The sequence below is a fragment of the Syntrophothermus sp. genome (genome assembly GCF_013314835.1).
Classification (GTDB): domain Bacteria; phylum Bacillota; class Syntrophomonadia; order Syntrophomonadales; family Syntrophothermaceae; genus Syntrophothermus; species Syntrophothermus lipocalidus.
This window is the reverse complement of the sequence record NZ_JABUEX010000001.1, coordinates 114192-171862: the sequence shown is the minus strand read 5'-3', so window position 1 is coordinate 171862 and position 57671 is coordinate 114192. Positions and strand designations below refer to the sequence as shown.

General features: G+C 51.2%; 55 protein-coding genes, 1 tRNA gene, 2 pseudogenes and 2 riboswitches (2 of these 60 cut by a window edge). Of the genes and pseudogenes, 15 read left to right on the top strand and 43 right to left on the bottom strand.

Annotated features, from left to right (window positions below):
• From HPY90_RS00870 to mnmA (HPY90_RS00815), 12 genes are all read right to left on the bottom strand, one after another.
• Positions 1-46, bottom strand: the start of a protein-coding gene (locus HPY90_RS00870) for a peptidase U32 family protein (RefSeq protein ID WP_287190008.1). It extends 1181 nt beyond the left edge of the window; only the first 46 of its 1227 coding nucleotides appear in the window; its start codon is at positions 44-46; its stop codon lies off the left edge, out of view.
• 319 nt (positions 47-365) lie between these two features.
• Positions 366-1388 carry an endolytic transglycosylase MltG gene (mltG, locus tag HPY90_RS00865; protein ID WP_287190006.1) on the bottom strand — a complete coding sequence of 341 codons (1023 nt, stop codon included), beginning with the start codon at positions 1386-1388 and terminating at the stop codon, positions 366-368.
• 37 nt (positions 1389-1425) lie between these two features.
• Positions 1426-2895, bottom strand: a complete 1470-nt coding sequence (locus HPY90_RS00860) for a VanW family protein (protein ID WP_287190004.1) — start codon at positions 2893-2895, stop codon at positions 1426-1428.
• Between the two features lie 65 nt (positions 2896-2960).
• The gene (locus HPY90_RS00855) at positions 2961-3269 is read right to left on the bottom strand and encodes a DUF1292 domain-containing protein (RefSeq protein ID WP_013174546.1); all 309 of its coding nucleotides are present in this window, start codon (positions 3267-3269) and stop codon (positions 2961-2963) included.
• A gap of 55 nt (positions 3270-3324) precedes the next feature.
• The gene (ruvX, locus tag HPY90_RS00850; protein WP_013174545.1) at positions 3325-3759 is read right to left on the bottom strand and encodes a Holliday junction resolvase RuvX; all 435 of its coding nucleotides are present in this window, start codon (positions 3757-3759) and stop codon (positions 3325-3327) included.
• Positions 3760-3771: 12 nt separating this feature from the next.
• Positions 3772-4737 (bottom strand): aldo/keto reductase, encoded by a 966-nt coding sequence (locus tag HPY90_RS00845; RefSeq protein ID WP_287190000.1) that lies wholly within the window; start codon positions 4735-4737, stop codon positions 3772-3774.
• A 48-nt stretch (positions 4738-4785) separates the two neighbouring features.
• Entirely contained in the window at positions 4786-5040 is a 255-nt protein-coding gene (locus HPY90_RS00840; protein ID WP_287189998.1) for an IreB family regulatory phosphoprotein, read from the bottom strand.
• Positions 5041-5247: 207 nt separating this feature from the next.
• A complete protein-coding gene (gene alaS, locus HPY90_RS00835; protein ID WP_287189996.1) occupies positions 5248-7881 on the bottom strand; it encodes an alanine--tRNA ligase in 2634 nt (877 codons plus the stop codon).
• Between the two features lie 59 nt (positions 7882-7940).
• The gene (locus HPY90_RS00830; protein ID WP_287189994.1) at positions 7941-8966 is read right to left on the bottom strand and encodes an AI-2E family transporter; all 1026 of its coding nucleotides are present in this window, start codon (positions 8964-8966) and stop codon (positions 7941-7943) included.
• Between the two features lie 80 nt (positions 8967-9046).
• On the bottom strand, positions 9047-9220 hold the full coding sequence (locus tag HPY90_RS00825) for a YrzR-like zinc ribbon domain (RefSeq protein WP_013174540.1): 174 nt from the start codon (positions 9218-9220) through the stop codon (positions 9047-9049).
• Entirely contained in the window at positions 9217-9684 is a 468-nt protein-coding gene (locus HPY90_RS00820) for a PRC-barrel domain-containing protein (protein ID WP_287189991.1), read from the bottom strand. Before HPY90_RS00820 ends, HPY90_RS00825 begins: the two co-directional genes overlap by 4 nt.
• 65 nt (positions 9685-9749) lie before the next feature.
• Positions 9750-10772, bottom strand: a complete 1023-nt coding sequence (mnmA, locus tag HPY90_RS00815; RefSeq protein ID WP_287189989.1) for a tRNA 2-thiouridine(34) synthase MnmA — start codon at positions 10770-10772, stop codon at positions 9750-9752.
• Positions 10773-10979: 207 nt separating this feature from the next.
• Here mnmA (HPY90_RS00815) and HPY90_RS00810 point away from each other — a divergent pair, with 207 nt between their 5' ends.
• Entirely contained in the window at positions 10980-12218 is a 1239-nt protein-coding gene (locus HPY90_RS00810) for a replication-associated recombination protein A (RefSeq protein WP_353733627.1), read from the top strand.
• Between the two features lie 240 nt (positions 12219-12458).
• Here the strand turns inward: HPY90_RS00810 and trxA are convergent, their stop codons facing one another.
• The gene (gene trxA, locus HPY90_RS00805; RefSeq protein WP_287189985.1) at positions 12459-12785 is read right to left on the bottom strand and encodes a thioredoxin; all 327 of its coding nucleotides are present in this window, start codon (positions 12783-12785) and stop codon (positions 12459-12461) included.
• 290 nt (positions 12786-13075) lie between these two features.
• On the opposite strand from trxA, the gene HPY90_RS00800 reads away from it, so the two are divergent.
• Both HPY90_RS00800 and HPY90_RS00795 read left to right on the top strand, forming a co-directional pair.
• Positions 13076-13387 (top strand): YbaB/EbfC family nucleoid-associated protein, encoded by a 312-nt coding sequence (locus HPY90_RS00800; protein WP_013174534.1) that lies wholly within the window; start codon positions 13076-13078, stop codon positions 13385-13387.
• A 5-nt stretch (positions 13388-13392) separates the two neighbouring features.
• Positions 13393-13758, top strand: a complete 366-nt coding sequence (locus HPY90_RS00795) for a hypothetical protein (protein ID WP_287189984.1) — start codon at positions 13393-13395, stop codon at positions 13756-13758.
• Between the two features lie 427 nt (positions 13759-14185).
• On the opposite strand, the gene HPY90_RS00790 is transcribed toward HPY90_RS00795, so the two are convergent.
• From HPY90_RS00790 to HPY90_RS00780, 3 genes are read right to left on the bottom strand one after another with little or no spacing between them, the layout of a single operon-like run.
• Positions 14186-15538 carry a VanW family protein gene (locus HPY90_RS00790; protein WP_287189982.1) on the bottom strand — a complete coding sequence of 451 codons (1353 nt, stop codon included), beginning with the start codon at positions 15536-15538 and terminating at the stop codon, positions 14186-14188.
• A gap of 16 nt (positions 15539-15554) precedes the next feature.
• A complete protein-coding gene (locus HPY90_RS00785) occupies positions 15555-16313 on the bottom strand; it encodes a PRC-barrel domain-containing protein (RefSeq protein ID WP_287189980.1) in 759 nt (252 codons plus the stop codon).
• Between the two features lie 24 nt (positions 16314-16337).
• Entirely contained in the window at positions 16338-17492 is a 1155-nt protein-coding gene (locus HPY90_RS00780) for a hypothetical protein (RefSeq protein ID WP_287189978.1), read from the bottom strand.
• Positions 17493-17894: 402 nt separating this feature from the next.
• On the opposite strand from HPY90_RS00780, the gene HPY90_RS00775 reads away from it, so the two are divergent.
• Positions 17895-18803, top strand: coding sequence for a C1 family peptidase (locus HPY90_RS00775; RefSeq protein WP_287189977.1), 909 nt, complete (start codon positions 17895-17897; stop codon positions 18801-18803).
• Positions 18804-19021: 218 nt separating this feature from the next.
• On the opposite strand, the gene HPY90_RS00770 is transcribed toward HPY90_RS00775, so the two are convergent.
• From HPY90_RS00770 to HPY90_RS00665, 22 genes are all read right to left on the bottom strand, one after another.
• Positions 19022-19300 carry a DUF5320 domain-containing protein gene (locus tag HPY90_RS00770; RefSeq protein ID WP_287189976.1) on the bottom strand — a complete coding sequence of 93 codons (279 nt, stop codon included), beginning with the start codon at positions 19298-19300 and terminating at the stop codon, positions 19022-19024.
• A 130-nt stretch (positions 19301-19430) separates the two neighbouring features.
• Entirely contained in the window at positions 19431-20294 is an 864-nt protein-coding gene (locus tag HPY90_RS00765; protein ID WP_013174527.1) for an Mrp/NBP35 family ATP-binding protein, read from the bottom strand.
• The gene (locus tag HPY90_RS00760; RefSeq protein ID WP_287189974.1) at positions 20287-21144 is read right to left on the bottom strand and encodes an ATP-binding protein; all 858 of its coding nucleotides are present in this window, start codon (positions 21142-21144) and stop codon (positions 20287-20289) included. The genes HPY90_RS00765 and HPY90_RS00760 overlap by 8 nt, the downstream gene beginning before the upstream one ends.
• Complete coding sequence (locus HPY90_RS00755) at positions 21141-21986, bottom strand: ATP-binding protein (RefSeq protein ID WP_013174525.1); 846 nt, start codon at positions 21984-21986, stop codon at positions 21141-21143. Before HPY90_RS00755 ends, HPY90_RS00760 begins: the two co-directional genes overlap by 4 nt.
• A gap of 12 nt (positions 21987-21998) precedes the next feature.
• On the bottom strand, positions 21999-22355 hold the full coding sequence (locus HPY90_RS00750; protein ID WP_287189972.1) for a NifB/NifX family molybdenum-iron cluster-binding protein: 357 nt from the start codon (positions 22353-22355) through the stop codon (positions 21999-22001).
• A gap of 17 nt (positions 22356-22372) precedes the next feature.
• Positions 22373-22714 carry a NifB/NifX family molybdenum-iron cluster-binding protein gene (locus tag HPY90_RS00745; RefSeq protein ID WP_013174523.1) on the bottom strand — a complete coding sequence of 114 codons (342 nt, stop codon included), beginning with the start codon at positions 22712-22714 and terminating at the stop codon, positions 22373-22375.
• Between the two features lie 80 nt (positions 22715-22794).
• Positions 22795-23196: a DUF134 domain-containing protein gene (locus HPY90_RS00740; protein WP_287189970.1), complete on the bottom strand. Its 402-nt coding sequence runs from the start codon at positions 23194-23196 to the stop codon at positions 22795-22797.
• Between the two features lie 584 nt (positions 23197-23780).
• Positions 23781-24290, bottom strand: coding sequence for a nucleotide-binding protein (locus HPY90_RS00735; RefSeq protein WP_287189969.1), 510 nt, complete (start codon positions 24288-24290; stop codon positions 23781-23783).
• Between the two features lie 72 nt (positions 24291-24362).
• Positions 24363-25121, bottom strand: coding sequence for a sugar phosphate isomerase/epimerase family protein (locus HPY90_RS00730; protein ID WP_287189967.1), 759 nt, complete (start codon positions 25119-25121; stop codon positions 24363-24365).
• 259 nt (positions 25122-25380) lie between these two features.
• A complete protein-coding gene (locus HPY90_RS00725) occupies positions 25381-26079 on the bottom strand; it encodes an ECF transporter S component (protein ID WP_287189965.1) in 699 nt (232 codons plus the stop codon).
• 36 nt (positions 26080-26115) lie between these two features.
• Positions 26116-27657 (bottom strand): S-layer homology domain-containing protein, encoded by a 1542-nt coding sequence (locus HPY90_RS00720; protein WP_287189963.1) that lies wholly within the window; start codon positions 27655-27657, stop codon positions 26116-26118.
• Positions 27658-27705: 48 nt separating this feature from the next.
• Positions 27706-29418 (bottom strand): ABC transporter ATP-binding protein, encoded by a 1713-nt coding sequence (locus HPY90_RS00715; RefSeq protein ID WP_287189961.1) that lies wholly within the window; start codon positions 29416-29418, stop codon positions 27706-27708.
• The gene (locus tag HPY90_RS00710; protein WP_287189959.1) at positions 29382-30296 is read right to left on the bottom strand and encodes an energy-coupling factor transporter transmembrane component T; all 915 of its coding nucleotides are present in this window, start codon (positions 30294-30296) and stop codon (positions 29382-29384) included. Before HPY90_RS00710 ends, HPY90_RS00715 begins: the two co-directional genes overlap by 37 nt.
• A 20-nt stretch (positions 30297-30316) precedes the next feature.
• Complete coding sequence (locus tag HPY90_RS00705; RefSeq protein ID WP_287189956.1) at positions 30317-31510, bottom strand: DUF4430 domain-containing protein; 1194 nt, start codon at positions 31508-31510, stop codon at positions 30317-30319.
• A 64-nt stretch (positions 31511-31574) separates the two neighbouring features.
• On the bottom strand, positions 31575-34349 hold the full coding sequence (locus HPY90_RS00700) for an S-layer homology domain-containing protein (RefSeq protein WP_287189954.1): 2775 nt from the start codon (positions 34347-34349) through the stop codon (positions 31575-31577).
• A 205-nt stretch (positions 34350-34554) separates the two neighbouring features.
• A riboswitch (cobalamin riboswitch) is annotated at positions 34555-34791 on the bottom strand.
• Between the two features lie 143 nt (positions 34792-34934).
• Positions 34935-35531: a ribosome biogenesis GTP-binding protein YihA/YsxC gene (gene yihA / locus HPY90_RS00695; protein WP_287189952.1), complete on the bottom strand. Its 597-nt coding sequence runs from the start codon at positions 35529-35531 to the stop codon at positions 34935-34937.
• Complete coding sequence (gene lon, locus HPY90_RS00690) at positions 35528-37924, bottom strand: endopeptidase La (protein ID WP_287189950.1); 2397 nt, start codon at positions 37922-37924, stop codon at positions 35528-35530. The genes yihA and lon overlap by 4 nt, the downstream gene beginning before the upstream one ends.
• Before the next feature lie 264 nt (positions 37925-38188).
• Positions 38189-39859, bottom strand: a complete 1671-nt coding sequence (lonB, locus tag HPY90_RS00685; protein WP_287189947.1) for an ATP-dependent protease LonB — start codon at positions 39857-39859, stop codon at positions 38189-38191.
• Positions 39860-39975: 116 nt separating this feature from the next.
• Positions 39976-41229 carry an ATP-dependent Clp protease ATP-binding subunit ClpX gene (gene clpX, locus HPY90_RS00680; protein ID WP_013174499.1) on the bottom strand — a complete coding sequence of 418 codons (1254 nt, stop codon included), beginning with the start codon at positions 41227-41229 and terminating at the stop codon, positions 39976-39978.
• Between the two features lie 30 nt (positions 41230-41259).
• Positions 41260-41871, bottom strand: coding sequence for an ATP-dependent Clp endopeptidase proteolytic subunit ClpP (gene clpP, locus HPY90_RS00675; protein ID WP_287189944.1), 612 nt, complete (start codon positions 41869-41871; stop codon positions 41260-41262).
• A 45-nt stretch (positions 41872-41916) separates the two neighbouring features.
• A complete protein-coding gene (tig, locus tag HPY90_RS00670; RefSeq protein WP_287189941.1) occupies positions 41917-43245 on the bottom strand; it encodes a trigger factor in 1329 nt (442 codons plus the stop codon).
• Between the two features lie 215 nt (positions 43246-43460).
• Positions 43461-43535: transfer RNA gene (locus tag HPY90_RS00665), tRNA-Gly, on the bottom strand.
• Positions 43536-43800: 265 nt separating this feature from the next.
• On the opposite strand from HPY90_RS00665, the gene nadA (HPY90_RS00660) reads away from it, so the two are divergent.
• From nadA (HPY90_RS00660) to mnmA (HPY90_RS00640), 5 genes are all read left to right on the top strand, one after another.
• A complete protein-coding gene (gene nadA, locus HPY90_RS00660; protein ID WP_287189938.1) occupies positions 43801-44724 on the top strand; it encodes a quinolinate synthase NadA in 924 nt (307 codons plus the stop codon).
• A 95-nt stretch (positions 44725-44819) separates the two neighbouring features.
• Positions 44820-45254, top strand: a complete 435-nt coding sequence (locus HPY90_RS00655; protein WP_013174495.1) for an RrF2 family transcriptional regulator — start codon at positions 44820-44822, stop codon at positions 45252-45254.
• Positions 45255-45284: 30 nt separating this feature from the next.
• The gene (nifS, locus tag HPY90_RS00650) at positions 45285-46454 is read left to right on the top strand and encodes a cysteine desulfurase NifS (protein ID WP_287189934.1); all 1170 of its coding nucleotides are present in this window, start codon (positions 45285-45287) and stop codon (positions 46452-46454) included.
• A gap of 11 nt (positions 46455-46465) precedes the next feature.
• Positions 46466-46864, top strand: coding sequence for a Fe-S cluster assembly scaffold protein NifU (nifU, locus tag HPY90_RS00645; protein WP_287189932.1), 399 nt, complete (start codon positions 46466-46468; stop codon positions 46862-46864).
• A 92-nt stretch (positions 46865-46956) separates the two neighbouring features.
• Entirely contained in the window at positions 46957-48069 is a 1113-nt protein-coding gene (mnmA, locus tag HPY90_RS00640) for a tRNA 2-thiouridine(34) synthase MnmA (protein ID WP_287189929.1), read from the top strand.
• A 227-nt stretch (positions 48070-48296) separates the two neighbouring features.
• On the opposite strand, the gene HPY90_RS00635 is transcribed toward mnmA (HPY90_RS00640), so the two are convergent.
• Positions 48297-48746, bottom strand: coding sequence for an RrF2 family transcriptional regulator (locus HPY90_RS00635; RefSeq protein WP_273699044.1), 450 nt, complete (start codon positions 48744-48746; stop codon positions 48297-48299).
• Positions 48747-48842: 96 nt separating this feature from the next.
• Positions 48843-49049 carry a quinolinate synthase NadA gene (nadA, locus tag HPY90_RS00630; protein WP_287189926.1) on the bottom strand — a complete coding sequence of 69 codons (207 nt, stop codon included), beginning with the start codon at positions 49047-49049 and terminating at the stop codon, positions 48843-48845.
• 293 nt (positions 49050-49342) lie between these two features.
• Here nadA (HPY90_RS00630) and metA point away from each other — a divergent pair, with 293 nt between their 5' ends.
• The 4 genes and pseudogenes from metA to larE all read left to right on the top strand — a co-directional run bounded on the left by metA (position 49343) and on the right by larE (position 53568).
• Positions 49343-50287 (top strand): homoserine O-acetyltransferase MetA, encoded by a 945-nt coding sequence (metA, locus tag HPY90_RS00625; RefSeq protein WP_287189923.1) that lies wholly within the window; start codon positions 49343-49345, stop codon positions 50285-50287.
• Between the two features lie 29 nt (positions 50288-50316).
• The gene (locus HPY90_RS00620; RefSeq protein WP_273698580.1) at positions 50317-51609 is read left to right on the top strand and encodes a homocysteine synthase; all 1293 of its coding nucleotides are present in this window, start codon (positions 50317-50319) and stop codon (positions 51607-51609) included.
• A 94-nt stretch (positions 51610-51703) separates the two neighbouring features.
• Positions 51704-52640: pseudogene (gene cysK, locus HPY90_RS00615) on the top strand (cysteine synthase A).
• A 115-nt stretch (positions 52641-52755) separates the two neighbouring features.
• Positions 52756-53568, top strand: coding sequence for an ATP-dependent sacrificial sulfur transferase LarE (gene larE, locus HPY90_RS00610; RefSeq protein ID WP_287189919.1), 813 nt, complete (start codon positions 52756-52758; stop codon positions 53566-53568).
• Between the two features lie 129 nt (positions 53569-53697).
• Here the strand turns inward: larE and HPY90_RS00605 are convergent, their stop codons facing one another.
• From HPY90_RS00605 to HPY90_RS00595, 3 genes are all read right to left on the bottom strand, one after another.
• Entirely contained in the window at positions 53698-54864 is a 1167-nt protein-coding gene (locus HPY90_RS00605; protein WP_287189917.1) for a cysteine desulfurase family protein, read from the bottom strand.
• 94 nt (positions 54865-54958) lie between these two features.
• Positions 54959-56029, bottom strand: a complete 1071-nt coding sequence (hydE, locus tag HPY90_RS00600; RefSeq protein WP_287190173.1) for a [FeFe] hydrogenase H-cluster radical SAM maturase HydE — start codon at positions 56027-56029, stop codon at positions 54959-54961.
• A gap of 57 nt (positions 56030-56086) precedes the next feature.
• Positions 56087-56575 carry a tRNA sulfurtransferase gene (locus tag HPY90_RS00595; RefSeq protein WP_287189914.1) on the bottom strand — a complete coding sequence of 163 codons (489 nt, stop codon included), beginning with the start codon at positions 56573-56575 and terminating at the stop codon, positions 56087-56089.
• 62 nt (positions 56576-56637) lie between these two features.
• Positions 56638-56734, bottom strand: a riboswitch (SAM riboswitch).
• Positions 56735-56981: 247 nt separating this feature from the next.
• On the opposite strand from HPY90_RS00595, the gene HPY90_RS16060 reads away from it, so the two are divergent.
• Entirely contained in the window at positions 56982-57206 is a 225-nt protein-coding gene (locus tag HPY90_RS16060; protein ID WP_353733626.1) for an MCP four helix bundle domain-containing protein, read from the top strand.
• 32 nt (positions 57207-57238) lie between these two features.
• Positions 57239-57671, top strand: a pseudogene (locus HPY90_RS00590) (methyl-accepting chemotaxis protein); its annotated part runs 134 nt beyond the window's last position; the annotation flags it as partial.

The window sequence follows — 57671 nt, the reverse complement described above, 5'->3', positions numbered from 1 at the left end:
CCATATCTCCGGCAGGGGCCACCAGCTCCGGTTTCTTAATTGACATGCCAATCCCCCTGAAAATCAGCCACAGATACACACAGATTTACCACTGATTTACACAGATGTTTATAATTAGACGCAGACTAACGCAGAACAAAAAATTAAAATGAGCATGTGCTGAAAATATAACATATATAATGCTAAGCAAGGTATATGCTGTCAAGAATAGTAAAGCATATTATGCAATTATAATCACAATGACAATTATAGATTATATCATTACGTAAATTGCTATTTATGTAACATATTAATAATTCTGTATATTAAGATATAAAATCTGCGTCACTCAGCGTCTAATAAATAATATCTGTGACCATCTGTGTTCATCTGTGGCTGTTCTTCGCCTGCAAGTGCTCCTCGTAGGTTCTGGAGAAGTAGTGGCGGCCATCCCCCACATACACGTAGTAGTAATAATCATGCCGGGCAGGATTGAGCACTGCTTCAATAGACGCAGCTCCAGGCGATGCAATGGGCCCTGGGGGCAGCCCCGGGTAACGGTATGTGTTGTAAGGGGAGTCCACCTTAAGATCCTCATAGGTCACTTGCTGCTTGTGCTGTCCCAAACCATAAAGAACAGTCGCGTCCACCTGTAACAACATGCCCTTGCGCAAGCGGTTCTCCAAGACCCCCGCGATTATAGGCCGCTCTTCGTCGATCTTGGCTTCCTTTTCCACCAAGGAAGCCAAAGTCACCACCTCGTACACCGTCCGTCCCTGCTGCCGGGCTGAGCTTTCAAACCTGGTTTTCCAGACCTGGTCAAACCGGGCCAGCATCATGTCCACGACCTCTCGGGCGGTTATACCCCGGGGCACCTGATAGGTGTCAGGAAACAAGAAACCCTCCAGCCGGTTATCGCGAGCCTGGATGTCCTTCATAAAAGAATAATTATACTCGCCGGTCAAGGCCTGTTTGTACTCGTCATAACCGCATATGCCTTTCTCCGCCAGCAGTTGTCCGATCTGGGCAAGGTCGTAACCCTCAGGCACTGTAAAAACCTGAGTAATTACTCGTCCCTTGACCAGGTCATCCACTAAATCCTGCACGCTTTGACTTTTGCTAAACCCGTAGGTCCCGGCTTTAAGTTTCTGGTCAACCCCGCGCAGCCGGCAGTATATAACAAAAACCGACTTGTCCCGAATCAAATCATGGCCCTTCAGTATCTCGGCCACATCGGAGGTACTGGCAGCAGGCGGAATCACGACTTCTATCGGTTCCTTGTCTTGCCGATCAACCGCCTCCAGCGACCACTGCAACTGTTGCCAGCCCAACCCGGCTAGGATAAAAGCCGCGAGCACCAACACCACTGCTATTATTCTCTTTTCGCTGACCACTCGCACTTCACTCATTTCGCCATCCTGACACTTGCTAAAAATGATTGTAGCTTCATTGCGCTGCTTCACTCGGCTCACTAGGGACTTCGGCCGAATTTGGCTGCGCTTGTTCCCCTGCCGGTGGGGATACCGGCTTTTGGTCTTCCTCTTCAGGTTCCGTTACCTCCGGCTGAGGAGAAACCGGAAGCGCTGGCCCAACCAGCGTTATCTGACTTAAGGGCTTGTATACGTCCCGACCCAAAGCTTCGCGGCGTACCACGTTCCCGGCCTCGTCGTAAAAAATACGGAACGAACGCACCACATAGCCCCTCACCCCGGCTTGCTTCACCTTTTTTTCTCCAGGCGCCAGTCCTTTGTCGGGAACCTCAGTAACCGTAAAAGGAACGGTTTGATCAATCACTCGTTCCAATCTAATCCGCTGCTTGAAATAAGCCTGTCCGTAGATCTTCACGGTCATCTTGCCGCCCCCGGCCCGGGCCGCCAGGTAAACCGGCCCTCCGGTGTTGTTGTGAAAACGAAAATCCTTGCTACCATAGTTAACGGTGGCATCGAGCCCAACCGGCACGTAGCTAACAGCCACGCTGTGATTGTGACGCTCGACAATCTCCAACCCGGCTAGCAAACAAGCGTTATATAGAGTCGATACCACCTGGCACACGCCCCCTCCGACCCCGGGCGCAAACTGATCCCCGAGGATCACCAGGGCTTCTCGATACCCGGTCTTCAGCTCTCTCGGCCCAACCCTCCGGTTGAAAGAAAACTCCTGTCCCGCCGGAACCATAGCTCCGTTCAAGGCCCGAGCCGCGGTGGTCAGGTTGTAAGAACGGTCCACGTTGCTCGAATCATAAAAGGTACTATAGCTGGCCAGTTCAAGCACGTCTTGGAAATCTTCCGCCCGTATCTCGGGAGTCACCGCCTTACAAACCAAAGGGACCTCAAAACCGGCAGTATTGAGCGAGGTTGGGAGCTTCTCCAAAGTAGCCTGTATATCCAGCTTCTTGCCTTCCTTTTCTTTGACTATATTCAATGTACCGTTACTGTTTACCTTTACTTGGCAGTTCTCCGGCTGAATCTCAACCTGTGGCCGCAGGGATTCTAGCACACGGGTGACCTTTGCCCGGTCATATGTAATGGGTACCGGGTAAGTTCTATTGCCTTGCTGAGTCCGCTGAGACCATATCCTATTCCACCAGGGGGAATCTTCACCTACTAAGTAGCTCACCTCATCAACTACTTTCTGGGTCTCCACCCGCCCGCCTATTTCCCCCAAGTTGGTACGATAGACAAAGTCTCCACAAATAAAAGTTACGGGAATAGGTTCTATGCTCCTCAGCCATTCATCCAAGGCCTGCGCCGCACCGTCCCGATCCATCCCCCCGACAGATGCCCCGCCTATGTATACTCCGGGCGGGAAAAGGTCACTTCCGTAAACTGCCTGAAACCCGTAAAGCCCTAACCCTGCCAGTAACCCCGCAATCACGGTCGAGATTATCAGCCAAACCTTCTTCTTCTCAGGTAACAACCCCTGTTCCCTCCACCAACCCTCGTCTATTTAGGCAATTGAAGAAGGCGGGTAAACCAACCCGCCTAAAACAATTCTTCGTCTTCTACTAGTTCTTGCCAGGCATCCGCTACCTTTTCCCACTCCTCATCGTCTTCGATATCGCATAGAAACTCGTTGCCGTCTTCATCCCGGACCGTCTTCATAATCCGGATTTCTACCTCAGTCTCCTCTTCTTCTTCTCCTTCTTCCCCTTCTTCATCTAATGGTACCAGCACCTTGTAGTTTTCTCCTTCTAGCTCCAGCTCGGCGATTAGTTCAAACAGGTATTCGTTCCCTTCTTCATCCGTCAACAACACGGTCTCGATCTCATCTTCAAAGTATTCTTCTGACAAACGCTTCACCCCTTCTCAAGACTATTGACATTTTAATACTATCCCCCTGCAACTGTCAAACACTCCTGTTTGTTCCACTTCCGCCTATCCGGTCAAGATATCCCTGTAAGATATAAGCTGCCGCCAGCTTGTCCACCACCCGTTTCCGCTTGCGTCTCGAAGTGTCCGCCTCCAACAACACCCCTTGAACTGCCTTTGTACTCAACCTCTCGTCCCATAGCGTTACCTCTAAGCTCAGATGTTCCTTTAGTTCTTGCGCGAGTTTAGCCGACTGGGCAGCCTTTTCCCCCCTGCTCCCGTTCAGGTTCAATGGCAGACCCAAAACGATGTGCTCCACCTGGTAGGTCTCGCAAATCTGCCTGATGGCTTCGATGTCAGCTTTTAGGCTAGAACGCTGGATTGAGGTCAGAGGTTGAGCGGTAATTCCCAAAGCATCGCTTATTGCCACTCCTATCCTTTTTTCCCCGGGATCAAGTCCTAGTATTCTCATAAGCATGCTCCCTCATACAATCTTGATGCAAAAATCCGGGCAGTACCGACTGCAGTACCCGCAAAGAATACATTTCTCTTTTTTAACCTCCACCCGCCCCTCCTGTAACTCCAAAGCCTCGTAGCGACACGCCTCCAAGCAGGATCCACAGCCCCGGCACCACGATTCGATAAGGAGATTCCGGCCCTGCGTCCCTACAATTTCTTCTAACACCGGGTCGCGCCGTCCCTGTATCCAAGTCAAGTTAAGGTCTACTTCTGCTTTTGACTTCATCCCGACGGCAATCGCATCTATGTACGGGATGGAATTCACAAAACTCAAGGCTCGGTGTGCCTGTTGGCCCAGGTTCCCGCCCCCCAAAGCCTTCATCGCATACAATCCCTTACCTTTCTCACGGGCCAACGCCACAGCTGCCAGCATTTGCTCCCGTGACCCATCCATAATGCCGAGCCCAGTCAGGTTAATAATAGGATGTATGACTTCGATCCCCTCGTTTTTAGTCCCTGCAACAACACCGCGCACCGAATGTGTAGAAATCCCTACCGCTCGCACCCACCCTTTTCTTCGAGCCTCGAAAAGAAACTCCAACGCCTCCCTGTGCCCGGCTAAGGTCAGCTCGTTCTCCTGTTCATGGAGTAAGAAAATGTCTACAGTTTTAATGCCCATTTCATCTCGAGCCCGGTCCAGGCTTTCCTTCATCCCCTGGCGAGTGTAAGCATAAGACTTGGTAGCGATCACCGGCTGCACCCGGGCGAGTTCTAAAGCCCGCCGTATGTAAGGATAGGTCTGATAAGCTTCAGCCGTGTCTAAAAAATTTATACCTCGGTTCAACGCATAGGCTATGACCTCCGCCCCTTCCTCCAAGGGCAGGTTTGCCTGTAACGGCCCGACGGTGAGTACCCCAAAGCAGAGCCGGGAAATAACCACCCCAGTTCTTCCCAGCCGTACGTATTGTAGACGGTCAGATTCCGAACTCATAGACAACCACCAGCAAAAAGCCCATGCCAGGCATGGGCTGTACCCTTTCTACTTCTCAAGATAGTTGGCAAACAATACTTCCAGTATTTCGTCTCTTTCCACTTTGCAGATAAGATTTCTAGCATCTTTATAACTTGTGATGTAAGCCGGATCCCCGGAAATCATATAACCGACCAATTGGTTGATAGGGTTGTAGCCTTTCTCCTTGAGCGCATTATATACAGCCTCCAGAATGGCTCTCACCGCTTCCTGTCCATCCTTGGACCGCTGAAAACTGACTGTCCCTTCAGGCCCTTCGGGCATAATATCACCCCCTGAAGAGATATTTCAACATGCGAGCAATTCTTTCCTCTTTTTCCCCATCTCGAATTGTTGTTGTCCCCCATTACGACGAACCGCAAACCCTATGACACCTTTCGGCGTCACTGTTGAGGAAGATTGACGTAACTCGCTCCAATCCGCAAAATCAACCAAAGTCAATCAGCGTTAATCTGCGTCTTATTCCTGAACTCAGAGACTCGCCTCGATTTTAGCCCGGGCTCGCTGTAAGGCTTCCCCAAGTTTTTCGGGAATTTTGCCTCCGGCCTGGGCCATGTCCGCCCGGCCCCCGCCCCCGCCGCCGACCACACTCGCCGCCGCTGACACGATTTCGCCGGCATGCAAGCGGTCGGTCAGTTCCTTGGCAACGAAGACCACCAGGTTGACTTTGCCGTCCCGAGCCGAACCGAGTACCACCACCGCCCGGCCCAGTTTGTCCCTCAGCATCTCCCCGTTCTGTCGAAGCACAGCCATGTCTTGCCCGCTCATCTCGGCTACCAAGACTTTGACCCCATTAACCTCAAAGGCCTGCTGCAATAGCTCTGCCGCTTCCTGGCGGGCCAGCTTGTTTTTCAAGGCTTCGATCTCTTTTTCGCTCTCTTTCAGCTCCCGGCTCAAGCTTTCCACCCGTTGGGCCAGCTCTTGTGCTGGAACCTTTAGAACCGAGGCTGCTGTCTTTAACTCCCTCTCCTGGGCATTGAGATAATCCAAAGCCCTGGGACCGGTCAAAGCTTCAACCCGCCGAAGTCCTGCCCCGATGCTGCCTTCATTGATAATTTTGAATAGACCTATTTGCCCGGTGTTCTCGACATGGGTGCCACCGCACAACTCGATGCTGAAATCCCCGATACTGATGACGCGAACCTCATCTCCATATTTTTCACCAAAAAGCGCCATAGCCCCTTTCTGCTTGGCTTCTTCTAAAGTAGCGAGATCCACTTCTACCTTTTCCAGGTCCCAGATCTTGCGGTTGACGATATCCTCGATTGCCTGAATCTCTTCCTCGGTCAACGGCGCAAAATGGGAAAAGTCAAAGCGCAAGCGCTCCGGTTCGACCAAAGACCCCTTCTGCTGGGCGTGCTCGCCCACTACCATGCGCAGAGCCCTGTGCAAAAGATGCGTTGCCGTGTGGTTTCTGGCTGTGGCCAGTCGGCGCTGCTCATCCACCTCGGCCTGAACCTCTTCGTTTTTGACCAGTATACCCTGCACCCGCCCGTAGTGAAGTATCCATCCGGCTACCTTTTTTACGTCATCCACGATAAAAGTGCCTTCTGAACCCTTTATGACTCCTTTATCCGCTACCTGTCCGCCGCTTTCTGCGTAGAATGGAGTCTGGGCTAGCACCAGTATGGCTTCTCCATCCCGGATGAGATCCACCTCTTCTTCCCCGCTGATGATGGCCTGAATCTTGGTCAGGGTAAACAAACGCTGATATCCCTCAAAGTCGGTAGAAGGTATACCTTCCAGCATCTCGGCCAACCGCTTCTCCTGTGCGAAGGCATCTTCTCCTTTTTGCGCCCTCCGGGCCCGCTCCCGTTGTTCTTCCATCAACCTGTTGAAATCTTCCTTATTTACCCCCAGGCCGTTTTCTTCCGCCATATCCTCGGTCAGATCTAAGGGAAAACCGTAAGTATCGTAAAGCATGAAGGCGTCTTGCCCCGATATGTCTTTTCTCCCCTCGGCCTGGCACCGTTCGATGATTTCGCCCACCTTGCGAATCCCCTCGTTAAGAGTAACAAAGAATCTCTCTTCTTCCATTCTTACAACCTTAGCCACGAACTCCTGTTTGTCCACCAGGTCGGGATACGAATCTTTCATCTTGTCGACTACAACCCCAACCATCCGGTACAGGAAAGGCGCCTCAATACCCAAAAGCCTCCCAAAGCGCACTGCCCGGCGTAAAATACGGCGCAAAACGTAGCCCCGTCCTTCATTGCTGGGCAAAACCCCGTCACCGATGAGGAACGTGCAGGCCCGGCTGTGGTCCGCTATCACGCGGAAAGGAAATCCCCCGGGCCCCCGATCATATTTCTTGCCTGTCATCTCCTCGATTTTTTGGATAATGGGAATAAAGAGGTCGGTATCGAAGTTACTATCAACACCTTGCAAAATGGAGGTAATGCGTTCTAGCCCCATTCCGGTATCGATACTGGGACGGGGGAGCGGGGTCAGGTTACCGGCTTCGTCCCGGTTAAACTGCATGAAAACCAGGTTCCATATCTCCAGCCAGCGGTCACAATCGCAGACACCCAAAGCACAGAGAGGGGCATCACAGCGATACTTCTCCCCGCGGTCGTATATGATCTCGCTGCAGGGACCACAAGGCCCGGTATCACCCATAGCCCAGAAGTTGTCTTTTTCGCCCATGCGTACGATCCTTTGCGGGGAAATACCCGCTATCTCTTGCCACAGTTCGAAGGCTTCGTCATCATCGGTAAAAATCGTTACCCATAATCTTTCCGGTGGCAACCCGATGACCCTCGTTAACAAGTCCCAGGCGTAAAAAATGGCTTCCCGCTTGAAGTAATCGCCGAAAGAAAAGTTTCCGAGCATCTCGAAAAAAGTATGATGACGGGCAGTTCGACCTACAGTCTCCAGGTCATTATGTTTGCCTCCAGCCCTGACACACTTCTGGGACGACGTAGCCCGGGTGTAAGGGCGTTTATCAATGCCCAAAAATACGTCTTTGAACTGGTTCATGCCGGCGTTGGTAAAAAGCAGAGTTGGATCATTGGCGGGTACAAGCGAAGAACTTTCGACCACGGTATGTCCGTTCTCGGCAAAGTAATCCAAAAACATCTTACGAATCTCGCTACTGGTCCGCACTGAAATCCTCCCTCGTTTGCACTTTTTCTAATTTTCTTCTATAAGTTGGGACATGTCAATTATTCCACCACTTTGTAAAAGAAAAAACTCCCCAGGATTTTAATAACCGCGGCTACAGGAACTGCCAGTAACATACCCCAAATACCGTAAAGTTCACCTCCAGCCAAAAGAGCAAATACAACAATGAGGGGATGCAGGCCCACTTTTCCTCCCAGGATGCGGGGCGAGAGTATACTAGCTTCTACCTGTTGTACTACTAGAATAATAAGAGCAACGTAGGCAGCCAGGCGCGGAGACTGCGCATAGGCAAGCCCCACTGACGGAATTGCTCCTAGAATTGGACCGAAATAGGGAAACAGCTCGGCTACCGCGCAAATCATCCCTATCAACAGCGCAAATTTCACTTTGAGGAGGGCAGCCCCGAGGCCGGTCATCGAGCCTACCAGGACAGCTACCAACAGATGTCCTTTAATAAACTCCTTCAGCACCCCGTCAATATCTCGCCCCAGCTTAATGGTGTCCTGCCGGGCACTGACCGGCAGGATGTCGAGAAAGCCGTCTCTGATCTTTTCCCAATCTTTTGTCAAGTAAAAGGCTAAAATGGGTGCAAATATTATCGAGAGTATGCTGTGAGCGAAGTTAAAAATAGCCTCCAAAAACCCGCGAAACAAACCGTATAAATAGCTTCGCCCTCTCTCGACGGCTTCGTCAACCATTTGATCGATTGAGTCTGCATTGAAAGCCATGTTTTCCACCCGATGGGCCATCTGTTCTGCCTGGCCTACATAATGAGGAATAAGAGCACCTACAGCCCCCACTTCTCTCACCATCGCCGGCACCGCATAATAAAAGACGGCTCCGGCCACGGCTGCCGCGCCCAGATATACTAAGAGTATGGCGTAACTGCGACCGATTCCTATTCTTTCAATCCTGTGAACAACAGGAAACACCAGGTATGCCAGCACCACAGCAACCGCAAAAGGAGTCATTACCTGTCGAACCAGGTACAAAAAATAACTGGTGGCCAAGACCACCAGGATCATCACCGTATACCGTAAACGCCGGGAAGGAAAAAGGGACGACACGCTTCATCCCCTCCTGAAATTCAATAAACGTTCAACCCTCCTCGTCCAGGTATCATTTCCCAACCTCGAGGCGCGGCTTTTTACCGCCCGATATCAAAAGAATCGTTCAAGGATACCAGGCTACCGTCCTCGGCCACCTCATACAGGCTAATCTTGCCTCTACTAGTATTGAACTCGACAAAACAGTTCCAGCAGTAGTACTGGTCGTTCCCTACCTTGCCCACCTGCACTCCGCCACATACTGGACAATTCAACCATTTCCACTCCTTTCTTCGGATTCCACAACAACCATGTCCGACCCGTCAACCCGGATGGAGTTCATAGGTATTTCCTCCCGCCTGCCTGCCAGAAAATCTTGAATAACCCCACCCGAGATCTCAACCGCGATCGTCCCCTTCGTCTCTTCGTCGATGACCAGGTCACTAACCCTGCCGATCTCGCGTCCATCGCTATCGAAAATGGTTTCACCCATTTTATCCTTATATGATGATTTTCCCCTTCCTTGATACGGTCTTAAACCTGCACCTTCATTCAATAAAACAGCATCTTCCCCTATACTAAAGCCTTCCTGTTCGATAAATCCAACCTTACCGTTTTCTTCCTCGACCAGCAATCCTTTCAGGTCAAACTCTTCGATTACCAGGTCACACACCCTGCCCACTATCTCTCCTCTTGCCGGGACCACTATAGGCATGCCCAGGAGGCTCCTAGCCTTCAACGTCTTCTCTCCCTTCGACCAGAGACGTTTATATTATTTCCCCTGGGGACAGATTCATTCCGGTTCTAAGCTATTATCCCGCCACCCACCACTACATCCCCCTGGTAGTACACGACCGATTGGCCACGGGTAACGGCTCTCTGAGGATGAACGAATTCGACCTTTATCCCTCCAGACACGGGAGTAAGGCGAGCCTGTGCCAACGGGGCCGTATATCGTATTTTTGCTTCAGCCATTAGCGGCTCCGTCAGGGATTCGAAGGGGATAAAATTATTGTCTGTAGCCAAAAGTTCCTGGCGGTAAAGCTCCTTTTCTTCCCCCACCACCAGCGTGTTGTTTCTGGTGTCCAGGTCAATCACGTAGAAAGGCCGACCGGCCCTAAGGCCTAGGCCACGCCTTTGTCCAACCGTATATGAGATCAAGCCCTGGTGAGTCCCCAGCACATTCCCTTCTTGGTCCCGTATTGGCCCCGGAACCCCTTTTACCCCTTTGGCCGCCAGAAATTGGCGGTAATCCCCTTCTATGAAACAAACTTCCTGGCTTTCCTCTGCCTTGGCCACGGGCAGCCCATATTTTGCGGCGATTGATTTCGTCTCCCGTTTGGTCATGTTACCCAATGGGAACAATAAACGGCATAGCTGGTTCTGCTTAAGCCGATAGAGAAAATACGATTGGTCCTTTTTGGGGTCGACCCCTTTTTTGAGTAGATGTCTCCCGGTGGTCTCGTCAAGTTCCACCCGCGCGTAATGCCCGGTAGCCACCCACCGGCATCCTACGTCCCAGGCCCGCTCGAGCATCAGTCCAAACTTGATAAACTCGTTGCACACAACGCAAGGATTGGGAGTCAATCCTTCCTCGTACGTTCGGCAAAAGTAGTCAATGACCTTTCGCTTAAAATGAGCACGCAGGTCTACTACGTGGTGGCTAATCCCCAGGAAACGAGCAACTTCTGCTGCCTTTTGGCAAACTTCGGCCGACCAGTTCAGCATGGTCAACCCGATAACATCGTAGCCTTGTTCCTTGAGAAGCAGGGCGGCAACGCCGCTGTCTACTCCCCCGCTCATTAGCACTGCAACCTTTTCGCTCATACTTCCTCCGTAAGCTATAATTGAATTAAGAATTGAGAATTAAGAATGCAGAATTGCCGTTTCCATTGTCCATTCTTAATTCTTAATTCTTAACTCTTCATTCCAGTTCTAAATTATACGCAAACAAGCGTTAGGTCACTTTGAAGGGAGTTTTTTATGGATCTTTTCTCTTATCAAAGCCAAAACCAACCTCAGGTTTGGTCCCCTTTGGCGTTTAGGATGCGGCCAAAGGATCTTGACGAAATCGAAGGGCAGGCACACCTGGTCGGTCCGGGGGCACCTCTTCGCCGCATGATAGAAAGAGACCAATTGCATTCCATGATACTCTATGGCCCTCCTGGGACCGGGAAGACTACCCTGGGGAACATCATAGCCAAGAAGACACGTTCCCACTTCGAGTACTTGAAGGCAGTCAGCACTACCACGGCGGACATCCGCCAACTGGCGGGTGAGGCAGGACAGCGTTTGAAATTCTACGGACAGCGAACCATCTTGTTTCTGGATGAGATCCACCGTTTCAACAAGGCTCAGCAAGATGCCCTCCTCCCCATGGTCGAAGAAGGCATCTTCATTCTAATAGGCGCGACTACCGAGAACCCGCTCTACGAGATAAATTCGGCCCTGCTATCCAGGACCCATATATATGTACTGGAACCCCTGGATGAACAGGCAATCGAACGCATCCTCCTTCGGGCCTTGAACGATAAAGAGCGAGGCTTGGGCAAGTACGGGATCGAAATAACGGAGGAAGCCCTAAAAAGCGTCGTCATCGCAGCAAAAGGGGACGCCCGCACCGCCCTCAACCTGGTAGAAAACCTCTTTCTGGCAAAGTACCGGGAAGGGGAACGGCTGCTCATTACTCCCCAGGAAGTCGCGGAGGTGCACGGGAAAACGGTAATCAATTACGACAAAAAGGCGGATCATCATTACGACACCATTTCCGCCTTCATTAAAAGCATCCGCGGCTCGGATCCAGATGCTACGCTCTTTTGGTTAGCAGTAATGCTCGAGGGAGGCGAAGACCCCAGGTTTATAGCCCGCAGGCTGGTGATACACGCGGCCGAAGACATCGGGCTAGCAGATCCTCAAGCTTTGCTGATCGCTACCGCTGCCGCGCAAGCCGTAGAACTGGTGGGGCTCCCAGAAGCCCGCATCCCCTTGGCCGAGGCCTCGCTGTATCTGGCCCTGGCCCCCAAGAGCAATTCCAGTAAGGTAGGCATCGACGAAGCCCTAGAAGCAGTCAGGGATCTTCCTTTGATTAAGGTTCCCCTTCATATCGCCGACGCTTCTCATCCCAGGGCCGCAATCCTGGGTCGGGGAGTCGGTTACAAATACCCCCACGACTTCGGGGGCTACGTTGACCAACAATACCTCCCGCCGGAACTCGAAGGTAAACGATTTTACCACCCTTCCGGCAACGGCCGCGAAAAACGGGGCAAACCTTAGCCACAGATAAACACAGATAGACACAGATGATCACAGATATTTGTTATTAGACGCAGAAGGACGCAGATATTATAATTTTATAATGGTATAATTTTCCTAAAGTGTGGTCTACAGCCATCTGATGCATATTGTTATACTTACGGTAATTCAATTTTGCTGAGAACAAAAAAATATATAAAAATTAGAATTGTCTGCGTTAATCAGCGTCAAAAGCATCCGTGTCAATCTGTGGCTCAACTTCTAACCTAAAACCTTCTCTATCGCCGCTGCCAGCTCGCCTTTGCTCTGGTAGCCGATCAACCGTTCTTCTTCCTGCCCATTCTTGAAAATAATCAGGGTTGGTATACTCATGATCCCGTATTTTGCAGCCAGTGTCCGGTTCTCGTCTACATTTACCTTGCCCACTTTTAAACGGCCAGCGAAGTCCTGGGCAATCTCTTCCACCACCGGTCCCACCATCCTACAAGGACCGCACCATGCCGCCCAAAAGTCTACCAGGACTGGAATATCGGATTTTAATACCTCAGAATCAAAGTCATTCACCCCGAATTGTTGCACCGCTGACATAACAACTTCCTCCTTTCATTTCCGCGGTAAACACTGGCCCGTGGAAACCCTGACCAACACCCAACTTCTCGAGCCAAAAATCCTTTTTCTTAAATTATAACACCAAGTGACCAATAGTAACCGCCAAGGCCAATGATATCACTGCCCAAAACAGGGTACGCAAGGATTCCCTTTTGACAACTTGTCTTAATTCCTCCATTTTGTGTTTGCCTCCTTTTTTTACCTAAGCTAAAAAAACCAGCCTTGAATATAATTTTATAGAATTCCCATGCCAGACCGGAGGTGATAAAGTGGAAACCGAAGACCTCTCCCGCATGTTGAATAGCGCCGAACAACTTCGCCAGCGCTTGGTTGACATCGATAAATCCCTCAAAAAAGGAGTATTCACGGTCAACTCCCAGAACAACCTAGTCTCTATTTCCATGAATTACCAACAGGAGGTCCTAGATATTTTCATCGATACGAGCCTTCTCTCTCCCAGTAAGGCCGGTATCCTCAAGTCCAGTGTGGTCGAAACCATCAACCGAGCTATTAAAATGGCCCGCGATAAGATGATAGAGGAAACCGCCAAAGCCATTAACCTGCTTCACATAAAGGAGTGAAAACCATGGACAAACAAGACCTTGTCAAACTGCTGTCAACTATCGTGTACGAGGTCACTGTCCCGGGCAAAAACGGGCACCTCGATATTCCCAGTTTAGTCGGCCTGCTCTCGCTCGTCAACCTTCTAGGGATAATCAACTACATTTCGACTCATTCCCAGGTGCAACCCGCCCCTATGGTGGAGAATTCGGCCGCGGAAACCCGAGACCTCTTAGCCGGTCTGCTCAGTTCCTTAAAATTAAGTTCGGGAGAAACCACTAATACTCAAAATTTGAACCCCCAAACCTTGATGCTCCTTCTGAACCTGCTGGCCAACCTTAACAAGAAAAAAAATGAAGAAAACCTCGAAGTACCGGCGGTAAGCGACTGATTAATACCATCCTCTGCCTCCAGCCCATGTCGAGGCTAGTTAACCATTACAAGTCTACCCCTTTCCCGCGAGGAATAACAGGAGCACAGTAACCATGTTAATGCGCGTTTCATAACATGTATTAACCCCAGGATATGACCTGCTCGAATGTCTTTGACCACTAGTCCGGTTGGTTAACTGCTGGGAAGGAGGGGTAGATCGACCAGGCCTTATCCCCCTCTTCGACGGGCTAGCCACCTCGACACGAAAGGAGGCCAGTAGGTGAAAATGGATGGTTGCGGACGCGACAACGGCTTTTTGTTAATCCTACTCCTAATAATCCTGCTGTTTTGCTTTGACGGCTGGGGCTCATACTAATACGAAGAAGCCGCTATAATGCGGCTTCTTCTCCTTATAAGACGGCATTCTCAATATCCTCCCCCGACCCTCACTTCATCTCGCCTGAACCGTTGGGCCCCACCAGTATAATCATATCCGTTGGCCGGTAATAATCTTCGGACAAGAGAGTCTTTTCTACATCGCGGCCATTTTCGGAAACCACGCGGTATATCTTGACCAGATACCCCTTCTTCCCTGCCTGTTTTACCACGCGACTTCCCTCCGGCAGCGCCGGATCGCTTTTAACAACCACTCGGGGCTGGATCTCTTTTTTTTCAGTCTCCACCCTTATTTTCCGGCCGGCATACGTCTGGCACCCGAAAATCCTGGCAATCAGTTTGTCATCTTTGACCGATATCGAAATCATAACAGGGAAATCCGTGTTGTTCCTGAACTTCATGTCCGTTCCTGCAGTCGACGATATAGTAGCATCTAGCCCTAAAGGAGCATAGCTGATAGGACGGGAGTGAGGCCGGCGCTCAATTATTTCCAAACCTGCCTGCAACACCGCGTTGTACAGAGTGGTAGCCACCTGGCATATTCCCCCGCCAACATCCTGTACTACCCGGTTATTAGCAAAAACAGGGGCTTTTTGATAACCATCCTTCTCGCTTCTAGGCCCTAGAGCCTCGTTTAGCGAGAAGACTTGATCCGGCATGATTATGGTTCCGTCGATAGAAGCGGCCGCAAGCTTAAGGTTATTGGTACGAGCCTTCTGGTTCGGGTCAAAGGTGGTCACGTATACACCTAGAGTATCTTTGACTGTTTTGATATCATCCAGCTTTACCCGGGGGTAAACGGTTTTAAAAGCGATGGACACAGGCCCCAGTTTACCTGCAGCTAGACTCTGTTCTAAGCGTCGAAGGGTTGTCTCTTGGTCAACCTTTCGCCCGTTTTCATGAGGTATGTATTCCAGAGAATCGTCCCGCCATATTATCCGCGCGTCCTTAGCGGGAACATCAAATTCGGAGCTCAGCTTTCTAATTACTTGTTCTAGATTCCCATGATTCCAAGTAAAAACTATGGGTAAATCTCGACGTTTGGCTCGGCTCAAACTATGAATTACCATTCCTTGCCAACCAGCCCATCCCTCATCCTGACAACGGGCTAGGCTTTGCTCTATATCAATCCCTATATGGCAATCCTGTCGAGTTACACTCACGTTCTTATCCTTTGATGAAAACACTACTCCATTATCAATCCGTTCGGAGATACCGGCCAAAAGTTTCTCTTTGGCTTTTTCGTAGGGCAATCCTCCTACCGGGATACCTGCAATGAAGGTGTTAGGCGGGATTCTCCCGTTATCCTTTGCAGTCAAAACCAGAGACGTCCCCAAAACCGTGATGATGTACACTATGACCGCACCGGTCAATCCCCACCACAGCTGTTTCCTGTCAGGCAACATAAGCTTCTCCTACTTACGGTTTGATATTCTGTGATAGTTCGATAAGCCTACCGTGGGCCTCGGCGATATCCAAAACAGCTTCGTCTATAAGAGCACCTTCGGGTATGATTACATTGCCGGCATCGTCTCTAATCTCCTGAATAACCCTCTTGCCCATGAGGAACTGTCTCTGCCTTTCCACAAACAGCTTGGTTGCCGCGGATTCTCGTCCTGACTCCTCTCCCGAAACGCTTTGGCCTTCGTTCCCGGATGCCGCTATTTCCCCGGTTGTCGACGGGCGGCGGGTAGGCCCAACCTCGCCCAGTTTCTCTTCCACTACCAGTACGTCCTTACCAAAGGTAAGAACCTGATTAGCCCTGATCACCGTGGTTTCGCCTTCTCCATCCAGGGATTTAAACTCCAAACTGGTTATCTTACCGGTGTTTTCATCCACCTCATACTCGCTGACCACACCCAGCAGGTTACCTTTCTTGGTCAAGACCTTTGTCCCCTTCACTTTGATGTTTCGCTGGAGAAGGACGCTGGCATTGGTCGACTCGTTCAAATTGGTCAAAAGGTTCTCACTCTCAGTCGTGACCGCATGGGCCCCGATCCCCATGACAGCACGGTAGGGAAGAACCTTGGCCCCCACGTACCAGTTGCCCCCGTTCACCAAAAGGTATTCAATCGAACCCTCTTCCGGATTGATCACCAAGTCCTTTACCTGCCCAACCTCCTTCCCATCGACTATAGAAAAAACCGGCAGCCCAATGATCTCCTGGGTTTTTTTCATGGACCTAACTCCCTTCCCGTTTGATTATTTATTATGATACGCAGAAATAAACTCTTCCCAAGCCCTGCGCCTTATCAACCTCGGAATTTGTGAAGCTGGTAAATCGGGCATACCGATCTCCTGCAAAAGCCTTTTCGTGATTTCAAGCAACTTTTTCTCCCGGAACGCCGTTTCGCTTCTCGCCTCACCGATTGCCCCGTTTTGAGCCAGGGCATCCAATACTTCTAAGGCTTTACTGTAGTCTCCTGTCTCGCGGTAAAGGGTAACCAGTTCCATGCCTAACATAAAGTGAAGTTCAGGCTGGGTAGATACCTTCCAAGCTGCAAAGAAGCTGCTCGCAGCTTCACCATAGTCTCCCTCGGACTTGGCTCTAAATCCCCTGTCTATCAAGTTTTCAATGGCGGCTCCCGTTTCTGCCGGCGGTTCTTCAACAGCCGGAGTATCGGGTTGCGGGCCTTCATCTTCCGCTCCAGTACCCACAGGCCCGGGCAGTTCGATCGAATCGAGAACACCCTCTCCTATTAACCCGTCTTCGCCCGCTGTTTGTCTCTCCGGACCCTCAAGCGGTACCGCAAGGTGTTGCCTCAATTCTGGCCCCTCACCACCCAAAAGCTCTGCTTCCTTATCCGGAGCCGATATTTCGGCTTCACCACTCGCACCTGCTTCGCCTTCTGTTACCGGTTCAACTTCAGAGGCCAAAATTCCCAACTCTTCTATTACGTTTCCGATACCTGCGGCTGAATCTGGAACAACCAGTACCGGCGGGCTTTCTTCTTCTGGTTCTGTTTCTATAACGATTGCGTGCTCCTCCGATTCTACCTCACTCGTCGCCCGACCACCGTTGGGAGCACCTTCTTCAACAAGACCAAGCTCTTCGCTCATTGCTTCGCAAGACTCCAAATAGGAGCTTTGCCCTGCTTGATCCGACGCGGCTAGCTGAGGCTTCCCCCAGGTCCAAATCAACAGACCTGCTCCTGCAAAAATTACCACATGCAGCCCGGCAAAAGCAAACGGGTTCAAATTCGACGCCAGGACGGGGAACAATCCAACCAGCACCAAAGCAACCATCAATAAAAGCCCAATCGCTCTGGGGCTCAGTCCCCGTTTTTGAAGCCACTTAGAGCCCACCACTGCCACCGGCACAAAAATCACCAAGGCCACGGCCAGGTATTCCAACACAGATGCAAACCTCCCCAGTTTTTTCTTCGACAAGGTCCGTCTTTTTCCTTCTTTCACCTCCAGGTGCAACAGCTAATCAACTTTGCAGTCTGATTCAAAAATAGCCGCTAACCGCGTGCTCAGCACCATACATAAATGATCGAGCTATCTCGGTACACAATGGCCGGCTGGCTTTGTAACTACAGGCATTTTAAGATGTTCTGAACACTGAGTCAGTGCACGCCTATGTACCTTGGCGGAGCAAAACGTGGGAGAGACCCGTATTATGTATTGACCAAGGTTAATGTCATTTGTTCCAAATATTGTGTTATTCGACAGCCCTATCTTAGTTCCTGCTGGTTTCACCAACTATTTACTGCCTAGGTCCTAATTAAAGAGCTAATCAGGGAGAGGAGGGACTTCATGTCCGACTACCGTCACCGCAAACTCGGGGCTATTCCCAGCCCCAAAGATCACCGCGATTTTCACGTTGCCCGTTTTGTGCAAGTCGAGAGGTCTTTCCCGGTTGAATTCAAGGTAGCGCCTCTGATACCAGAGCCTTACGATCAGGATGATGTAGGAGCCTGCGTAGCCTATTCTCTGAAAGCAATCAAAGAAATTCAAGAACAAAAAGAAAGGAATACGTACACTCGTTACTCCGCTGCTTACATCTACGGAGCCCGAGAGCAAAAACACTATCGGGGTGAAGGGATGATACCGCGTGAGGCCTTAGAAATCCTGCTCAAACGCGGAGTATGCCGGGAGCAATTGCTTCCGGGGATTTACCCATACCCGGTAGCAGCTACTATGATAACCGAGGCCATGCACAATGATGCCTACCCGCAAAGAATCAAGGCTTACGCCGCGGCTTATCTGGTTGAGGAAATCAAATCCGCCTTAATGGATCTGGGTCCGGTGATGGCAGTGATTCCGGTTTATGACAGCTTTTACCAGGGAGGCCACCTGCCCAAACCCGACCCCATCAAAGAGAATATGTACGGCTTTCACGCCCTGGTTCTGGTGGGCTGGACCAAAGATAACCGGTGGTTAGCCCTGAATTCGTGGGGAAAAGACTGGGGAGAGTTGGGAGGTTATTGTACCTTGCCCTTCGATTATCCATTCTCCGAAATATGGACCATAACCGATCTGGTAGTTCAACCCGAACCCAAAGTTTACGAGATCTTTGTTTCGCCGTGGCGCAAGGGCAGCCGCAGAGCCTGGCTGGTCCACATGGGACTGTTCGCTACCAAGGAGGAAGCAGTAGAACAGGTAATCAAGCCTCTGCAGGATGACCTAGCTAGGGCCGGTCAGAAGCTAAAAATCAATACCTGATACCTACTCCTTAAACAAGACACTGCTTCACGCAGGCAGACTTTTTGGATGGAGACACGTTGCGTTGAAGGACAAAAGCCCGGAGGCCTTTTAACCGTGCAGCCTGGTGTTAGCGAGTGAGTTCAAGCATCGAAAAATCGAGCCGTCAAAAGCGACGGCTCAATTCATATTGTGTGCGGCCTAGAGGCCGTTGTGGAGGGTGCCTCATAATCGAAATGTTAATCTTCCTTAGCGTCTTCCAGGTAACTGTCTACCGCTTTTAGCTCTTGTTCCAGGTACCGGCGGTAATTTTTCAAAGCCTCCTGATTCTGGCCGGGGAAGCCTCCGAAAAAGCCCCAGAAACCGCGGCCGAAACCTCTTCCAAATCCTCTGCCGCCAAAGCCGAAAAATCCCCGGCCTAAGCCTCTTCCCATACGCCGGCCAGCTCCGCAGGGTCCAAAACCCCTTCCGGTCCCCGGTCCATATCCCAACGGTCCGGTTCCGTTAAATCCAGGCATTCTGTTCACCTCCCGAGATAATTATCCAAAAGAACATATCAATTTGGTCATATGCTCGATTTAATTCTAACCCCATTTTGAACATATGTCAATTATCTCGGGTATTAAATTATAAAAATTCAACTCAGAACTAAGCCTCTTCAGGCGCAGGGTTTTTCCCTTTCACCTCTTCGAGCAACCTTACCGTTATCTCTTCTACTGCTTCCGACTTGTAGTCTTCAATAGTACCTTCGTCAGCCATCTCGATTAACTCAGGATCCCACTTCAAGCTCCCTAAATAAGGAATGTTCATTTCCTCCGCGACTTTTTGCCCGCGGTTGCGCCCGAAGACTTCCAAGAATGTTCCGCAGCACGGGCAGACCACACCGCTCATGTTTTCTATAAGCCCTAGAATGGGTTTATCCAGCTTTTGCGTCATTTTTATCGATTTTTTAACCACCATCGATACCAGGTCCTGCGGGGATGTGACTATCACTACTCCGGTAACCGGCAGGCTCTGCAAAACCGTCAGTGGCACGTCACCGGTGCCAGGCGGGAGGTCCACGATCATGAAATCCAGTTCGCGCCAGTCCGTTTCCTCCCAAAACTGCTTTACCCCGCCGGCTAAAAGCGGACCTCTCCAGATTATGGGATCATCCTCGTTGGGCAAAAGCAGGTTGATGGACATGAGCTTGATACCGGTCCGGGTTTCCGGCGGCTGTATGCCGAACGGGGTCACGCCCGGGCTCCTCGCAATGCCGAACGCTTTTGGAATACTAGGACCTGTGATGTCCGCATCCAGTATCCCGACCTCGTAGCCTTTCTGTCTCAAGCTGAGAGCGAGAAGACTGCTGACCGTGGACTTGCCCACCCCGCCTTTCCCGCTCATCACCGCGATCATGTTCTTAACGTGGTTAAAGCAACCTACCAGAGACTTTTCCTCGATGGACTGAGCTTGACTGCAGCTCCCATCTTGGCTTGAGGGACAGGTTTTGCAACTCTCACCGTTACTCACTCAAACATACCTCCATTTCTTTCCAAATAGGTTTCACGATTTCGGCTATATCTTTAGAATAACTCACAGGGGGTAAGCAGCAATCAATCGCGTGCAAAAAGTCTTCGCGGTAAGGGATGGTTCCCCAAACCGCAATCCCTTTATCCCTGCAAAACTCCTTTATTTCTTGGGTTTTGATGGGACTGAGATCGCACTTGTTGATTACTACCCCGAACCTTACCTTGAAATGCTCGCAGAGTTCTATGACTCTCTGCATGTCGTGGATAGCAGAAAGCGTCGGCTCGGTAACGATAGCCGCCAGGCTACATCCTGTAATAGCCGCTATGGTCGGGCATCCGGTACCAGGAGGTCCGTCGGTTATGATGTAACGCCTCCCATCGGTCTTCGCCGCTTCTTTCGCTTTACGCCTTAGAAGAGCCACCAGTTTACCGGAGTTCGGCTGCCCCGCCCGCAGCCGCGCGTGAAACATGGGCCCGTAAACCGTCTCTGACCGGTACCATTCTCCGGAAACGCGGTCTTCCATGCGGATCGCTTCTACCGGGCAGATACGGGAGCAAAAACCGCAGCCTTCGCAGTCTAGGTCCGAAACCTGGTAATCACTAACGGCGTCGAAACGGCAGATTTCCATACACAATTCGCAAATTACGCACTTCTCCCGATCCAACCACGCTCGCCGCGAGGCTGAAAAAGCCTCCGACTCCCTCGGTTGAGGCTGCAAAAGGATATGAAGGTTGGGTGCCTCCACGTCGCAGTCGCAAATCACAGAACTACCTGCCAGCACCGCTAAAGATGAGGATAAACAGGTTTTGCCGGTCCCCCCTTTACCACTGATTATCACCAACTCTTTCATCTTATCACCAGTCCCTCTATCTTGCCAACGAGCCCGGCAAACATGCCCGCATACCGCGGTAAGCTTCTGGTAAAAAGCCTCCCCTCCGCATAACAGAAGGCTATCTCGCGATCAAAAGGGATGCGCATCAGTACGGGAATGCCCCTTTCTTCAGCGTAGCAATCGATTCTGTCCCATCCTTCTCGATACCGGTTGATTATGATGCCTGCCGGGATCTCGAGCTGACCCACAAGGTCCACCATCAACTTCAAGTCGCTCAGGCCAAAAGGGGTAGGCTCAGTTACAAGCAGGCAAAAATCCGCACCTCTAACCGCTTCTACCACCGAGCACGACGTGCCCGGAGGAGCATCCATTATAACCAACCGGTTTTTCATTATCCTGTGCTTCAGTGCCTGGATAACAGTTGGAGCCGCTACTTCCCCTATATGGAGCTTCCCCTGAGCAAAGACGATATTATCTATTTCAGCTCCCTCGATTACCCCAACCTCGCGTTCTACCTCCGAAATGGCCTTCGTCGGGCAAAAATACGAACAAACCCCGCATGAGTGGCAGAGCTCCGGGAAAAACAGTATCTCTTCCGTCAAAGGTACCAGAGCATTGAAAGCACAGACATCCCCGCACAAACCACATAGATTGCAAAGCCCGTAATCTACAGAGGGCACTTGGGTGTAAACCTCGGTTCGCTCGCTAATCTCCGGCTTCAGGAACACGTGGGCATTAGGCTCTTCCACGTCCAGGTCCAAAAACTGCACCGGCTGATGCTCGGCTGAACTGGCTGCTAGGTTTGTAGCCACTGTAGTTTTGCCGGTACCGCCTTTCCCGCTGGCAACTACGATAACCACGGTTTTGCCCCCTCACCGGTGCTCGCAGTCGTGCCCTCCGTGATGGTCACACACCTCACCTGTCCCTTTAAGTTCTCCGGCCACGTATGCTTCAACAGCACCGCGGATGGATCCACGCACACCGGTTATGGTTTTTATGCCCAAACTCTGAAACAGCTCCACCGCCTTAGGTCCCATACCGCCGGCTATCACCACGTCCACTCCCTTGTCCTTTAAAAACCCCGGCAGAAACCCGGGCTGGTGCCCTGGATTATCTACTATCATCATGTTGGTGACATCTGTTCCCTCGACATCGAACAGGACGAACTGTTCGCAGTGTCCAAAGTGCTCGGACACCATATCCCCTTCTCTTGCCACCGCGATCCTCATCTTTATAACCCCCTAGTTTAATTATTAGGCATGTCCATTTTCCCCAATTTGCCTTGGATGAATAGTTCCAGGCTTTCCTGGATGGTGCCGGTCAATCCCCCATAAACCGGAATGCCAGCCCTGGCTAAAACCTCAAAGGCCTTTGGCCCTATGTTGCCCACAATCACCGCATCGATTCCCTGTTTCAGCAACGCACGGGCAGCCTTGACCCCAGCCCCGCTACTTTCGGACGCATCGTTGGCCACGAAAGTCACGCTTTTCGTATCGGTGTCAACAACTGCAAAGTAGCGGCAACGCCCGAAACGCTCGTCTACTCTCGCGTTGTCAGAATCTTGTTCCACGCTCATAGCTACTTTCATGTCTTCACCTCCATTAACCTCCTGTGCTCAGCATGTCCCTTCAAGCGTGCCTGGATACCCTTTGACCTTTACACTGAATTTCACGGCTCACCATTCTCGTCAGTACTGAGTACCTGTTCGCACTTCGGGCACCTGTAGCTACCCCTCTCTATCAGGCTGTACTGGCAGCGCGGGCACTGCAAATGCTCCGGATCGAGATGATAAGCCCCTCCTTCGATGCGCAAGGCCTTGCCTTCGATCAAAACCTCTGCCACTTTCCGCCTGGCTTCCACCAGGATGCGCTGGAAAGTCGGTCGAGAAACACCCATCCTTTCGGCACAGGCCTCCTGGTCTAACCCCACCAGATCTTTGAGCCTGATAGCTTCCATCTCCTCGATCCTCAGAACAACCTCTTCAAGGTCGTAAGCGGGAATCCCTGCCGGTTTGAACAGCGAACACATGGGTACGTGCCCGACCCTTCTCCGTTTTCTGTGTCTAGGCAATGCTCGTTTCACTCCCTGCTGTTTAAAATCGTCCGCACGTACTGAGCATAAGTTCAAATTACATGATAAAATGATTCTGAACATATGTCAATATAAGAATATTCTACCCATTATGGCCGACCCCGATAACCGATTCACCGCAACAAGTTGGCGGCCTCAGAAAGGTAACCCTTCTCTCTATCTGGCACTGGCACCAGAAACGTCGCCGGTTAAAGGCCCACATCAGTCTGTTAGGCGCCTGAAAGCTAGGAAAGGTGGGAAAGCAGTGAAAGGATTAATTTTTCGTTGGGCTGTTCGAAGGCTGGTTAAGAAAGGAACGGCAAAGGTAACCCGCCAGTTGGTCCGGGGAATTCTATACCCGGCAGGAACGGCTTTACTGACAAAAGTCATTAGCAATAAGACTTCCCCGCCATCGATTGAATCCTCTTTCTCGGCTTCGGACAGGATCATTTCCAAAGACTTATCTGAAGCGACTAACCACACTCCACCACAAAGCTCACAAGATAATCAAACGGCTCCTTGAGGTTCTCTACAGAAAGCTCCCATACCGTCTTCCCGGCCCCGGGAAGATCTTCGATGCGGGTTCAGCCGGGCACGGGATTGGCTATCCGCTCCTCCCCCCAGACCTCGATCAGGGTCATCAGCTTGTTCTCATTTTCTTTCCATTCCCGCGGGTTGACCCGGTTAGGAACGACGAGGTCAATCCCGGTTTCTTTTTGCCTTATCGATTGTACCTTTCTCTCTATCCGATCCAATTCATCCCTGTCCGGCATGTCGCCTGCGAACCCGATAACAGCCATGACCACATCAGCCCGAGCTAACACTTCAGCCCCTGGCGGGTCGGTAAGCTCCAGGTCAACCACCGCAACACCCGCTCTTTCATCTATTCCTTGCCTCAGTTCCTCCCAGGAGGCGAGCGCCAAGCCGGAGGGCAACCCGGACAACTTTTCCAACCACCGCCGAGCCGCCGAATCTCGCCCCATGTCCACGATAGCTACAGGGTACCCGCCGCGGGCCAAACCACAAGCCAGGTTCACTGCCAGAGTAGTCTTCCCTGCCCCTTCCCTAATAGAAGTAACCGCCAGCAGTTTCATATCCATCACACCTGCCATCCAGTCATAGTCAATAACCATCCATATTATGCCAAATAAAAACTCAACCTCAATTCAACTAACCCAAACGTCAGAAGGTCGTGAACGTGTCAGCAGACCGCCAATGCGCAGAGCTTGTGCATAAGCTTTTTTTATAAATGCCTCCGGATCCCCCCTGCTCCAACAACCATCGGCGCACACCTCCAAACTCAGGAGACCCCGGTAAGTGGCCTGCGGAAAAACCCTGCCGATTTGTTCCCAGTCGATAACTCCTTGGCCCGGCAGCCAGTGCCGGTCCCGCATCCCGTCGGTATCGGATAAATGCGTGGCAACCAAGCGCCCGCCCAGTTCCGAGAGCAATTGAGGACTGTCAGGGTTGTAAAGCAGGTCGTGCGAGCTATCATAACACAGCCCCAAGCAAGGGGATTCGATTTCAGAAAGAACAAGGCGAAGATAAGAGGTGTGGTCAGTGTTTTCCAGAGCCAGAATTATGCCCCCTTGCTCCGCGACTCTCAGGATGCGGCCGATGCTTTCCACGCCGTATTTCAATACACCCGGCGGGGCAGGTCCATCTGCTATGTGCATCACCATCACCGGAATATCGTACCTGATACAATCCTCAACCCAAGCTATGTGTTTCTTCACTTCGGCCTCTCTGACCGACCGGTTTTCGTTCCACAACGCGTTGCACCCGTCATATGGAACGTGTATGTTCTCCAAGAGCAAACCGGATTCCCGTACCATACGCGGCATGTTCTCCTTTTTAATTCCCGGATATCCCTGTTCGTCCTCCCACCAGACAGAAGTAGCACCAAACCCGGCCTCTTTAATCATCCTGAGCCTCTCGCTCAGCGGGAGTACAAACCCGAACCAAGAAAAAATACCCAATTGAAATCCTGAGCCGGGCAATCGCAACTCCCTCCATCTCTCGGCATGTATACCCCCGCCAATTCGCCGACTCGCTTGGTGCAGACAAAGGAACCCACACGAGGGATATCACAAACACACCTGTGTGCCCCTGGAACCCACCGGTGTGGCGCTATTGACGTGGATCAGAAAAATAGAACTCTGTTTTGGTTTTGCCTTTATAAAGCTATTCGATGTAATCGACCGAAAACCTTGTCTTGAACCGATACAAAATCGAATAAAACGGCTTGCCAAATACCATGGCAAAAACCACATTACCGATGGCGTGTAAAGTATCTGCCGGCAGGCTGGCCGCATAAGCGGCCGCAAAGGTCTTCCACGTCAACGGGTAAACAAAGCCTACCCAGTACCAAAAGTCCATCACCCAGCCGAAAAGATACCCGCACACCCCGCCCACAATCGCGAAAATAGCAGAATTAAATCCTTTCTGGTACCTGGCCAGCGCCCCTGCAATCACTCCGCACACGCCCCAGCAGAACATCTGCCAGGGAGTCCACGGCCCCTGTCCTAGAAAAAAGTTGGAAACCAAAGCGGCAACCGCACCGACCACAAACCCCATTTGCGGCCCAAAAACATACCCGGTTATCATGACCACAAAAGTCGTGGGCTGGAGCCCCATGATCGCCGCAAACGGTACCCGAGATATGGCAGCCAATGCCGACATAGTAGCGACAACCGCCACCTGCCTGGAGTTGACCCTACCCCATTCGAACCGCCACAATACAGCCCCGATAACCAAAGCGATACCCACGGTTAACAGTAAAGCCCAGTTCACTTCCCTGCTGAACCACAGCTTCGCCAACAAACCCGATATTAACGACAGGACCACAACCGTAAAGGTTAATTTAGGAGCTTTTCGGTTCATGTTTCATTGCCGCATCCTTCAATAATCGTTTCTCCCTCATTTCATTCCTAATACATTCCTTAATTGCGCGATGCTGTAAGCACACTGGGCCCTGGTGGCAGGAAGAGCTGCTTGGAAATCAGGATACAACAACCCGTTTTTCCGAGCTGCTTCTACAGACGCTGAATACCAGTATGGGCCGGCGGTTACGGAACCGGCTTTATCAGGGGGCAAGGCCCTCGCCAGTATACTCGCCAGTTCGGCTCCGGTGATCTTACCGTTAGGGTCAAATAAACCGCCAGGCTTGCCCTTCATATAACCTTTGCTTACCACGGCAGCGATAGCCTGACCAGCCCAGTAATTCTTAGGAACATCTGCGAATCCATTGCTGGCTTTGCCCTCGGCCTCTTCCAAACCCAGCCCTCTATACAAGAACACCGCGAACTCTGCTCTCGTTACCCGGTTTTCCGGCCTAAAACTCCCGTCCGGGTACCCGCCCAAGGCCTTTACCTGTACCAGCTTCATTATGGAATCGTAAGCCCAGTATTCCGGAGTAAGGTCGAAAAAAACGCTTTTCGACGCACTTTTCGATTGTTTCCAGTAGTTAACATTTACCGGAAACGGCTTTCCGGCCAAAGCCGTCACCGCATAGGCGGTCATTGTAACCGGCGAGGAGGCCACTCCTTCTTTCCAGTTGAAGGAACCATCGCTGTTTTGTAAGCTTAGAAGGTGAGTCACGGCGTTCTTTCCGTTTTTCGACCACTCGAGGCTTTGAGGGTCTTCCCCCGTAGCTATTAACCCCTGTATGACACAGGCATCGGAAGCGGCATTGGCACCGCTGGCCATCCACGCATCACCACAGTTGAATCCCCCGTTGTCCTCCTGACACCTCTTGATGTAAGCCAGCGCGTTTTTTACCGCAGTCGAATTATTGGGGTTTTCTCCTAAAAGCACCAAGACCTGAAGGGCTACTCCCGTATCATCTGCATCGCTCTGATACCCCTCCAGCCAGCTGAAGCCCCCGTCCCTGTTCTGGCGGGCGAGCAGCCACTCTCGAGCTTTGTCCTGGTTTGGTATCTTTTTGCCGTCAGAGGCCAGGCTCAGTATCGACCACATGTGGGCGTTTATCATCCCTTTTTCTCCTCGCCCGGGCTGGAAGAACGCCCCATCGCTCTGTTGAAAAGAACTTATCTTTTCCGTCAAGTCCAGCTCTTTATACTTAGGATCTTTTGCCGCTGCACTGAGAGCCAGTAACAAACGAGCATAATCACAGGTCTCTTGTATATCATCCTTACAAGTTTCTAGGTAATCCAAAGGGCTCTTACCAGACGGCGCCCACGCCGTGCCCGCGACATCTTCTCCCGCTGCCTCTAAAGCCATGATGACCCAGCAAGTGACCGCCTGGCTGCTCTCGCCTCCTGGTTTCGCCGGAAAACCACCGTCGCGGTTCTGGACACGGTGCAGGTATTGAATAGCTCTTGCCAGGCTGGATGCCGCCTCTGAACCCGTCACTGGGTAACCGGCCAAAGCTGCCTGCGAGCTCACCAAAACCAAAAACAGCGCTAAGCTAAGCCCTATTGCGAAAACTTTCTTTTTCACGCTTATGCACTCCCCCGCTTTTTGCTGTTTACCGTTTCGTCCTCGAAATTACCCCCGGAAGGAAGCCCCGCCCTCGTGTTCAAAGCAGTTCATCAAACTGACTAAGGCTTCCCTGGCCTGGTCGAAAGTAACTATGCCGGGAATCATGTTGTGGAACAGCTTGTTCAACTGCGGTGAATAAAAAGTTGAACCCGTAAGCACATCGTACTTGCTTCCTTGTTCCATAACCTCTCCTCCAGCCATCAACACTATCTCATCGGCGTACTCGGCAGCAAACTCGACATCATGCGTTACTACGACCACAGTAGCTCCCCCGGCTTTAAGTTCCAGCAAGATACCGCCCAATTCTTCTTTTAATCTATAATCGAGACCCCGGGTGGGCTCGTCCAAGAGCAGCAGCTCGGGCCTGGCTGCCAGAACCGAAGCCAGTGCCACCCGCTGGCGTTCCCCGGTACTCAAATCGCGAGAATTACGGTCAGCAATCGTTTCCAGGCCTAGCCTATTTAGAATCTGCTTCCCGGTTGCATCGTTCTCAACTCCCAGGTTTTTCTGAGTAAACTCTATCTCCTGCCTTACCGTAGGCATAAACAAATAATCGTTAGGGTTCTGCGATAGGTATCCGACCGTCTTTGCCAGCTCTTCAACGGGCAGCATTCTGGTATCCCGCCCCACAATGATAACCCGTCCACGAGACGGTCTGAGCAAGCCGTTTATGTTTTTGAGAAGAGTAGTCTTTCCTGCTCCGTTCCCTCCCATTACGACCACGAATTTGCCCGGCTGAATGGCTAAGTCTACCGATCTCAGCACTTCGCTTCCACCAGGGTAAGTGAACCACAGTTTCTGGACCTCTAGAGCAGGTTGCTTAGACTCAGCCTTGACCACGCGTAGCCTGCCCTCAGCACATGTCGAAGCTGGAAACCCGCGGTCCGAAGTCCAGTTCCTAAGAAGCCTTCGTCCTTCTTTGACCGTAACCGGAATGCTCCGGCTCCCCACGCTGGCGAACAACTTGGGCAGAGGAGGGACAAACGGCGTCCCGCCCCTCACAGCCCATTCAGCCATGGCCTCGGGAGCGTGGTGGTCATAAACAATCCTCCCCTCGTCCATCACCAGCACCCGGTCGGCCAGGTGAAAACACCTCTCCAGGCGTTGCTCGATCAGGACCACCGTGATACCGTTTTCCTCGTTCAGCCTCCTCACCATGGTGAGTATTTCCTCTCCCGCCACGGGATCGAGCTGCGATGTGGGTTCGTCTAGCAACAACACCTCTGGCTGCATTGCCAGGACCGATGCCAAGGCCACCTTTTGTTTTTCCCCGCCCGACAGCTCTGGAATAAATCGAGAAAGAGAGCCTGTTAACGAGAGAGCTTCCGTGACCTCCATCACCCGGCGTCTCATAAGCTTGGGAGGCAGCCCGAGGTTTTCAAGGCCAAAAGCGATTTCCTGCTCCACCCCGGTCATAACCATCTGCGCCTCGGGATCCTGAAAGACTATACCCACCTTCTGTACCAGGCTTCTTTTGTCGAGTTCCCGCAATTCGGTACCGTCGAGATAAACCCTGCCGCCGTATTTGCCCCCGTAAAAACCAGGGATCAAACCGGCTATAACCCGGAGCAGACTGGACTTCCCGCTTCCCGAACCCCCGATTACCAGAACGAACTGTCCCTCAGGGATAGACAAGTTGATCCTGTCTAAAGCCGGCTTTTCCGTGCCGGGATAGTAGTAGGTCAGATTTTCGATCTTAACCAAGGCCAACTTTCCCACCCCCAAGCGAGAACAGCAGGTACTGAAAACATAGCAGCCATGACCAAGGCCAGGCCGACTTCCCTACCAGTAATAGCCGCCAAGTGAGGGTAATACATATAATCGGACCAGCCCCGCCCCACGGCTACTAACGCGGTAATTGCTCCGATCATCACGCCTGCCAGTATCAACCAGTCCCGCGGTCGCCACAGCTCCCTCAGGTAATAGCTCCGAGGCCCACTCCCGAAGCCCCTAGCGTGCATGGACTCGGCCAGGAGCAACGAACGCTCAAGCGAAGAAAGCAACAGGACGCTGGCTACCGGAACCAGATTGCCCGCACGCTCCCACCACCTGCCGCCTTCGAACTTAACGCCCCGGCAGCGCTGGACCTCGGTTATCCGGTAAAAATCACCTACCATCAAAGGAAAAAGGCGGGTAGCAAGGGTTATGACAAGAGTGGACCTCGTCATCCATCTGCTGAGCAGGCTCAATATCTTGTCGGGGTGCACCGCATAGGTGTACAGGCAAAAAACGCTTATCACAACCAAGAGCCTCAGCCCCATGCCTGCTCCGTAAGCCAGGCCTTCCACGGTTACCCTCAAATGACGCAAAAGAGGCACCCTGGCCCCGGAGAACAGCGGGGTTGAACCAGCCTGCCCCACCACAGCGTTAATTAGAACGATTAAGAGAATCATGGCCAGTGTCAGCTTCATGTATGACCGCCATTCCCGAGCAGTATCAGAGGCGATAATGACCGCTCCAACTGCCACGAACAGGCCCAAGAGGTAAGCGGGATGAGAAAACACCAGGGACAGCAGGAATACCGCCAGGATAAATACCAGCATAGTAACCGGATGGAGCGTATGAATCAAGTTGCCTTTCTGCCGGTAAGCCAGCATCGCTACTTTCCTGCCTTCCCTTAGAACGGTAACCTCATTACTTTACCTTCTACGACAGCTGCACTGTACAGCCCGGATATTTTCTCCGGCCGCCCGGCCAGGGCCTCGACCGCTTGCTCCAGCCCCTCGCGGTCGATACCTATTACCAGCCACAGAGGACTGCCATCTCCCAGTCCCTCGCCGGTAGCCGCTATGACCGCAGCGTTAGTAGCATACACCCGCGCAGTCTCTCCCCTGTAATCGAGCAGTTCGACTCCATCCTCGGTGAAGTGGACAAACGTCCCGTTCCGCCGGTACCCTTGGTTCAGCTTGTCTAGGTAAGGGCTATCTTTTAGATGTCTCCACTCGCCTACCACGATGGTTGGTCCCGATCTCGGTGAAAGCAGGCTCTCGTTCAGAATTCGAACCCCAACCGAAGAAACTCCGCTGGCTTTTAGGGCCTCTTTCAGGGTCTGTCCAAGGTCCAAGCTCCCTGGAGCGCACAAAACGGTAGTTGGCCTTGTTTTCCCGCGGTAGCCATGGAGGAACGGCTCCGGGTAGCAGCCTATCACTGCCGAGTTAACCAATCCAAAAGTATCCCATGAATGGTAGTCCCACCACACCGAATCGCCAGCCCTCAGCTCGTAATCGCCTGCCCCTACGTCCGAGCAGATACCGTTGACAAAGAAAAACCAGTCTTCCCGTGGGCCTGAGAACCCCCCACTCTGCGACTCTACCCCGTTGATCCCGGTAATCAAGCCGCCGCTGTACCCCGTTTTCACCTGAGAGTTAGCTTGGAGAACATCGAACACGGTCCAGCCGGGTTCCATGCGAACCTTTTTGTCCAGAAGTTTCGAGCTTCCGAAGTCTTTCGTTACCACGAGGTGCACCGTAGCAGCGGTTTGTCCGGTTTTTCCCTCACCTTTTTCGAGGAAAGCATCCTGGTCAGAAGCGGTACCGGGACTTGCTTTTGTCCCGGTAGGCTCCTTAGTGTCCGCCGTTTTTCCAAGCGTTTTCTCCTGAACGGTATCGTTTTTTGCCTCACCGTCTTTGGCCGCTGCAGAAACAGGGATTCGATCCGCATCTTTTTCCGGGCCTGCGCTCTGAACAGCTGCTTCCTTTGTTTTATTGCCGGCAACATCATTGGCCGTCCGGTTGCCACAACCGGCAACCGTCACGGCCAGGAAGACAACCATCAGGACTGCCAAACAAAAACCCAGTCGGCGTTTTAACAAAACATCATTCCTCCCCCAAAGTCCCTGCTTAAACGGGGCCCTTCAACTCCCTGCGCCTTGCACCCTATTTTGACCCTGGTTCTGCGGCCTGCGATTTCAAATACCTGTAGACGACCACCGCCGCTTCTGCCCGGGTCGTGCTCCTTTGACCCTGGAAGGTTGATCCTTCACAGCCTCTCATGAGGCCGCGTTCTACAACGTACTCCACACTTTTCCGGGCCCAAGCAGGGGTAGATTCTTTATCTCTTAGAACTGTTTGGCTTAGCTGTCCGGGTGCTGGCACTGCGGGCATCCGGGCTAGGATCGAGGCCATCTCGAAGCGGGTTATGGTTCGGCCGGGACCAAAAGTACCGTCGGGGTAACCGCTGGCAATGCCCTGGTTGGCTACCGCCCCGATAACACCTGCAAACCAGTCTTCATACTTTACATCTCGGAAGCCAGTGCCTCTGACCTTGTCCGGAGTCAGGCCTAAGGCGTTTGCCACCATCGCAGCGAATTCTGCCCTGGTTACCGGACGATCCGGTTCGAAGCCCTTGCCGGTTCCGCGGACAACACCCTTGGCTGCCAGGTACTCTATAGCTTCCTTGGCCCAAGCAAAGTTCTCACCGACGTCGGGGAAAGAAATTGTCTTTTCCGGTTGTTTCGTCGCGACCACCTGGTTCGTCGGCGGCAACTCGATTACCGCAAACTTGGTAAAGTGGTCGGTTTTGAATACGGCCAACCCTTTCTTGGCGTCTATCAAGCCGGGAATAGGCACCCATTGTTTGTTCTTCTCGTCGTACCAAGCCGGGGTCAGGAGTTCCAGCTTCATGTCCTCGTCTACCGGCAGCTTAATAGTTACGGTGACGGGGGAGGCGAATTTGGTGCCGCTGGGCTCAAACTCATAAAGCGATGATGCGATTTTACCCGGGACCTGCACGTCAACTTGGGACGAATTCAATTCCTTGAGCGATATTTCTACCGTCTCGTTCAAGGCCTTGGCGGGTATGAGCAACGACACCTCCTGCTTGGTATCTGCCAGCACGGCTTCTTCCGTTCCAACCTTCACGGTTACGGATACCTGGTTTTCCGCTAACTCCTTTTTCAAAGCTTCGACCTCGGATTTTGACATGACCTGCTCCCGGTTGAGGATCTTGGTCCCGGTCAACACCTGCTCCAGCTCGCTTTGGTATCGGCTGACGGTTTCCTTAACCGCCTGCACAATCTCGGGGCTTATCGCTGCCGTCTGAACTTCTTGCAGGTATTTACCGCTAACGAGATCCTCCCATTTAGGACCGCCGGACATGGCGTTGGTGCTGTACCAGAAGATAATCTTGTCATTTTGACGCACCGAGCAGTCGCCGGGCAGAACACTCGGCATGCTTCCGTTCACACTGTAGCACCAGCCGTTCATCCCCTCGTTTCGTTCGCCTTCTATAGCAACCACCAGCCCGGGCCACTGGCTCGAAAACTCCCAGCTCAAACCCGTTTTGTCCAAAGCCCCCATCGCTGTCAGCCTGAATCTATCGTCGGGAGAAAGCTCCACCGAACCCGGTCCGTATAAGAGGTATCCATCCTTGCCGACCACCGCAATGTTCACGGATATTGTACCGGATCCAGGGGTCGTGCCTGACCCAGAATTCGCGGCAGCTACTGTTACCGTTGCCGTTCCGGTCAGACTCCCGTAACTCGCCCTCACCAGGGTGGTACCTGGAGCAAGGGCACTAAGCACGCCTCCAGTATCTATACTGGCGACACTGTCATCACTTACTTCCCATACTGCTTGCGATGTTACATCGGTTTCGGTTCCATCTACTTGGAATAATTGGGCTGTAAAAGCTTGTGTGGATCCCACGCTGACTGTGGCTTGCGGTGGGTTTACCAACAAGGCAGGTGTTACGGTAGCATCCAGCATCAGGTAGGCATCAAGAACCCAGGTGTTATCCATTATGTTCTTGCTGGTCCCGAAAGTTCCGTCCCCGTTAAGGGCTCCGGTCAAAAGATAGGTAACCGGACTGTTTTCTTCGCTGTTTTTCCAGGATCGGGGATCCATATTTAAAAGAGTTAAGGTATATATTACTTCCGCGGTGTCTATTGCAGGGTCGTCCCAACCAGCGTCATCTTGAAAACTGCCATTCTCTTTCTGTAGTGCTTTCAGCCATTCGAGGCCCGCCTCTATGGCCTGTGTCACAGCATCTGTCTGGTCCCCTAAGGCATAGTCCTTTAGATAATCCAAAGCTCGGATTGCCTGGCAGGTTGCCACAGTATCGTTCCAGGAACTGGTCCAAGCCCCGGTATTCATATCCCTTTGGCTTAGAATATACTCAATGGCCGCATTTTTATCGTAAACCTGGTCTATTACCCCTGCCCTTCCCAAAAGCTCAAAAGCCGCGATGTCGCCGAAAGCGTTGTCGTCAAAAGACCCGTTTCCCGTGCTTTTCTGACGGTCGTTCAGTATCTGAAGCAGTTGGTTGGCTTTCTCATTATCCCCGAAAGCCTGGACTGCCAGCAGATGCTGGGCCAGGAGTTTAGATGAATAAGTACCGCTAGGATTGGACAGTATCTGGTATGTTTTCGCCAGAACCTTATCCTTAAAACTCTGGCTCTCATAAACCCAGCTGCTCAAATCGACTCCGGCCTTATCAAGCACATATGCATCGTAAGCGCCGAAACTCGTCCAACCGTCATCTACTGGAGTCCCAGTTTGAAACAAGACATAATTATTCTGCACCGCCCTGGCGGCAAGGTCATCAAAACTCACCTGGGCTTCTGCGGTTCCTGGCAGAACAACCGTTGTTAACAAACTTGCCAATAAGCAAATCAATGTTATCAGACGATAACGTCTGCGGTTCTTATGCATAGATTTTAACCCTCCCTCAGCCAAAACCTTCACTAAACCAAACCAGCATCTTTCTTTAGACGTCAAACACCGAGTCTCCGTCTACGGCTACTCATTCGAACCAGAAACCAATTAAAAAACCCCACTTCCACTGAAAGAAGTGAGGTTCGTACTCATAAGCTCACATATGCCCTCATACCGCACTCCCCCTCTCATGCGGAAGGATGACGATGCGTAGTCTCGGGCAGGTCTCCTGACTCGCGGATCCTTGCTCCATTCCCACCTTCCCATCCGGCACGCAACCGGTTGGCTTAAAACCGGATACATGTTCGAACAGTGGCTTACCGGGAATGTCGCTCCCCGCTCACAGTGGCGCGACCGTCCAGGATTCTCACCTGGTTCCCTTTTTAACCTCGTCTCGGTTTCCCACCGGGACAAGGACACCCAAGACCTCGTATCATTCAGTTGTCGTTTGTATGTTGCATTAATATTAATACCACATTTGCTCAACAACCGGCAACCATTTTTGTTGTTTAGTGCCACACCGTACTAAAGAGTGCATTCTTAATTCTTAATTCTTAATTCTTAATTCTTAATTCTTAATTCTTAATTCTCAATTCCTACCATTTCACCAATAGCCCGTACCAGCTCATCCCTTCCCTCACCGGTGAGGCTGGAAAAACATAGCGGTGGATCTGATAAACGGAGTTCCCGCTGGATAGCCGCCAGTTGCGTTTTCCATTTTCCGCGGGCTATCTTGTCGGCCTTGGTAGCTACTACTATGCGGGGAATCTGGTGATAACCTAGCCACTCGCTCATGAGTTTGTCCGTTTCAGTTGGATGATGCCGTATGTCTACGACCTGAACAACGCACTTCAGCTGGCGCCTCTCCTTGAGGTACTTTTCTATCAAAAGGCTCCACCGCTTGCGCTCTGCCTGCGAGACTTTGGCATACCCGTAGCCCGGCAGGTCCACCAAAAACCAGGCATCATCGAAAAGGTAGTAGTTTATAGTCCTGGTCTTGCCAGGGGTAGAGCTGGTCAGAGCCAGGTTCCGCCGGTTGGCGAGGCAGTTGATCAAAGAAGATTTGCCTACATTAGACCTTCCAGCCAAAGCTATTTCCGGCAGCCCCGATGCAGGCAAAGATTCTATATCTACGTAAGAGCCCTTGAATTCAGCTTTCTTCACTCTCATGTTCTTCATTGAAGGGTTTGCTCGGCAACAGGTCCTATGACTTCTCCCAGGCTTTCTTTAGCCTCAGGCATTCCTCTAACCAGGGCCTTTTCCAGTACCTGGTCCATATGGTCTACCAACACAAATTCCATCTTCTTCTTAACATTGGCAGGAACCTCTTCCAGGTCCTTTTTATTTTCGGCAGGCAGAATGACTGTGGTAATGCCCGCCCGGTGAGCAGCCAGCACTTTCTCCTTGATCCCGCCTACAGGGAGAACCCTTCCCCTTAAAGTAATCTCTCCGGTCATGGCTACATCGCTCCGGACCGGCTGTTTGGAAAAAGCCGAAGCCAAAGCCGTAGCCAAAGCAATGCCCGCCGAAGGGCCGTCTTTAGGAATAGCCCCCTCTGGCACGTGTAGATGCACATCGTATTTCTCGTGAAAATCGGACTCGGTGATCCCCAGCTCCCCCGCTTTGCTTCTCACATAGGAAAGGCTGGCCTGGGCCGACTCTTTCATGATATCGCCTAGGTGTCCCGTCATCGTCAATTTACCGGTTCCGGGAAGCAAAGCGACCTCCACCGACAGGGTGTCACCACCGGTCTCGGTCCAGGCCATGCCGGTAGCAACCCCGACTTGATTTTCTTTTTCTGCCGTACCGTACCGGTATTTTTCTGCTCCCAGGAAAGTCGGTACCGAATTGCTGGTTACCCTAACCGACTTGTTTTTATCAGCCACCACTTCCCGAGCCACCTTACGGCAGATGGTAGCAATCTCCCGTTCCAAGTTACGCACCCCGGCCTCCCGCGTGTACTGCCTGATTATCTTGCGGATAGCGCCTTCAGAGAAACCGATATTCTTCTTTTTCAGACCGTGTTCTTTGATCTGTTTCGGTACCAAATAGTCCAGCGCGATCCTGGTTTTCTCCTCTTCAGTGTACCCGGAGATGTAAATGACCTCCATCCGGTCCAACAGAGGACGCGGGATGCTGTAGGGAGAATTGGCAGTCGTTATAAACATCACTTTAGATAAGTCAAACGGCACCTCCAGGTAGTGGTCGCTGAACATGTGGTTCTGTTCAGGATCCAGCACTTCCAATAAAGCCGAAGCGGGATCTCCCCGAAAGTCGGAGCTCATCTTGTCCACCTCGTCCAGCAAGAAAACAGGATTCTTAGTTCCTGCCTGCTTCATTCCCTGGATAATACGCCCAGGCAAAGAACCTACATAGGTGCGGCGGTGTCCTCTAATTTCCGCTTCATCCCTGATCCCGCCCAGAGACATGCGCACGAACTTTCTCCCCAAGGCCCTGGCAATAGACTTTCCGAGCGAGGTCTTACCCACTCCCGGAGGCCCGATGAAACACAAAATGGGCCCCTTCATTTTTCGAGCCAGCTTCCTTATAGCCAGGTACTCGAGTATCCGTTCTTTGGGCTTGGTCAAACCATAGTGGTCCTCGTCCAGTATCTTCTGGGCAACGTCAAGATCCAAACGGTCTCTGGTTTCCTGCGACCACGGCATGGAAAGCAGCCAATCCAGGTAGTTACGTACCACCACCGCTTCCGCTACCATGGGAGGCATCTTTTCCAGCCGCTCTACTTCTTTTAAGGCCTTCTCTTCGATCTCAGGTGGCAGCTTGGCCTGGGCTATCTTTTCCCTCAGTTCCTCTCCCTCTGCCACCCTTTCATCCTTTTCTCCCAGCTCTTTTTGGATGGCCTTCATCTGCTCGCGCAGGTAGTATTCTTTCTGGGTCTTCTCCATCTGCTTCCTGACCCGGATGTTTATCTTTCTTTCGAGCTCCAAGACTTCCATCTCTTTGGCCAAGATTTCACACAGTATCTCCAGCCGTTTCTTGACATCAAGTGATTCCAGTATCGCCTGTTTCTCATGCACCCGCAAAGACAGGTGAGAAGCGACAACGTCGGCTAACCTCCCCGGTTCCTCGATGGCCACCACCGAGACCACAGTCTCCGGCGGTATCTTCTTGCTCATTTTAACGTATTGCTCGAACTGGTAAATAAGAGTCCTCATCAAAGCTTCTATCTCAGGGGCTTTTCTGTCAGGGTACTCTTTGAACTCTTTGATGCCAACCTTAATAAAAGGCTCAAAAAAGATGTATCCCTGAATCTCGGCCCTGTTCAGCCCTTCCACCAGTACCCGCATGGTACCTCCGGGCATCTTTAGTATCTGCTTAATCTCAGCAATGGTGCCTATCTGATAGATGTCATCTTCCCCCGGATCATCGGTCTGGGCTTCCTTCTGAGTGGCCAAGAAAATCTTCTTGTCCTCAAGCATAGCCTCCTCAATGGCGTTGATGGATTTTTCCCGGCCTACATCCAAATGTATAACCATGTGGGGAAATACCAAAACACCTCTTAGCGGCAGCAGTGGGATTTCGCGATAGTAGTACTCCTTCCCCTCGTACACCCCAAATTACACCTCCTATTACGGCCAAACCGCAAGTATATTCTACTATATGAAAAAAACGAATGTAAGAGGGCATCAACGCCGGACAACCGGAAAATACCCGTCTCATTAGATTTTTAGCTGTTTTATTGTACCAGAAACCTATCCAGCGGTCATGTTTAAAATTATGGGTCAACTGCTTAAAAAGCCTTTTAATGAGTAAAAAATGAAGGCTTTTTGCCAAAAATGCCCCTCGGTTGAGCCGGTGAAAGTATGTTTTCAGTCTTAACAGTTAACCAAAGCACGTGGGTATCCTGATACAATAGAGTCCCGCGAAACATCAACCAAGACAGCGTTCTCGATTACCTGGGCAATGCTCTCCACTGGGACTACCTCTATGTCCTCCCAGTGTTCAAAAATCTCGAGCCAGTTTTCCTGGGGTATGAAAACCTGTTTAACGCCTGCGCGGCGAGCCGCCTCAATCTTGGGAATTACCCCTCCTACCGGTTTCACATTCCCAGCCACTGATATCTCCCCAGTCATCGCGACATAAGCCCTGACTGGCCATTGTTTTAGGGCTGAAAAGACCGCAACCGCCATAGCCACCCCGGCTGATGGTCCATCTACAGCCATCCCACCCGGGAAATTGATGTGAATGTCGTAATCCCCAGTCTTGAGCCCATATACCCAGCGGAGAGCGGTCATTACGTTCTCAACCGCACCTTTGGCCATACTCTTGCGCCTAAAAGCATGGCCAGAATCGCCGAACTCTTCTTCTTCTATCACCCCGGTCACCTTCCACCGTCCTTGCCCCTTTCTAGCCTTCATCGCGCAGACTTCAACCTCGATCAAGCGTCCCTGGTTAGCGCCGTGAACAGCCAAAGCATTTACCACTCCTACCCGGGGAGTAGGGCTCGGTCGGACCTCATAGCGCGGGTTGAATCTGCCGTGATTAACTACTCTGGCGAGTATTTCCCGATCTATCCTTGAGGCCCCTTTCACGGTTGCGATCCCCGCTGCCAACTGGATAATGTTCACCGCCTCCCTGCCATTGGTAGCGTAACGCGCAACCTCGGCCAAAGCGTCTTCGTCGATGGCACAACCGATCTTTTCCGCTGCCCTCCGGGCTATGAGCTGGATCTCGTCCCTTTCGAGCGGCCGGAAGAATATTTCCATGCAACGAGATCTGAGAGCAGCGGGAAGTTCTTCCGGAGACTTAGTCGTAGCTCCCACCAAGCGGAAGTCGGCGGGAAGCCCGTTCTGAAAAATATCGTGAATATAGGACGGGATGTTCTTGTCCTCCTGACTGTAATAGGCGCTTTCCAAGTAGACTTTTCTCTCTTCCAAAACCTTCAGGAGCTTGTTCAGGTGGGTTGGGTGCAATTCACCAATCTCGTCGATAAAAAGAATGCCGCCGTGAGCCTTGGTGACAGCGCCCGGCTTGGGTTGCGGGATCCCTGCCAATCCGAGGGACCCCGCCCCTTGATAGATCGGGTCATGAACTGAACCTATGAGAGGATCCGCTATATTTCGCTCGTCAAACCGGGTGATGGTAGCATCGATTTCCACAAACCGTGCTTGACCGCCGAAAGGAGAAAGGGGATCGGCTTTCGCGTACTCCAAGACCAGCCTTGCAGCCGCGGTTTTCCCGACTCCCGGAGGGCCGTAAATGATGACGTGCTGAGGATTGGGCCCGCAGAGAGCCGCTTTCAGAGCCTCGATCCCTTCTTCCTGCCCTACTATTTCTTCGAAACGGCTGGGACGGGTCTTACTCGATAAGGGCTCGGTCAAGGATATTCCACGGAGCCTTCTGAGTTTTTCCCGTTCCTTTTCCGAGTCTCGAAATACGGCCGCCTTGGTTCCCCTTTCCCTGCGCAACAGATGCCAGAAATACAATCCAATAACTATGCCGAAGAAAACTTGAATCAGGTAGAAAAATCCCCCTAACTCACTCAAGCGGTATCACCCTCATCCCTACGCTTTGGTGGTTATGCTACTACATATTATCTCCACCACCTAAGCTTTCATCAGGATGGAGCCGGAGTAAAAAAAGGCAGCTTTCGCTGCCTTTATCAGTTTACCCTCCTTTTTGGCTCTACGGTAACCAAGAGAGGTTTTTCCTTTTTCTGTATCACATCCTTTGTCACCACACATTTGGTGACGTCCGCCCGAGATGGTATCTCGTACATAACGTCCAACATAACGTCTTCCACTATGGCCCTTAGACCTCTAGCACCGGTACTGCGCCGCATAGCCTCCTCAGCTATCGCTTTTAAGGCATCGTCAGTAAACTCAAGGTTTACGCCGTCCATGTCGAACAGCTTTTGGTATTGCCGCACCAGAGCGTTTTTAGGCTCAGTCAAAATCCTGACCAGAGCAGACTCGTCTAAGGCGTCCAAAGTTACGATGATAGGCACTCGCCCTACAAACTCTGGAATCAGTCCAAATTTTAGAAGGTCCTGGGGCAGTATCTGTTCCAATATCTCCCCTATTTTCTTCTCTTTCTTGGTCTTGATGTCAGCTCCGAATCCCATCGACTTCTGGCCCACGCGGTTCTGAATTATCTTGTCTATTCCTTCAAAGGCACCGCCACAGATAAAAAGTATATTACTGGTATCAATCTGAATGAACTCCTGGTGAGGGTGCTTGCGTCCACCTTGGGGAGGTACGCTAGCAATAGTCCCTTCCAGTATCTTTAAGAGAGCCTGCTGCACGCCTTCTCCGGATACATCGCGAGTGATTGATGGATTGTCAGTTTTGCGGGCTATTTTGTCAATCTCGTCGATGTAAACTATCCCTTTTTCTGCCTTCTCGATGTCGTAATCAGCCGCCTGGATAAGCTTCAACAGGATGTTTTCAACGTCTTCGCCTACATACCCAGCCTCAGTCAGTGAAGTCGCATCGGCAATGGCAAAGGGCACGTTCAATATCTTGGCCAGTGTCTGAGCCAGAAGCGTCTTCCCGCTACCGGTTGGCCCCAGCATCAGGATGTTGCTCTTCTGCAGCTCAACATCGTCCAGCTTGGTCCCGAGGTTTATCCTTTTGTAATGGTTGTAGACCGCTACTGCCAGTATTTTCTTCGCTTTCTCCTGCCCGATAACGTATTGGTCCAAGATATCTTTTATCTCTTGGGGCTTAGGGATATCTCCCATTTCAAACCCAAAATCCTCGGCCAGTTCTTCTTCTATTATTTCATTGCACAGTTCTATACACTCATCACAAATGTAGACTCCGGGGCCAGCTACCAGCTTTCTCACTTGATCCTGGGTCTTGCCGCAGAAAGAGCACTTTAACTGCCCTCTCTCGTCGCTGCCAAACCGCTGCATAACCTCACCTCGCTCACATTACAATAAGCACTACTTCTTACCCTTACGCTTGGATTCATAGAAAATGTCATCGATAATCCCGTACGCTTTTGCCTCCTCCGCAGTCATGAAAAAGTCTCTTTCTACGTCCCGTTCGATTACTTCCAGCTTTTGCCCGGTCCTTTCTGCCAGTATCTGGTTCAACCGCTTTTTCAGATTGACTATCCTCCGGGCATGTATCTCGATATCGGTGGCCTGTCCCTGGGTCCCACCGATAGGCTGGTGAATCATTATCTCGCTGTTGGGCAAAGCAAACCTCTTGCCCTTGGCCCCAGCTGCCAGTAGAAAAGCCCCCATGCTAGCGGCCATGCCTACACATATGGTCGATACGTCGGGACGCAGGTACTGCATGGTATCAAAAATAGCCATGCCTGCAGATATTGAGCCCCCCGGACTGTTGATGTAGAAATGGATGTCCTTATCCGGGTCCTCTGCTTCTAAGAAAAGGAATTGGGCTATGATTAAGTTCGCAACCTGGTCATCTATAAGACTGCCTAGAAAAACGATACGGTCTTTCAGCAACCGCGAGTAGATGTCATAAGCCCGTTCCCCGCGGCTCGTCTGTTCTACCACAATTGGTACCAGGTAGGACAAATTGTTCATGCTTTTCACCTCACAAAGTCACAAATTACACCCTTACTATCCAGTTTATTCAGCATCCGTTCTGTTTTCTTCTTCCCGGCCTGAAGACTGAACGGTAACCGCATTCTCTAGCAGAAAATCAACCGCTTTATCCAGCATTATACCGTACTCGATCCTTCCCCGCGAGCCGGCCACGCGCTCTTTGAGCTGGTCCGCATCTATCCCGAAGTCGCCAGCTACCCTTTGCAGGTGCTGCTGAAAATCCTCTTCAGTCGGTTTAAGACCTTTTTCCAGAGCGATCTTTTCCAAGACCAGGTTCGCCCGCAGCGTCTTTTCTGCTTCCTGAGCATAATCTTCTCTGATAGCCTCTAGGGAAGTCCCGGTCACGTTTATATAGTCCTCCAAGGTCAGGCCCTGCTGCGCCAACCGTTGTTGGAAGCTTTCCAACATCGAATCTATTTGTTCTTCTATCATAGCAGGATGAATATCTACCTCAGCTGATTCCACAGCCTTAGCCACCACTTCGTCTCGCCTCAGCTGTTTGGTTCTCTCTTCAGCCATCTTGGCTAAATTCTTGCGTATCTCTTCCCGCAACTCCTCAAGAGTTTCGAACTCACTGACCTCTTGGGCAAACTCGTCGTTCAAGGGACTTAACTCCCGGCGCTTGATTTCATGGACTTTAACCTTAAACATTGCTTCTTTCCCGGCGAGGTCTTGGCTGTGATAGTCTTCAGGAAACTGTACCTTGATCTCTTTTTCTTCGCCGGTCTTGGTTCCCACCAACTGCTCTTCGAATCCTGGAATAAAAGTCCTAGACCCCAATTCCAAAGAGTAGTCCTCCCCTTTTCCCCCAGGGAAAGGTTCGCCGTCGATGAACCCCTCAAAATCGATCCTCAGCACGTCGCCTTCCTGGGCAGTAACATCGTCTTGGACCTTGACCAAACGGGCATAACGTTCGCGCATAGCCTCCAACCGCTTATCTACGTCTTCTTCCGTAACCGTAATTGGTGAAGTGGTCACCTCTATACCCTCTACCTGCCCCAAAACCACTTCGGGCTTGACCACTACTCTGGCTTTAAAAACAAGAGGCTTGCCTTCTTCCATCTGCACAACATCGATCTGGGGCTCGGTTACCGGGGTAAGATCATTCTCCTTCACTGCCTCTTCGTAGGCAACAGGAAGCAGTTCGTTCAAAGCTTCGTCATACAGGATCTCTTTCCCGAAATATGATTCCAGAACCGGTCTTGGAACGCGGCCCTTCCTAAACCCTGGTACAGAGACATCCTTGACCACGCGCCGGTACGCTTTGTTCAAAGCCTCGCTAACCTTGTCACCTGGAACCTCTATTTCCAGAGCCACTTCATTCTTCTCTATTCTTTCCAGCTTAGATCCCATTTATGCTCCTCCTGTCCTGATGAATGGTTTCACACGTACAGAGAATCTTAAACTCCTTAAAGCAGCCCGTGCCCGGAAAGCATCATCCTGTTTTCTAACCCTCCCTCATAACCCGTACACTAATTACTTCTACGCCCCGCAACCGATGTCCTGCCTTTTAAGCTAATTTGACACAAAAACACAACACCTCGGCACTAGCCGAGGCTACGTTTCAATGGAGCGGAAGACGGGATTCGAACCCGCGGCCCTCGCCTTGGCAAGGCGATGCTCTACCACTGAGCCACTTCCGCGTCTGTATCCACATCATCGCCAACTATATATTAGGACAACGCCCGCTGGATCGTCAAGCTCATAAATTCATAAATAAAGACGGACTATGAAGTTGACAAAAACGCTAGGAATAATGTTATACTCTAACATAAGAAGAGTGTCATCGGAAAATGATAAACGAAAACCAGGAATATAGAGGTGTCCTCAGTTTAACTGAGGCGTCGTTCAACTGGCTGTCCTATCAGCACGATTCTCAGATTTTTGAAATAGAGAGAAGGCGAGAGTGTGGGTGGTCTCCGAGATGAACTTTTGATACAAGATATTCTGCGTCTAAAGAGAGACAAATCTGTTTACATTATTGCTCATTACTATCAGCGGGAAGAGGTGCAAGCTTTGGCCGATTTTGTTGGGGATTCTTATGCAATGGCTATCGCCGCCAAAAACAGCCCGCATGATATTATTCTGGTTGCCGGTGTAGATTTTATGGCTGAGACGGCGGCAGTGTTATGTCCTGATAAGATAGTCTTAACACCGGAACCGGAAGCGACTTGTCCCATGGCCAGTAATATAAGTGTTAAAGATGTATTGTGTTACAAGAAAAAATACCCAGAGAGTATTGTGGTGTGCTATGTTAACACCCCGGCGGAGGTAAAGGCCGTCAGTGACATCTGTTGTACCTCGTCCAATGCGGCAAAGATATTACAAAAGCTGCCAGATAACGCTAAGGTATTCTTTATACCTGACCAGTACCTGGGTTCTTACCTAGCCGGGAAACTGGGTAGGCACATTGATGTCTTTTCAGCCAGCTGCCCGACCCATGCCAGTATTAGCGAGGAACATTTGCTCCAACTAAAAGAGCAGTTTCCGGACGCAAAGGTGCTCGTACACCCAGAATGCCACCCGGAGATTGTGGCCCTGGCCGACTACGTGGGCAGCACCAAAGGAATTCTTGATTATGCCACACAATCGGAGAGTAAGATTTTTATCATTGGGACGGAGTGCGGTATCCTATATTCCCTGGGAAACAATAACCCTGACAAAACATTCATCCTTGCTTCGGAAGAGTTGATTTGCCCAAATATGAAGAGTATCACTCTTGATAAAGTTTTTTATTCTTTGCAATATTTGCAGACCAGAGTAGTTGTCCCCGAGGAAATTAGAGCTAAAGCTGCCATTGCTCTGGAAAGAATGATAGAGTACGCATCTTGAGGATATGCAATAACTGCATTTGCCAGTTCGTTTTTTGCTGGTTCTGAACCATGGAATGGCCTGAGAATTAAGGAAAGGATTGAGGTGAAAACGAGGTGAAAGTCTCTACAAAAGGAAGATATGGGCTGAGAGCAATGCTTGACATGGCCCTTCATCAAAACGAAGGTCCGATGGCCGTACACATTGTCGCAGAGCGTCAGGGCTTATCGGAGAGATATTTAGAACAATTGATGGTGCCTCTGAAGAAAGCGGGTTTAGTTAAGAGCGTCCGCGGGCCTCAGGGGGGGTATGTTTTGACTAAAAAACCACGAGACATCACCGTGGGCGAAATAATCAGGGCCCTGGAGGGACCAATTGCTCCCGTCGACTGCGTTAGTGAGCAGACTCCCGAAGAATGCGAGCGTGCTGAGTTTTGTGTGACACGTCTGATATGGTCCAAGATGAGAGACTCAATTGCCGAAGTGCTGGATTCTCTTTCATTGGAAGATCTGATTCAAGAATCAAGAAAGATTTCCGTGCGGAGCCGCTAAATATCTTAGATTTAGTGAGGAGGTTTTGACATGAGACAGATTTATATGGATCACAGCGCAACGACTCCAATTGACCAAGAGGTGTTTGAGTGCATGATACCCTACTTAACCGATAGGTTTGGTAATCCTTCCAGCATTTTTTACTCGGCAGGTCAAACTGCCCGTCAGGCAGTAGAGAAGGCTCGTGAGCAAGTGGCATCTCTGCTAAACGCATTGCCGGATGAAGTAGTTTTTACCAGTGGCGGGACAGAAGCCGACAACCTTGCCATAGTTGGTTACGCTATGGCGAATCGCCATAAGGGCAACCACATTATAACTTCGTCCATCGAACACCATGCAGTCTACGATACATGCAAGTACCTCAGTAATTATGGTTTTGAAGTCACCTTTCTGCCAGTTGACGGCAACGGCATTGTTGAACCAGAAACCCTGAAAACAGCATTGAAACCAAATACCACTTTAGTTTCCATAATGCACGCTAACAACGAGATAGGCACTGTTGAACCAATCAAAGAGCTGGCTTCTATAACCCATGAAGCTGGAGCAGCCTTTCATTGTGATGCGGTTCAGACCGTAGGGCGAATCCCTGTAGATGTTGTGGATCTGGGGGTTGACATGCTGTCGGCTTCGAGTCACAAACTATATGGACCTAAAGGGGTCGGGTGCCTTTATGTTAGGACAGGGATAACGATGCAAAAGCTTTTGCATGGAGGCGGGCAGGAAAAGAAACGTCGAGCAGGAACTGAAAATGTTCCGGGTATAGTGGGATTCGGCAAAGCAGCTGAACTCGCCCAACAGAGGATGGACGAAACTGGCAAAAGACTAAGAGAACTGGGCGAGCGGTTAGCACAGGGACTCCTCCAAGCTATTCCTTATTCAAGACTCACAGGGCACCCCGTCAAACGTATACCCGGGCATGTGAGTCTGTGCTTTGAGTTTGTGGAAGGAGAATCGATACTGTTGATGCTGGATCAGGTAGGGGTTATGGCCTCAAGCGGATCAGCCTGTACATCGGGTTCCTTAGAACCGTCTCATGTTCTCCTGGCACTGGGTCTGCCACACGAAATTGCCCACGGTTCTCTTCGGTTGACTTTAGGAAAAGGTAACAGTGAGGAGGATGTGGATCATGTTCTGAACGTACTGCCGCCGATTGTGGAAAGACTAAGACAAATGTCTCCTTTAAACAATACACGAAGGTAGGTGAACAATGAATGTATTCATCCAAAGTGATGGAACACTTTCTGAACCCCCGCAACGTGGGTGAAATCAAAGGTGCAAACGGGATAGGCGAAGTGGGCAACCCGGTCTGCGGCGACATTATGCGCATGGAGATCAGAGTCGTAGACAACCGCATAGAGGATATAAGATTTAAGACCTTTGGGTGCGGAGCTGCAATTGCTACCAGCAGCATGGTTACCGAGATGGTCAAGGGCAAAACCCTGGAAGAGGCCATGAGGGTGACAAACAAGGCAGTAGCAGAGGCTCTTGACGGGCTGCCGCCGGTCAAAATGCATTGCTCCAACCTGGCAGCAGATGCCTTGCACCGGGCTATTCAAGATTACTTAAATAAAGAACCTTCAAAGGGCAAGGCACTATATGAGCAAGATTAGCGAAATATGAAACTAGTCCAATGCCGCTGCCTCCTCCCTCTCAGCAGCTGAGAATTGCGCCGGGTCATTTTGTGGAGGCAAAGGATGATATCATGTCTGGCAAGAGAGTTGTTGTAGCCATGAGCGGCGGTGTAGATAGCTCGGTGGCCGCCTTTCTACTTCAACAGGAAGGGTACGAAGTAATAGGAATAACCATGCAGATCTGGCCCCGGCCAGAGGACGATACCAAAGCGTGCTGCAGCCTTTCGGCAGTCGACGACGCACGGAGAGTGGCCTGGAGCCTGGGCATAAAGCATTATGTCTTGAATTTTCGCGATGAATTCAAAGCCAGGGTTATAGATTACTTTTGTAGCGAGTACCTTCTGGGCCGAACCCCCAACCCGTGCATCGCCTGCAACAGGTACATCAAGTTTGAATCCCTGCTGCAAAAGGCCTTAGCCTACGGGGCGGAATATATAGCTACCGGCCATTACGCGCGCATAGAATACGATCAGACCAGCGGTCAATTCAAGCTTTCGACTGCGTATGATAGAAGCAAAGATCAAACCTACTTCCTGTATAACATGAACCAGTACCAGCTTCAACATACGTTATTTCCGCTAGGGGGATACCTGAAACGGGATGTCCGCAAAACAGCTAAGGAAGCCGGCCTGCCAGTGGCGGAAAAGCCTGAAAGTCAGGAAATATGCTTTGTCTCCTCAGGTAGATATAGCCAGTTCGTGGAAGAACACCACGGGGGGGCGAAGCGGACGGGCAGCTTCCGCGGTTCCCACGGAGAGTATCTGGGACCCCATAAAGGAATTCACCACTATACTATAGGCCAGCGCAGGGGTTTGGGTCTGGTGCTTGGTTATCCGGTCTATGTTACACGAATTGATCCGGAAACCAACACCGTTTGGGTAGGGAAGGAGGAGGAGTTGTTCCAGAGTTCCCTGATTGCCGTTGATGTCAACTATGTGTCAGGTTTACCGCCCGATGGTCCCGTCAGGGTGACGGCTAAGATAAGGTCTTCAGCCCCTCGGGTGGACGCCGTGGCTACCCCATTGGGACAGGACAAGCTGAGGGTGGACTTTCTTGTGCCCCAGAGGGCCATCACCCCTGGACAGGCCGTAGTCTTGTACGACGGGGATGCTGTGGTCGGCGGAGGAATTATTGATGCAATAATCGATGAGTATTTTCGATTGAAAGGCAAATGGACGATATAACAGCAGGCATATGATGATTATTTTTTATCATATATATTATTATTTCTATCGGATTTATTGGATCATGACACGTATTCAGGACCAGTATTCAGGACCATATAGAAACTGGCTTTTTGAAACCCCAAAGACAACATATGCTCGTGCTGATAATGCTGGGAATGGTACCGAAAGCTGTAATTACAAATGCTTCTTAGCCGAGAAAGGCATGGGTTTCAAAACCTCCATCACTAAATGTAGTACATGTAGCGGTTCTGCGTGGAGATTCTTCTGGACTCCTGAACCAGGTCCTCCAGGGAAAAGGAATCCAGCACCTCCGCGATAGAATCCCTCACCTTGGACCATATCAGGCGGGTTACGCAATATTCCGCACGCTCGCATTCTTCCGGGTAATCCTCACTGACGCAGTCAACCGGCGCAATCGGACCCTCCAGGGTACGAATAATCTCACCAACCGTAATGTCTTTTGGTTCTTTGGCCAGCACATACCCCCCCTGGGGCCCGCGTACACTCTTGACCAATCCCGCCTTCTTCAGGGGCACCATAAGCTGCTCAAGGTAGCGGTCTGAAAGACCCTGGCGCTCCGCAATACTGTGTACAGCTATCGGGCCTTCGTTTTGATGAATAGCCATGTCGAGCATAGCCCTAAGCCCATACCTGCCCTTAGTAGACATCTTCATGTCTCCATCCACCTTTGCTTTTACCTTTATCCTAGCACTGCGCTAGGGTTTCGGTCAAGCGAAAGCCGAACAGGCAACTAAAGTTTCGGCACGGCCTCAGGATGCGTACTCTATCATTCGCTCCAGGGCCAGGGCAGCCTTAGCCCGAATTTCCTCGGGAACGGTTACCCTTGTTTCCAATTTCTCCAGAGAGTAGCGAACCTTATCCAGAGTAATACTTTTCATATTGGGGCAGATTAGTTCTTCCGAACCCAGGATAAAGGTTTTGTCCAGATTATTTTTCTGTGCTGAAGCTAATATCATCCAAGGAACTTGGCAATAGGTGGAAGTTTCTCAAGGGGCTCAACCTCCTTTATCGTCTGCCGTTGTGCCTGGCTGCTTAGCTAAGAAAGAGGAAGTCCAGAGGTCTCTATTCTGTATTTTGGACCTCTTTCCCCGGTTTCCAGGACTCTTGCCCTGCCTACAAATTTTTTTGCAGCCTACCCCTGCAAGACCTTGACACGGACTGTCCCTGTTATCCTATAATATCTATAATTATTATAATAATAGTATGGATTAAACATCTCAAATCCATACCGCACAGAGGGGTGAAGCGCATGCCTATAATTATTCCCGACGGGCTGCCTGCGGCAAGCATCTTACAGCAGGAAAAGGTGTTTGTGATGAATGAGTTCCGGGCCATACACCAGGACATCCGGCCCCTCAGGATCGCAATACTTAACATAATGCCCCAAAAAGAGATAACCGAGACTCAACTGCTCAGACTGTTGGCCAATACCCCGCTGCAAGTGGAAATCGTGCTGTTATACCCGGAAAGCCATCAATGCAAGAATACTTCCCAGTACCACCTGGACACGTTTTATAAAACCTTTGGCGAAGTCCGGAATCAGAAGTTCGACGGCATGATAATTACCGGCGCCCCGGTAGAATTGCTGGAATTTGAGGAATGGAACTACTGGGAGGAATTGAAGGACATCATGGCGTGGACCCGTACCCATGTATTCTCCACCTTCCACATTTGTGTCGGGGCCCAGGCCGGACTGTATTATCATTATGGCATTCCCAAATATCCCTTACCGCAAAAGATGTTCGGGGTGTTTGAGCACCGCGTTTGTGAGAGCAACAAACCTTTGTTACGGGGATTTGACGACGTGTTCTATGCCCCTCATTCTCGCCATACCGAGGTACGCAGAAGTGATATTGAAAAGGTAGCAGGATTAGAAATACTGGCGGAATCAGACCAGGCCGGGATCTATATAGTGGCCAGCAAGGACGGGCGGCAGATCTTTGTGACCGGCCATTCCGAGTACGATCCCCTGACCCTCAAGTACGAATTCGAACGAGACCTGGCCAAGGGACTGCCTATCCAGATGCCGGCCAATTATTTCCCGGACGACGATCCAACCAAGCCGCCCAAGGTACTGTGGCGCAGTCATGGCTTCTTGTTGTTCTCCAATTGGCTTAACTACCACGTTTATCAGGAAACTCCCTATGATCTGAATGAATTGAAATCACTCGGTACTGATATCATTTCAACTTAAAGAATTAAATGATAAAGGAGAGTGCTGGAATGAACGACAGACAATTCGGCTTCGACACACTGCAGGTACATGCGGGGCAGGTGCCCGACCCTAGCACCGGTGCCCGGGCGGTACCAATTTATCAAACCACATCGTATGTGTTCAAGAACACGGATCATGCGGCGGCCTTATTTGCCCTGGCGGAACCGGGCAACATTTACACCAGGATCATGAACCCGACCAACGACGTCCTGGAGCAGCGGATCGCGGCCCTGGAGGGCGGTGTGGCGGCCCTAGCGCTGGCTTCAGGTTCGGCGGCTGTTACTTACGCCATTATCAATATCGCCGGCGCGGGCGATGAAATCGTGTCCGCCAGCACCCTTTACGGGGGCACCTACAACCTCTTCAAGGTAACTCTGCCCAAGCTCGGCATCAAGACTACCTTTGTCGACCCCGATGACCCTGAAAACTTCAGAAAAGCCATCAATGACAAGACCAAAGCCGTCTTCATAGAATCCATCGGTAACCCGGCCTCCAACATAATCGACATCGAAGCCGTGGCCAGCATTGGGCACGAGAATGGCATCCCTTTAATAATTGACAACACTTTCGCCACTCCTTACCTTCTCCGGCCGATCGAATTCGGGGCGGACATCGTGGTTCACTCTGCCACCAAATTCATCGGCGGGCACGGTACCTCCATCGGCGGGCTGATTGTGGACTCGGGCAAATTCGACTGGCTGGCCAGCGGAAAATTTCCCGGCCTGACCGAGCCCGACCCCAGCTATCACGGCATCGTTTACGCGAAAGACGTGGGTGCAGCTGCATATGTAACCAAGGCTCGAGTCCAGCTGCTGCGCGACACCGGGGCGGCCTTGAGCCCTTTCAATGCGTTCCTGTTCCTGCAGGGGCTGGAGACGCTGTCGCTCAGGGTACAGCGGCACGTGGACAACGCAAAGAAAGCGGCAGAATTCCTGGCGAATCACCCCCAGGTGAACTGGGTGAACTATCCTGGCCTGCCCGGTAACAAGTATTACGAACTGGCTAAAAAATATTTGCCCAAAGGTCCGGGCTCCATCTTCACCTTCGGCATCAAGGGAGGAGCTGAAGCCGGGAAGAAATTCATCGACAACTTGAAACTCTTCTCCCTGTTGGCCAATGTTGGGGATGCCAAATCCTTGGCCATCCATCCCGCCAGCACCACTCACTCCCAGTTGAAGGGCGACGATCTCCTGGCCTCAGGAGTGACCCCGGACCAGGTGCGCCTGTCCATCGGCATCGAAGACATTGAAGATATTCTCTGGGATCTGGATCAGGCCCTGAGCAAAGCAGACAAGGCCTAAACAGGGATTTCTTAACCCGAGAGCTAAAGCGTTTGAGGCTATATATATCAGAATTAGTGGGATATGGTTCCAAATCAATCGGAGGGATGCTTACATGTCGAGGATTTATCAAAACCTGACCGAACTTATTGGGAACACCCCGCTGCTGGAGCTGAACAATTACAACGCCAGCCAAAATCTAGAGGCCCGCCTGATCGCGAAGCTGGAGTATTTCAATCCCGCCGGAAGGGTCAAAGACAGAATCGGCTACGCCATGATCAAGGACGCGGAAGAAAAAGGAATACTCACCAGGGATTCGGTAATAATTGAACCCACCAGCGGCAACACCGGCATCGCCCTGGCCTTTGTAACCGCTGCGAAAGAATATCGCCTTATCCTTACACCATGCCAGATACCATGAGTATTGAGAGAAGAAGTCTTTTGCAAGCACTCAACGCAGAGCTGGTTTTGACCCCGGTGTAGAAGGTATGACAGGTGCAATTAGAAAAGCGAAAGAATTGGCTGCGCAGATTCCGCACTCTTTCATTCCGCAGCAATTTGAAAATCCGGCCAACCCGGCTATTCACCGCAAGACTACCGCCGAGGAAGTCTGGAATGACACCGACGGTCAGGTTGACATCTTTGTGGGCGGCGTGGGAACCGGGGGAACCGTAACCGGAGTCGGAGAAGTATTGAAAGCCAGGAAGCCGGAAGTTGAGATCGTTGCGGTCGAACCTTTTGACTCTCCGGTTCTGTCCGGGGGCAAACCCGGGCCTCACAAGATTCAGGGAATCGGAGCCGGTTTCGTTTCCGCGGTCTATAATCCCGATATCGTCGACGAGGTCTTTAAGGTCCGGACGGAAGAGGCCTTCGATACCGCCAGAAAGCTCGCTAGAACCGAAGGCTTGCTGGTAGGCATCTCTTCGGGCGCTGCCGCTTTTGCCGCCACCCAGATCGCCAAACGTCCTGAAAACAAGGGCAAGACCATCGTGGTTCTCCTGCCCGATACCGGCGAGCGCTATCTTTCCACTCTGCTGTTCCAGGAAGGATAGAACGACAAAATTTTAAGGGTGTCTGGTGTTAAACACCCCCAGATAGCATAGTAGCAGTAGTGTCCCAGCTTAAAGTGGAGTTTAAAATAGACCACAGCCAACGCGAGGTGAGATTTTGTTCACAGCCGGTTCCAAGTATGAAAATCTCTGCCGGGAAATTGCCGGCTACGGCAAGGTAATGGTGGCCTACTCGGGAGGAGTCGACAGCACCCTGCTCCTGCGGGCGGCTCTGGATTGCCTCGGCCGGGATAAGGTCCTGGCCGTCACTTGCAAATCCCAGCTGACCCACGAGCTTGATTTGGAGGCGGCCCGGCAATACACCCTGTCTATGGGCGCAGAACACCGTCTCATTGAGATCAATAAGCTGGAGAATGAGAACATAGCGGCCAATCCGCCCAATCGCTGCTACTACTGCAAGCTACAACTCTACACGTTACTTGAGCAGCTAGCCCGGCAGGAGGGTTATTCTGCCGTCATCGAAGGTAGTAACGTCTCCGACCTGGACGATTACCGTCCCGGCTTTGAAGCCCTGAAGCAATTCGAGCTAGTAAAAAGCCCCTTGCTGTCCGCCGGGCTGGACAAATCAGAAATACGTGAATTGGCTCGGAGCCTGGGACTGAACAACTGGAACCGGCCGTCCAACGCCTGTCTGGCCTCAAGATTCCCTTACGGAGAACGCCTGACGGTCGAAAAACTGGCGGCCGTGTCCCAGGCCGAAACCGAGCTCACGGCCATGGGATTGACCGGAGTGCGGGTCAGATATCATGGGTCGGTGGCCCGAATCGAACTGTCTCCGGCGGAGATCCCCCGGATAATGGAACCGGCAATAAGAGCCGCCGTTTCCCAAACGGTAAAGAAATGCGGTTTCACCTATGTCAGTCTGGACCTGGACGGCTACCGCACCGGCAGCCTGAACGAAGGATTATGATATACCTGAATGCTTTCCGTGGACGTGTCGCCTGTGCCCAACTTTATAGCAGTGAACTCCTCGAGAGTGATACCTTGTTCTTTTATAACTTGGTCATTATGAACCCTAACATAACGGAGATACCATGGTTTATAATAAAGCCCTGAGTTTCTTAAGCGCTGCGATCAAGGCCTCGGCTAACCGGTCGATGTCATCCTCAGTGTTCAGTATCGACAGGCTCACTCGTATAGAACCCTCCGCCTCCCGCGCGGAAAGGCCGATAGCTTTGAGAACATGGCTTATTTTGACCTTCCTAGAACTGCACGCGGCCCCCGTGGAAACGAATATATTTTCGGCTTCCAGGTAGTGCACGAGCACTTCGCCCCGTACGCCTGGGAAAGACAGGCTGACGATGTGAGGAGCCGCCTGATCGAGGGGCGGGCCGTTGATCCTGAATTTGACCCCGTTGGAATCGAGCCGCTCTATTAACCTGGTTTTGAGCCGCCGCATCTGCCCGGTATGTGACTCAAAATCAGCCGTGGCCATTTGGACAGCCAGGCCAAAACCCACGATTCCCGGCACGTTCTCGGTTCCGGACCTTATCCCTCTTTCCTGGCCTCCCCCGTATAACAACGATTCAAGGGGGGCCCCTCCTGCGACGTACAGGGCTCCCACCCCTTTCGGGCCGTGTATCTTGTGGGAACTTAAGCTTATCATATCAGCGCCGGTCTGTTTCGGAGCAATCAATACCTTTCCCACGGCCTGTACACAGTCGGTATGGAAAATCAGGCCGGGGTTCACCTGTTTGCAGGCCTCAACCAACTCACCCACCGGTTGAACGGTCCCAATCTCGTTATTTACTGTCATGATGCTGACCAGGATCGTATCCGGGGTTATTAAAGAAGCTAGTTTTTCTGGATAAACCCGTCCGGTGCTGTCTACAGGACAGAAGACGATTTCAAACCCCCGTTCACCAAGCTTTTTTAAAACCTCCAGTACAGAGGGATGTTCAATGGGGCTGCTTACTATCCTGTTGCCGCGTCTCCGGTTGGCCATAGCAGCGCCGAACAAAGCCAGGTTGTTGGCTTCGGTCCCGCCTGAGGTAAAGATTATTTCCTCGTCCCGCACCCCCAACCCCCGGCTTATCTGCTTCCGGGCCTCGGTCACCAGCATCTCGGCCTCCAGGCCTTTTCGGTGGAGAGAAGACGGGTTCCCGAATTGCCTCACCATGACTTCCCTGACCTTATCAGCAATTTCGGGGAGAACCGGAGTCGTAGCACTGTTGTCCAAATACACTTCCCTGATATCCGCAACCACTGGCACTTCACTCCTTGCCTTTTCGATCACCGCAAACCGGATACCTCAGCTTGTGCGGGATCTTCGCATCCAGGTAAAGCAGGCCAAACAACTTCTAATTACCGCATCGTGATTGTGGCAGTAGATGAGCCCTCTTGAAAGAATGCCCATAGCCCTGGCTAATAGGACGGCCCAAGGAATATATGCGCCCGTGCATGCACGCCTGGCACTGCTCCGCTTCTTCCCCAATGCAGACCTTGGCAGGATATAATTCATACAGAGCGCGATACTTCGCTGGGGTAACATTAGGCATTACAACATTCGCCCCCAGCTCCAGGGCCTTTTCTCGCCCATCAGTCGGCCTGAGAGTAGCCAGGGCGGTGGTAGCGGGAATATGAGCATCACGGGTTACGATTCGGGTGAGAGCTATAACCTTGAAGGTCATCTCCACAGTCCCATTCGCGTTTCCGGCCAGGGGAGTTTCTTCATGGCATATATAAGGTCCCACTCCTACCATATCCAGGTCCAGCTCTCTGAATTTCAGTATATCCATGGCCAGGTCCTCAAGGGTTTGGCCGGGCAGTCCGATCATAACTCCGGACCCTACCTGGTAGCCGATTTCCTTTAGCCAGACGAGAATCTGCATACGCTCATCGTAGTCGGAATCAGGGTGAAGCCTACTGTACAACTCGCGGTTGGAGGTTTCAAAACGTATTAGAAATCTATCCGCCCCTGCCTCGTGCAGCCGCTCGTATTCTTCCCGGGATCGCTCTCCGATACTCAGGGTAATAGCTACATCTGCCTCTTGCTTTATTCTCCTAATTATGTCTACCAATTTACCCACCGTGTAGTACATATCCTCTCCCGACTGTAATACCACCGTTTTGTACCCCAATCTCTCTGCCACAGCCACAGTGGCCAGTATTTCTTCAGCGGACATACGATAGCGTTGTAGCTTACGGTTCCCCCTGCGGATGCCGCAGTAGTTGCAGTTCTTCCTGCAGTAGTTGGAAAACTCAATCAGGCCACGCAGGTGAACTTCGTCACCCACATACTTTTGCCTGACCCTATCCGCCCGGTCGTAAAGCCGGGCCAGTTCCTGCTCGTCTTTCAGGGCCAACAGGCAGACAATATCCTCCTTGGATAATTCTTGTTCTTGATCAATCTTCTTAAATACGTAGTTCAACAAACCTATCCCTCCCTAAAGAACGGTTAAAAAGCCGGTCTTGCCGAAGACCGTACTCTACGGAAGCCAGGTGGCATCAATGTCCAGTGTCTCGACCGTCTCAATCGCCTCTCGCAGTAAGGGTTCCCAGTCGACTTTACTCTCGGCTTCAACTATGATGTCCAGTTTGGGTTTGGTGGCCGGGTGTTTGGGAACAAACATGGAACAGCAATCCTCGTAGGGCAATATAGAAATCCCGTAAGTCCTTATTTTCTTGGCGATTTCAACGATCTCGGTTTTGTCCAGCCCGGCCAGCGGCCTCAGCAGCAGCATCCGTATGGCACTGCCGATTACGCTCATACTTTCCAGGGTCTGGCTGGCCACCTGTCCCACGCTTTCCCCGGTAATCAGGCACTGAATCCGTTGACCGGCTGCAATTTCTTCGGCGATACGAAACATCATTCGCCTTAATATTGTCACCCGGTATTTTTCAGGGCATCGTGCCATAATCGTATTGTACACCTTTCCAGTTCCGTGACGAGGAGTCCGGCCCCATCTTTTGTACATGCCCCTCCCCTCTCCTTGATTTTTCGAAAATAAAAGCCCCTTCCGGCAAAGAGCCATTGGCAACCTCATCTTTCGGAATCATTCCGCACGAGTTAGCACCGTGCACAAATCGGTTGCAGGGCTTCACAGGGCCAGTGCCTCCGCGACTATGGATGAGTATCTGCATGAGACTAAACTCTATAAAAATCATAGGAATTATAGATATAGTAATTTAATTTTTTTTTACTGTCAACACTTCCTTATTTTTCTGGATTATTTTCTTAATATCGCAATATCGCACCAGTTCTTGACAAGATACTTTCCCTTTGGTAATTTTAACTTATATCATTGTTCCTATTATATTAGTAGGATTTATATCTGCCTTCTGGTTCCTTGTCATGAATTCTCTATATGAAAGGAGATTGCCATGAGCATTCGTCGCCGCTTACTTGTGGGATCAATTATAATTCTGGTTTTTGTGGTTCTGGTGGGAGCCGTAGGATTAAACTCTTTGAGCAACGTGAACCACGAGGTTGAATCTCTTAGTAAGTACCATTTACCCAGTATTCAGATAACCGATAATCTTAAATCTCACATCGCAAATTTCCGGGTAGCGGAGCTCCAGTACATATATTCGCCCGACGCCCCATGATCTCGGCAGCTATTGATTACGTTAAGGAACACTCCAATCAAATCGGGCAGATAACTGCCGTCATAACCGGGATTGCCGAACAGACCAATTTGTTAGCCCTCAATGCCGCTATTGAGGCGGCCCGGGCCGGGGAACACGGGAGGGGCTTTGCCGTAGTCTCAGAAGAAGTAAGAAAACTCGCAGATGAGTCAGGCAAGGCGGCCAAAGAGATTACTATGCTAGTCGACTCTATTAGCCGCGCCACTGACAACGCCATAATAGCCATGAACGCTGGCACATCAAAAGTTGATCAAGGGGTCGGACTTACTGATACGGCTTTTGATTCTTTCCGGCTAATCACATCGGAAATCGAACAGACCAGTAGCCAGATAGAAAACGTTTCCGCATCCATACAACAACTTACCAGCCTTAGTTTCAAAATCGCAGGGATAGTGGATAGTATTGGCAAGTCATCCGCCCAGACGG

Coding starts and splice junctions, on each gene's coding strand:
- HPY90_RS00845 (WP_287190000.1), bottom strand. CDS start 4,737: ATGAGTTCGGAATCTGACCGTCTACAATACGTACGGCTGGGAAGAACT.
- HPY90_RS00700 (WP_287189954.1), bottom strand. CDS start 34,349: ATGCATAAGAACCGCAGACGTTATCGTCTGATAACATTGATTTGCTTA.
- trxA (WP_287189985.1), bottom strand. CDS start 12,785: ATGTCAGCGGTGCAACAATTCGGGGTGAATGACTTTGATTCTGAGGTA.
- HPY90_RS00635 (WP_273699044.1), bottom strand. CDS start 48,746: ATGAAGATGTCTACTAAGGGCAGGTATGGGCTTAGGGCTATGCTCGAC.
- clpX (WP_013174499.1), bottom strand. CDS start 41,229: ATGCAGCGGTTTGGCAGCGACGAGAGAGGGCAGTTAAAGTGCTCTTTC.
- HPY90_RS00745 (WP_013174523.1), bottom strand. CDS start 22,714: ATGAAAGTAGCTATGAGCGTGGAACAAGATTCTGACAACGCGAGAGTA.
- HPY90_RS00620 (WP_273698580.1), top strand. CDS start 50,317: ATGAACGACAGACAATTCGGCTTCGACACACTGCAGGTACATGCGGGG.
- nifU (WP_287189932.1), top strand. CDS start 46,466: ATGTATTCATCCAAAGTGATGGAACACTTTCTGAACCCCCGCAACGTG.
- mnmA (WP_287189929.1), top strand. CDS start 46,957: ATGTCTGGCAAGAGAGTTGTTGTAGCCATGAGCGGCGGTGTAGATAGC.
- nadA (WP_287189926.1), bottom strand. CDS start 49,049: ATGATATTAGCTTCAGCACAGAAAAATAATCTGGACAAAACCTTTATC.
- metA (WP_287189923.1), top strand. CDS start 49,343: ATGCCTATAATTATTCCCGACGGGCTGCCTGCGGCAAGCATCTTACAG.
- tig (WP_287189941.1), bottom strand. CDS start 43,245: ATGGGATCTAAGCTGGAAAGAATAGAGAAGAATGAAGTGGCTCTGGAA.
- HPY90_RS00750 (WP_287189972.1), bottom strand. CDS start 22,355: ATGAGGATCGCGGTGGCAAGAGAAGGGGATATGGTGTCCGAGCACTTT.
- HPY90_RS00775 (WP_287189977.1), top strand. CDS start 17,895: ATGTCCGACTACCGTCACCGCAAACTCGGGGCTATTCCCAGCCCCAAA.
- HPY90_RS00770 (WP_287189976.1), bottom strand. CDS start 19,300: ATGCCTGGATTTAACGGAACCGGACCGTTGGGATATGGACCGGGGACC.
- HPY90_RS16060 (WP_353733626.1), top strand. CDS start 56,982: ATGAGCATTCGTCGCCGCTTACTTGTGGGATCAATTATAATTCTGGTT.
- HPY90_RS00595 (WP_287189914.1), bottom strand. CDS start 56,575: ATGTACAAAAGATGGGGCCGGACTCCTCGTCACGGAACTGGAAAGGTG.
- HPY90_RS00785 (WP_287189980.1), bottom strand. CDS start 16,313: ATGAAAAAAACCCAGGAGATCATTGGGCTGCCGGTTTTTTCTATAGTC.
- HPY90_RS00840 (WP_287189998.1), bottom strand. CDS start 5,040: ATGCCCGAAGGGCCTGAAGGGACAGTCAGTTTTCAGCGGTCCAAGGAT.
- nifS (WP_287189934.1), top strand. CDS start 45,285: ATGAGACAGATTTATATGGATCACAGCGCAACGACTCCAATTGACCAA.
- HPY90_RS00725 (WP_287189965.1), bottom strand. CDS start 26,079: ATGAACCGAAAAGCTCCTAAATTAACCTTTACGGTTGTGGTCCTGTCG.
- HPY90_RS00710 (WP_287189959.1), bottom strand. CDS start 30,296: ATGCTGGCTTACCGGCAGAAAGGCAACTTGATTCATACGCTCCATCCG.
- ruvX (WP_013174545.1), bottom strand. CDS start 3,759: ATGAGAATACTAGGACTTGATCCCGGGGAAAAAAGGATAGGAGTGGCA.
- HPY90_RS00735 (WP_287189969.1), bottom strand. CDS start 24,290: ATGAAACTGCTGGCGGTTACTTCTATTAGGGAAGGGGCAGGGAAGACT.
- HPY90_RS00795 (WP_287189984.1), top strand. CDS start 13,393: ATGGACAAACAAGACCTTGTCAAACTGCTGTCAACTATCGTGTACGAG.
- mltG (WP_287190006.1), bottom strand. CDS start 1,388: ATGAGTGAAGTGCGAGTGGTCAGCGAAAAGAGAATAATAGCAGTGGTG.
- clpP (WP_287189944.1), bottom strand. CDS start 41,871: ATGAACAATTTGTCCTACCTGGTACCAATTGTGGTAGAACAGACGAGC.
- mnmA (WP_287189989.1), bottom strand. CDS start 10,772: ATGAGCGAAAAGGTTGCAGTGCTAATGAGCGGGGGAGTAGACAGCGGC.
- yihA (WP_287189952.1), bottom strand. CDS start 35,531: ATGAAGAACATGAGAGTGAAGAAAGCTGAATTCAAGGGCTCTTACGTA.
- HPY90_RS00730 (WP_287189967.1), bottom strand. CDS start 25,121: ATGATTAAAGAGGCCGGGTTTGGTGCTACTTCTGTCTGGTGGGAGGAC.
- HPY90_RS00760 (WP_287189974.1), bottom strand. CDS start 21,144: ATGAAAGAGTTGGTGATAATCAGTGGTAAAGGGGGGACCGGCAAAACC.